This is a genomic window from Iodidimonas sp. MBR-22, assembly GCF_029946565.1.
GTDB classification, from domain to species: Bacteria; Pseudomonadota; Alphaproteobacteria; order Sphingomonadales; family Rhodothalassiaceae; genus Iodidimonas; species Iodidimonas nitroreducens.
The window spans coordinates 1-57,671 of record NZ_JARKVQ010000009.1 but is presented as its reverse complement, the minus strand read 5'-3'; the positions used below and the strand labels follow the sequence as shown (position 1 = coordinate 57,671).

The following is a 57,671-nucleotide window of genomic DNA, read 5'->3' as shown; positions in this document are numbered from 1 at the left end:
CTTTTCGGTTTTGCGCTGGGGGATGCTGGTCTTGATCTGGTGACCTTTGAGGCGATGGACGGCACGATTTTGATGATCGCTGAATTGACCCTCACCCTTATTTTGTTCAGCGATGCAGCCCGGTTGGATATCAAAACGCTGCTGAAGGAACGTCAGTTGGCGATCAGGATGCTGATGATCGGGATGCCGGTGGCCCTGGTTCTGGGGGCCGGGCTGGCTTATTGGCTGTTTCCCGGGATCGGTCTTTTGCCCGCGTTGCTTTTGGCGGCCATGCTGGTGCCCACCGATGCCGCCCTTGGCCAGCCCATTTTAAACCATCCCGATATCCCCCTCAAAACCCGTCAGGTGATGATTGCTGAAAGCGGATTGAATGATGGCTTGGCGCTGCCTGCGGTGGTGATGCTGGCGATTTTCGCCTCGGTGGCGCATACCGGTGGGGCGGGGAGCGCGGAGGGGAGCGCATCAATGCACGGGGTGGATGGATCGGCCCTGTCGATGGCCGTCTTTGCCGGCAAGCAGATCATTTTGGGGCCGCTTTTTGGGGGGCTTGTGGCCCTTATCGGGGGGCGGTGGCTTGATCGGGCCATCAGCGGCAAAAAGATCGATGATAAAATCGAAGGGATCATTTTGCTGGCTTTGGCGATCTTATCTTATGCGCTGGCCGAATCCTTGGGCGGCAATGGCTTTTTGGCGGCGTTTGCGGCCGGCATCACCCTTGGCTGCACGGTGCGCCATCGCTGTGGCTCATTGATCGATTTCATGGAGGAAGAAGGCCAGATTCTGACCATGTTTGCCTTTTTGCTGTTTGGCGCGATGCTTTTGCCCGAAGGGCTGGCGGTTGCGGGTCCGGCAACGGTTCTTTATGCGCTGGGCAGTCTTTTCGTGGTTCGGGTTTTGGCCATTCTTGTGGCACTGATCGGCAGCAAGGCCCCATGGAAGGAACGATTTTTGATGGGATGGTTCGGGCCGCGCGGGCTGGCATCCCTGCTTTTTGCGCTGATGATTCTTGAAATTTATCCGATCCCCCAAGCCCAGGAAATTCGCGCCTGTGTCATGCTGACTGTGGGCTTTTCGGTGATTTTGCATGGGCTGAGCGCCATGCCTTTGGCAAAGCTTTATGGGCGTTCGATCAAATCGAAACCCCATTAAACAGGTGCCTCGCTGAACAGGCGCCCCGCTGAACAGGCATGGTGGGCGCGGCAGGATTTGAACCTGCGACCCCTGCGGTGTGAACACAGTGCTCTACCCCTGAGCTACGCGCCCTCGCCTGCGAGAGGGGCCTTATAATACCGCTTTAAAGTCCTGCGCAAGATTTTTCCTGCGCAAAGGGGGCGCAAATGTTCAAAGCCTGAAATCAATCCTTGATCGCGGCGCGGTTTGTGGCACTTTTTCCCCATGGATATGACCATGACACTGATTTTGATGGGGGCCGCCCTTGGTCTTTTGGGCTTGGCGACTTTGGGCGGGCGGCGGGCCTATGTGCCGGGGAAGCCCCCTTTGATCCCCTATGGGGCCCTGCAATTTCTGGCGATTCTGCTGATTTTGCTGTTTGCCGGTCATCTGATCACCCTCATCACCGGCCAGCCCTTTCGCGGGCGGCTTGGATAAATCTCTATTTTTTTGAATGGCTTGGCCATCCTGCGTAAAAAAATGCAGGGGGGACGTAAAATAACACTTGCTTTCGGGTTTAGTGTACTACATAACTAATACACCGAAACAACAACACACAAGCAAACACCATCAAGCCATCAGGCGACAGCACAAAGGAACAAAGCCATGTCATTCACCGCAAACACGATCCGCAACACCACTTCAGCCGCCCGCATCAGCATCCGTCGCAGTCGCCGCCGCCAGCGTTATCAGCGCGTGGCTTAAGACAAAGCCCGCAGCTCTTTCGCGATCATCACAAAGGAACAAAGCCATGTCATTTACTACAAACACGATCCGCAACACCACTTCAGCCGCCCGCATCAGCATCCGTCGCAGTCGCCGCCGCCAGCGTTATCAGCGGGCAGCCTGAGGGGCATCTTAGGCCCCCAAGCTTCGCAAGGAATCAGAAATTGGCCGCAGGTGTGATTGAATTTTTGGATGCGTTTCGGGGGGCTGCACCCTCCCATGCATCTTCGGGCTGAAGCGAGGCCAGAAACATCCGCACATCCTGCACTGTTCTTTGGGGATCTTCCTCCATCGGGATATGCCCCAGATCGTCATAAACCACCAGGGTGGCATTGGGCATGGCCCGCTCCAGGGCCCGGCCCACAGATAAGGGGATCATCCTGTCTTCACGCCCCCATTGAATGAGGGTCGGCGCCGTGATCTTTGAGGGATCGACCCGTTCATTGATATGGCTGAAATAATCGAGCAGTGCCTTGCGCGATCCATCCATCAAAAGCAGGTGCCATGATCGATCCACCATGGCATTGGTGACCAGATCATCATTGGCCATCGCCGTTTCCAGCCCTTGTTTGATCATTGATCGGGGCGTGATCGTTTCCATGATCCAGGAGATGCCGGGCAATTTCGCCAGTTTAAAGCCAAGGGGCAGGGTGGGTTCAGGGCTGTTTTCGGGGACGAAACCGGCGCTATCCACCAGCACCAATCCGGCGATTTTCTGAGGGTAGGCAAGGGCATAAGCCATGCTGATCTTGCCACCCATGGAATTGCCGCCGATCACCAGACGTTCGATCCCCAATTGGCTGATCAGGCTATGAACGGCGCGCACCATGCCTTCGGTGCTATAATCATTTTCAGCGGTTTTCCCTGTCAGCCCATGGGCTGGCAGATCCATGCTGATAACACGATAGCTATGGGAAAGCGCCTCAACCCAAGGCTCCCACGTATGAAGGGATGATCCCGTGCCATGAAGCAAGAGCAAAGCCGGGGCGAGGGATGGCCCCTGATCCCGATAATGAAGGCTGGTGCCACTGGGTAAGCTGAGGAATTTCGATGGCTTGGGGGCATAATAATTGGCCAGCAGATCCCGATCCAGATCAGGCGTTCCAAATGTGAGCACGGCAATGGCGATCAACGCAGCCATTGCCCCGATCGTCCACAGAAATGCCTTAAAAATAAACCACATGACGATTTTGCTGCCCAGAGAATTTGACCCAAGGCTCAACAATCAGAAGGGTGCCATGGGAGCCTCAATGAAAAATCCTTCAATTATTTGTATAAAATAGAATCATTTAAAGCCAGCCCTTTAATTCCTTATCCAGTAATTTGGCCAGCAAGGCGATATGATCGGGATGATCATTGAGGCAATCAATCCGCGCAAAAGCCTCGCCTCCAGCATCTAAAAACAGCTTTTTCCCCTCGAGTCCGATTTCTTCCAAAGTTTCAACGCAATCCGATGCAAAGCCCGGTGAAATCACCATCACTTTCTTTTTCCCCATGCCGGGCAGGGCTTCAAGGGTTTGATCGGTATAGGGCTGCAACCATTCTTTGGGTCCGAATCGGGATTGAAAGGTGACCATGAAGCGGTTTTCATCATAGCCCAAAGCCTCGCGCAGCAGGCGTCCGGTTTTCTGGCAATGGCAATGATAGGGATCGCCCGCTTCGAAATAGCTTTTCGGAATGCCGTGAAACGAGGCGAGAAGCATGTCCGGCTCCCATCCGGTTTCGGCAATTTTGCGCTCCACCGATGCGACAAGGGCTTTGATATAATCGCCATCATCATGATAAGGGGCCAGGGTGCGCACCGCAGGCTGCCAACGCAAAGTCATCAGATGGCGAAAAAGCTGATCATAAACGCTGGCGGTGGTGGATGCGGAATATTGGGGATAAAGAGCCATGACGGCGATGCGATCACAGCCCTTCTTTTTCAGGGCATCGATCTTTTCGGCAATGGATGGCTGGCCATAGCGCATGGCCCAATCAACCACGATACGATCTTCATGGCTCAGCGCCCGGGCCAGATTTTCGCCCTGCGCGCGTGTGAGGGTGCGCAGAGGGCTTTCGTCGCGGGCTTCATTCCAGATGGCGGCATAGGCCTTGCCCGATTTTTGCGGACGAAAAGGCAGAATGAAAAGATTGAGAATGATCTTCCAGGCCAGAGGGTTCAATTCGATGACCCTATGGTCGGATAAAAATTCCTTCAGATAGCGCCGCATGGATCGATAATCCGTGCCATCGGGGGTGCCCAGGTTGACGATCAAAACTCCGATGCGGCCATGCGCGATGGCCGGATGGTCAGTCGGCATAAAAGCCGCGCTATCGGCTTGTGCGCTTTTGGATCGGGCTGTTTGGTCATGGTCTGTCATCGTTAAGCCTTTTATGCGCGCCCCATGGCCCGGTTGATCAGCGAAAAGCCGGGCCATGCAGCCAAGCCACCAAAGCGGTGCGCCGCCCTTTTGTGACCGGGCTTATTCGATGCAAAACAAAGCTGGGAAACACGATGGCCGTGCCTTCCGTTCGCGGTGCTGTTATTACACTGCCTTCGCCATTGAGTTCAAGGCAGCCGCCTTCATAATCATCGGGCGGGGTGATTTGCACGGAGATCGAGAGCTTGCGGGTGCGGGTGCCCGGTGCCCGCCCACGATCGGCATGCCAATCATAGGTGCCGCGTTCATGGCCATCATAGCGGATGAGCTGCGCCCCTTCATTGAAGCCTTCGACCTGAAAACCAAAAGCGCTGTTATTGATATCCGACATGATCCGGGCCAGTCGTTCAAAGATCCAGGATGTTTCGGGCTGATCATCGAGCCATAAAATCTCGCAGGCGCGAATGCTCTCCACAGTTTGCCCCCCGGTCAGCCGGCCCGCCTTGGGGGTGGCGTCCTCCATCAGGCCACAAAGGATGGCACATTCGGCCTTGCTGAAGGCATCGGGGCGGGCGATGAAAAACGCGCCCGATCCTGAAAAGGGCGGCTCGCCCCCAAAGGGAAGGTGGCTATGAGCAGGGGCTGGCGCAGGGGTCATGATGAAGCTTTCCAAAACCGCCCAACAAAAGGCGGGATCCAAAAGCTGATAGCGGCTTTTTGGCAAAGGTCAAATCAATGATGCGCAGAATGAAACACTGGCGCGGCTTGCACGGGCAGGGCTTTTAAAGCCGTGCAAAAAGCGCATGGCTGAGCCTTTCGATATGCAAAAATACCGTCTACAAAATCCGTGGGAAAAGCCCAGATTCAAGGGGTCCGAAGATGGTCTTCGGGCACCCTGTCCAAAGGACAATGCCATGACGATGAAAACCGGCAAACCCTCGCAGTCGCAAAGCAAACCGGGCGCCCCCAAGCCCGCCTCGGCAAAGCCGGGTGGTAAGAAATAAGGGGGCATTCCCTCCTTATGAAGAGCCGCCGGGAAACTGGCGGCTTTTTCATGTCTGGCGCATGCCCAAATCCTTCATTCCCAGGCCCAATTTTCAGGCCCGACCGATCAAAGATCGGTTTCGAGGAATCGTTCGATGCGGCGGGCGATCAGCGGAGCGGTGGTTTCGCCGATCAGCCAATGGCCCAGCTTGGGAAATTCCGCATAGCGGGCGCGGCCTTCAAATTTGCGCACCGCAGATCGCGCCCATTCCTTTGGCGTGATGCGATCTTCGGCCCCCACGGCCACCAGAACGGGCATGCGAATGCGATCACGATTGACCGATGCCGCCTGTTCCCCATCGAAAATCCACAAAGCCAGTTCGAAAAGCGCGCGGCCCGATTCCCACACATAATCCTCATAAACCCTGCGGGCTTCGGCTTCGGGCACGGGGCCGTTGAATACGCTCCACCGGGCGGTTTCCCAATCGGGCTTATGGGGTTTGTTCCAAAAGCCGGGGCGCAGGGTGGTTTTATAAAAGCTTTTGAGCGGCCCCAGCAAAAAGGGGTTCATCCCCGCAGAAGGCGCAGGCGCCAGACAGATCAGGCGCGAGCCAAGCCCCCGTGCGGCGATTTTTTGCGCCAAAAGCCCCCCCATGGAATGGCCGATGATGATGGCATCATGATCGAAGGCTTTGATCTCGGCTTCCAGGGCATCGGTATAATCATTGAGCGATGCGCTGCCCAATCGGCTGGGGGGCGGGCTGGCCGCCGGCACATCATGAAAGGGCAAGGTGGGGGTGAGCACCCGATGGCCTAAAGATTCGAAATGGGCGCGCAAATGGGCCCAGCAATTGCCGCGGCTCCACATGCCATGGATCATCACCATGGGTGTTTTCTGGGTCATGGCGTTATCCCCCCGTTTGATCAGGACGCAGCGGAATCGATCAGATCCTGCCATCCTTTCGATCAGCATAAACCGTGACGTGAGGGGTTTCCAGTTGCAGATTCACATTTCAACGATATCAGGATAATCGCCTTGGCCCAAACCCTCGATATGGGTGGAATGAAAGCTTTCAATGGCGCTTTCCACCTTCATCGAATCATTGAACCGGGCGATGTGAAACAGCGCATCCCCCTCATTCACCACCGGCAGATTGGTGCGACCGATGACGATCCCGGTCACCGGGGATAAAATGCGGGTATGATTTTGCCCAACGGCATCGGAAACCCAGCCCAGCGTTTCGCCCTTGGTGATCCGCGCGCCCTGCCGGACCTCGACCCGCAAAAGGCCATTGGATGACGAACGCACCCATTGCGAATCACTGGCTTTGATCACCTGATGATCAAGCACCGGCTTGCCCCGGATCATCCCCAGAAAGCGCATCACATTCAGCACGCCGCGCACGCCCGCGCGCACCGGCAAAGGCTCGAAACGCAGGGCCTCGCCCGCCTCATAAAGCAGGGTTTTGATCTGTTTGTCTGCCGCATATTGGCGCAGCGATCCATCGCGCATATTGGCATTGATGATCACCGGCGTGCCAAAGGCGCGGGCAAGCTGTTCGGTATCGGGATCATCGAGATTGGCGCGGATATGGGGATGATTGGTGCGGTGATTGGCACCGGTATGCAGATCGATGCCATGGGTTGAGCGATCGACGATTTCGCTGGCGAACACATGGGCCAGCCGGGCCGCCAAAGAACCATGCTGCGAGCCGGGGAAAGAGCGATTGAGATCGCGCCTATCGGGCAGATAGCGGGTGTGCGTGGTAAAGCCATAGACATTGACGATGGGCACCGCGATCAGCGTGCCCCGCAGGCGGCCAAGGGCAGCATGGGCCATCACCTGCCGGATGATTTCGATGCCATTGATTTCATCACCATGCACCGCCGCCGATAAAAACAGGGTGGGGCCATGATGCCGGGAATGCAGCACATGCACCGGCATGGAAATTGGCATATAGCTCGATTGGCTGGGCAGTGGCACATTGATATGGATGCGCTCACCCGGGTCCACTTCATGGCCCGCGATGTAAAAAGGCGGGCGGCTGGCGCTGGCCTTGTGGTTTTTTGTTCTTGTCATGCCGGTTCTTGATGCCTTTTAGTCTGCTGTTGTGGCCATTCAGCCATGACCTTTGGTGCGGGTGCGATGGGGGCGGGCATTCTTTTCCAGAAATTCGATGATCTTGCCAGCAATATCAAGGCCGGTGGCGGTCTCGATCCCTTCCAGTCCGGGCGAGGAATTGACCTCCATCACCAAAGGGCCGCGATGGGATCGCAGCATATCCACCCCGCACACATTAAGCCCCATGACCTTCGCCGCCTTCACCGCCGTGGCCCGCTCGGCAGGGGTGATCTTCACCTTATGAGCCGAGCCGCCGCGATGCAGATTGGAGCGAAAATCACCTTCCGGCCCTTTGCGGCGCATGGCCGCCACCACCTTTTCCCCCACCACAAGGCAGCGGATATCCTCATTCCCCGCTTCGGCGATGAATTCCTGCACCAATATATGGGCTTCAAGGCCCGCAAAGGCATTGATCATGCTTTTCACGGCGGGCATGGTATCGCCCAGAACCACCCCCACACCCTGAGTGCCTTCAACCAGCTTGATGACCAAAGGCGGGCCGCCCATCATATCGATCAGATCTTCGGTTTGCCTTGTGCCATGGGCAACGCCGGTGACCGGTAATTTCACACCGCGCCTTGATAAAAGCTGCATCGACCGCAATTTGTCGCGGGAACGGGAGATTGCCACCGATTCATTGAGGGGATAAACCCCCATCACCTCGAACTGGCGTAAAACGGCGGTGCCGAAAAAGGTGATCGATGCCCCGATGCGCGGGATCACCGCATCATAATGGGGCATTTCGGCCCCTTTATAGCGCATTTCCGGGCGCACTTCGCCCATCTTCAGATAGACCTTCATGGTATCCACCCAATCGATCTCGTGGCCGCGTAAAACAGCCGCCTCCATCAGGCGCTTATGGGAATAAAGATCGGGATTCCGGGCGAGAAGCGCGATACGCATAAGAAACTCCGCAAAGGGATTAAGGACAAGATGCAGACGAAGGCGACAAGGGGCGCTTAGGGCCTTAGGGCCTTTGGGCCGTTCACGCAGTGATTGATCACTGATCAAGCCGATGATAGCAAAAAGAATGCAGTAAAGCGCCCTTTGTCAGAAACAGACCTTCATGGCAATGCGGAAAAAAGCCTATGGCCATCTTCTCAATAGGACCATGACCAGCGCAGGGAGACAGAATTGTCTTTGCTGCTGCTCATTTCACTGCGAATCCCCAGATTCCGGGTCAGCGCCCATTCGATGGTTCCGGTGGTGATGCCGGTGCCGGTTTCGGTGCTGATTTCCAGATAAATATCATCGGTGAGATATTTGCCCCCGGTGAGCCGGGTGCCACCCGTGTCTTCACCCCCCATATCGATATTGAGACGATCCAGACCAAGGGTGGAGCGCGCCGCTCCGATGACATCGAGCCCGCCCCCGCCCGAAAGGCTGGCGAGTGCCGAGGCCAGTTGCATGGCTTCCAATGGGGTGAGATCTGAGACCTGCTCGCCAAAAAGCAGACGGGCGAGAATTTCATCTTCGGGCAGGGAGGGGGTGGATTGCAAGCTGATTACGGGCGCGGATAAAGGCCCGGAAAGCTGCAAAATAATGGCAAGACCATCGATCTGATCCCGCGCGGTAATATCCAGCAAGGGATCGGGATTGGCATTGCCGGTCAATAAGATCTGGCCATTATCCAAAATCAGCCGCCGACCGGCAAAATCAAAGGCCCCCTTAACAAGACGGGCGCTGCCGCTGATCAAGGGTGTGTCGGCGCTGCCATCAATATCCAGATCAAGGGCCCATTCGGAATCGAGCCCCCGTCCCCGGATGAAAATGCGCCGGGGGGCTGCGATCTTGAGATCAAGGGCGAGGGGCCGGTCATCAGGGGCTGAGAGGCCCTGATCGCCAGCATCATCGCTCTCTCCGTCCAATTGGGCCACCCGGCTGTCGATTTCTGTCACCTCGATGCTGGTCACATCATCGGGCAGGGATTTTGAAATATCGATATCGGCGCGTGTGGGATCGATCCGGCCTGAAAGGCGATGGATCGCGGGGCTTTTTTCAAATTTCAACTGTGCTGAGGTGACCGCCCGTGCTTCCACCCGACGCACCACTGTGACCCCATCAAGGGAAAGGTCGAGATCGGCCAGCATCTCGCCTTCCGGCGATAATCCGGCTGAGCCCGCGCCGCTGATCCGGCCGCCATTGCCATCCTGGGCTGCAAGGCTTTCAATGGTCAGCTTCAAACCATCAAGGCGCGCATCCAAAGCAAGATCGGTGGCGATAAAACCGCTGGGCAAATGCTCATAGCGGCCATTTTTCAGGCTGATCGTGCCTTTGGGTTCGGGGCTTTCGACGGTCCCTGCAATTTTGATGGTGGCATCCAGATCGCCCGAGGCTTCCTGTTGCGGCAGATCAAGGATCATGAACAGCGGGGCCAGCGCCCCTTGCCAGATCATCTCGCCTTCAAGGGGGGCATCATCGGGCAGATCAAAGGCTGGTTGGACGAGATCAAGGCGCAAAGGCAGTGTCAGCCGGGCATTGGCTTCCAGAGCATCGCGGGCGGAGCCTTCGGCCATCATCATTAAAAGATCATCCTTGAGATCGGCTTTGATGCTGATCTGCAGGGGCGGTACCTGGGTAAAGCCGCCGATCGCTGGGGCGAGATCATGCAGGAAAAGGCGCATCGTGCCCCGGCTTTGATCTTTTTCCTGCGTAAATGAAAGCTGGCCATCAAGAGTGCCGGTGGGCAGGATTTGTGGGGACATCACATTGAGGATCGATAAGGGCATATCCGCCAGATCGAGCCTGAGATCGACCTCAGCCTCGCCTTTCGTCATGGCGCCGCTGATCGCCCCTTCGGAAAATTCGATGCGGAAGGGATCAAGGGTCAGATGATCCTTTGCCATTTGCATCGATAGCGGCTTTTCAGTGCTCAGCTTTTCCCCAAACAGCAAACCGTCAAGGGAAAGGCTGGCCTTCTGACTTTGCGCTTCCTGTGACCAGATGAGCGATCCCCCCAGATCGAGAGGGCCGCGCCAATGGCCATCGGCCTTGCCATCAAGCTGCAAGCGGCTGCGGTCGCCCGTGGCGCTGATCTGAAGGCGGCTCAATTGGGTGAAGCCCAATAGAAAATCACTCAATAAAAGCGTGCCATCGATGCGCGGCAGGCCATCGGTAAGAAAGGCCTCGGCCTTGAGATCAAGGCGCTGCAAGGTGAGCCGCTTTGATTGGATGGGCAGAACCAATGATTGCCCGCTCGCTTCAAGGCTTAGGGCCTGCTTTTCATTATGGGCGAAAAGCGCGGCCTTAAGGCTCAGATCGCCTTCAAGGCCATAGCGCTGGCTTTCGGGTAAATCCGATAAATCCCCCGATTGGCCGTTGAATTCGCCCCGCAGCAAAGAATCCGTGCCATAGATCAGGCTGCCTTCGATTTTTGCCGCCCCCAATGCGACAAAGGCCAGCGGCAGGCTGAACGCGCCATCGGCATCCCTGTGCCCTCGGGCTTCGATGCGCAAGGGGCCAAGGCTGCTTTCGGCGCTCAGCCTGATCTCGCCCATTGGCCCGGTTTCATTCGCCGCCTCGGGATCAGACAGGCTGGCCAGCCCATCCAATTGCAGATTGTGCAAAACCAGCCCGGCCAGATCAAGCTGATCGAGGTGGCTGTGCAGGGCCAGTTGGGGGGCGGAAAACGGCCCGCCCAGCGTTCCATCCAATAAAAGCCCACCTTCCATTTCTGCGGTGCCGGGCATATCCGGGGCATCAAGCCAGCCAAAGCGCGCAAGATCGGGCAGGCGGATCTGATAATCCAGATCAAATCCTTCATCGGCCAGATCGGCCGCGCCCTTGATATCGAGCTTCAGCCCCGCTGCATCGAGCCGGGCGTTTTTGATGGTGATCTGCTGATCCGGCTCCAGATCGATCTGCGCCTTGATGACCGGTTCCGCCCCTAAAAGCGCGGTGAGGGTGGCATCTGTGGATGCGAGATCAAGCCCCCGACCATCGAGGGTGAGGCCGATGGGGGCATCGGCATTTTGGCGGTTGACCAGAAAGCGGCTTTCCAGCCCGCCTTGGAAAGGCAAAGGAAGGGGGAGGCTGGCCAGATCGGCGATTTCGGCCAATAGTTCAAGATCAAGGGTCGCAAGATCGGTGCTTGCGGTGCCTGAAGCCGTGAGCCGCGCGCCTCCAGTGCTGAGCGATGCGGTGCCAAGGGTGATCTGGCGGCTTTTTTCATTGGCCACAGCATCGAGATTGAAATCCACCGTCATGGGTTGATCGGTAGTTTGCGAAAGCCCAGCGATGATCAGATCATGGATTTGACCGCTGAGCTTCAGGCTCATTTCAGAGCCTTCGATCCCCAGATGATAGCGGCCATCAAGCTTTTGAGCCAAAATCTGAGGATCACGGGTCTGCGGATCGGGGCTTGCGCCCTCATTCGACGCGGGCGCATCGAGGTTGAAACCCCCATCGAGCACAAGGCCCTGTGTTGTAGGCTGCACCCGGCCATCGATGGCCATGCCGGAAAAAGTCAGTGGCCATCCATCGGGCAAAAGGGCGGCACTTTGGGGCGCATCGAGGCGATAGGTGAGGGCTGAGAGCATCGGACCGTTTTTGGCCAAAGCCGTTTCCAAAGCCACGGTGCCTGCGGCCAGATCAAGCTCAAGCTTAAGGGGGATATGATCCGCCTGATCCTGCCCGGCGGTGATCACAAAAGCCACAGATGCCCCCAAAAGCGCGGCATAAGGGGGATCGATCAGCCCCGCTGGATCGGCATGGCCCTTGATCACAAGGGCTGTTTCATTGCCGGTGATCCGGGCTTCAAGGCTTTTTGCCTCTCCCATTCTGGCTGAAAATGTTCCCTGCCATGCGTTCAATCGGCCCGCCCCTTCCAGATGAATATCCAGAGATTCATTGGGGGACATCGCCAAAAGGGCGGTGATCAGGCCATTTTGGGGGCCGTGCAGATCAAGGCGCAGATCAAGCTTTTGCTGGCTTTGCTCATAATCCAGATCAAGACTGAGGCGATCTGTTGCCAGATCAGGACTGAGACGATCTGTTGCCAGATCAGGGCTGGGGGCGGTTTGTTCGATCACCAAACTGGCCATGGCCTTTTGATCGGCCAGGCGGATGTGATCGAGCCGGGCCAACAAAGTGACAGCACGACCGCTCGTTAATTGAGCGATGCTGGGATCGAGGGCTATATCTTTGATCGTGATCCGGCCGATTTCGATGGCGAGCGGCAGATCGGGAAGCCGGGGCATGGCCAGATCGGGCAAGCGCAGATCCTGCAGGCTGAAGGCTTGATCTTCGGGTTTTTCGGGGCCGAAAACCGGCAGCCGATCCAACCGGGCATGGGCAATCTCAAGGGATGGGATCGTCAGGCGTTTGTCGAGTAAATCCAGAGGCTGCCATGCAATGGTCAGCCCATCCAGCACCAGATAAACCCCGCGATCATCGCGGAGCTGCAGGCGATCCATTTCAAATCGCGAGAAAAGATCGCCTGAAAGCCCGCCCAATTCCACATAGTTCGTGCCCACTGCATCATTGATGCGCGCCAGAATCCAGCTTTTGCCCCCATCGCTATTGAGCCAGAAAAGGCCAGCGATGGTCGTCAGCAACAGCAGCAGGATAAGCGCTCCGCATCCCAGGAACAGAGTGCGCAAGGGGCGCTTTTGGCGAGGTTTTGCGGGCGCATTGCGGGTGGTCAAAAGCTTTGCCCCAGGCTGATATAAAGTTGAATCCGGTTATCGCCGGGGCGGCGATTGATCGGGGTGGCAAGATCGATCCGCACCGGCGCAAAAGAGGTATGATAACGAAAGCCGATCCCCGCCCCCCAGCGCAAATCTTCAAATTGCGGCGTGGTGCTGCCGGTGATTTCGCCCGCATCCACAAAGGGCACGATGCCGATGCTTTTACTGATCTTCACCCGCGCTTCCACCGAGGCTTCAAATTTCGAGCGTCCGCCCAAAGGGTCTCCTTCGGCATTGAGGGGGCCCACATCCTGAAAGCCAAAGCCGCGTACCGATCCCCCGCCGCCCGCGAAAAAGCGACGATTGGCGGGCAGGCGGTCTGTTTCTGCTCCAATAATCGATCCCAAAGCCACCCGCCCGGCCAGAATATAGTTTTTTTGCTGATCAAGGGCGAGATAGCTGCTGGCATCGAACTCCATCTTGTAAAAACTGAACAGGCCACTCTGTTCGGCCAGATGGGGGGCGATGGCCAGACGGGCGTGGACCCCTTGGGTTGCATCTAAAAGTGAATCGCGCTGATCAAAAGTTGCATTGAGGGGGAGCGAGGTGAGGAGAAAGGTGCGACGGTCGTCAATTTCCTCGACACTGGTAAAACCAAGCTCGGTGCCCACACCCAATCGCCAATAGCGGCCAATGGCCCGATCCAGCCCGAGGCGGGCATTGAGTTCAAGGCTATCAAAAGCATCGGTATCTTCGCGAATGGCCCCTAATCGGACCGTTAGATATTGATCATGGCGCAGGAAATGCGGCTTTTGGAAATCGGCGATCAGGGATTGTTCGATTTCGGCGATCCGAGCGTTGAGCGTTAAGCGCTCCTGAGACCCTAAAAGATTGCGATGTTCCCATGATAGATCGCCGCCAAAGCCTTCGGTGGTGGTGAAACCGGCCCCAATGGCAATGGTGCGGTGGTTGGTTTCCACCAGATTGATTTCCAAAGGCGGGCTGATTGGCCCCTTTTGTTGGCGTAAATCGGACGGGGGATCTTTGAAATTGATCCGAACACTGCCAAAAAGGCGGCTTGAGACCAGCGCTTGTCGAAAGCGATTGATGCTGGCCTGATCATAGGGTTCGCCCGGCTTCCAGGGCACCAGCCGATCCAGATACTCTTCATCAACGCTTTTCAAACCCTCATAAAGAACGGAGCCGTAATGAACTTCCGGTCCCGGTTCGAAGCGATAGGTGATGGCTGCGCTGCTGCTGGCATGATCGATGACCACCCGCCTTGTGGCTTTTTGGGCAAGGGGGTGGCCGTTTATCGGCAGGGCTTTGGCGATATGATCTTCCCCATTGACGATGGCCGCAGCCCGGGCCGGATCGCCCGGCTTTAAGCTCATTTCGGCAAAAAGCTTTTGTTTCAGGGTTTCATCGGGGGCAGACCCAATGAAATTGAGGCTGATATCCGATATTTTATAAAGGGGGCCGGGAAAGATGATGATAGCGATTTTTACGGGCGATTGGCTGCTATCGATCTGATCGGTGAGGGTGGCATTATAATAGCCCCAGGATCTGAGCGCCTTTTGAAAGCTTTTCAGATCCCGCTCGATGCGGGTGCGCAGGGCCCCATAAGATCGCGGCGGCGTGCTCTTCTCCCGGTTCAGAACGGAGAGTTGGGTCAGCTGATCCTTGAGCCCATTCTCCACGCCCTCAATCTTTAATTGATAGCTGATAGCCGGGCTTTCCGCAGACGGGGCAGCTTGTGCCCAAAGCGGCCCGGCAAAAGCCGAGACAGCCATGAGGGCGGCCAAAGCCATCACCTGTGCCCGGAGATGGGATTGGCCAAAGATCGATGCGATCAACTGCTTGCAGATCAGGAAAGGGATCACGCATCTCCGCGGATGATGGAGCGAATCAAAAAACGCGCCGGATGATAATGCTGTCTTTGGTCGATTTCGAGAGGGGATGGCGCGCCGGCAATTTGTGCGGCAATCCCCTGTGCGGCCAAAGGCGCGATTTGAAATCCCCGCGCCCCCAGCCCCGTGAACAGATAAAGCCCCTGATGATACGCGCACAAAGGCAGATCCCGGCGGTTTTTATCAATCCGTGCCCCCGCATAGGCATCCTTGAACCATGCCTCATCAAAAAGCGGCCCGGCAAGCGGGGCATGATCGGGGGTGATCACCCGCTGGCCGGTCCAGATTTCAAACGGCACCACAGCCCCCCTATCAAGGCCGAGCGCCTTTCTGGTTTCATCGGAAAAGGCCAAGGGATGACCGCACAGCCGCCGCTCACCTGCGGCTGTTTTCACGGTGCGACTGAGATATCCTTCATGATAAAGGCTCTTTTTGGGCAAAGGATGCGGGGGCAAAAGGCTGATCTGGCCGTTTTGCCCGCTGATGGGGAGCACGGCGGCCAAGGATGGGGGCAAAAGCGCCGCCGATCCCGGCCCGGCGGCGATGACCACTGTGGCCGCTTCACATAGAATTTTGCGGCTCTGATCACAAATCCGCCAACCCGCTTGGCCTGTTCCTGATGATCCCGATAAAGGCCGCAGGTGATCGGCATCGGCTGAGATCAGCCGATCCGCCTTTGGCCCCCGATCATAGAGAACAGCAGGATTGATGCAGCCTGCCTTTGGCCAGTAAAGGGCATCTTGATCGCATGGAAAGCCGCTGATCGTGCTGGCCTCATCGGCATGCATCAATCTCAGATGATCATCGGGCCAGTTCAATATCTGGGTCACATCCCGGGCCGGTCTGCCGCCTTTTTTGCCCGTTGGCAGTTGAAGCACACCGCGCGGATGCTCCCAAACACCGAGGCGATCATAAAAGCGCCAGGCAAAAAGCATAGAGGCTAGAGACAATCGCGCCCATGCCGATGATCCCAGATCGAGCCGAGGGGCCAGCAGGGCCGCGGGCAAAGGCGGGGCATGGGCTAGGGGCGGCGCGGCGATCTGGATCGTGGCTAAACCGTGATCATGGCAGGCTGCCAGCATCATATGGGCGGCAATGCCATTGCCGATCACCGCCACCGGGCCTTTGGATGGCGACGGCAGGCGATACCATGGGGACGTGTTTTCAGGGCCGCTTTCAGCCTTTTCAAAGCGCCCCTGAAGCCGTTCGCGCTTGCCATTGAAGCCGGATTGCTTTTCCATGCTGAACCCCACCGCCTCAAGGCCGCGCTTCACATGGCCCGCTGCCGTAAAGGTGGCAAGGCGGGTATCGGGGTGGCTCAGGCGGGCGATCTGCTGATAAAGTTCGGGGCTCCACATGGCGGGATTTCGGGCCGGGGCAAAGCCATCCAGAAACCAGGCATCGATCCGCGCTTCAAGGCGCGATAGCATCAAAGCCGCATCCCCCAAACATAAGCTGAGATGCACCGAGCCATTTTCAAAGATCAGGCGGTGAAAGCCCGCTGTTGCGGGCGGCCATTGGGCGAGCAAAAGATCCGCCAAAGGCTTCAGATCGGTGAAGGGGCTGAGGGCGCGGGCGAGGTCGGCTTTTTTAAGGGGAAAGGCTTCCACCGAGATGAAATGCAGGCGGGCGCTGGCCCGGGCTTTTATCCATTCCTGCCAGGTTTTGAGGAAATTGAGCCCGGTTCCAAAGCCGGTTTCGCCGATGCTGATAAAATCGCCTTGATGCCATAATTCATCGAGCCGGCAAGGGGCGATAAACACGGCTTGGGATTCCGCCGGGCCGTGAGTCGTATCATAATATTTATCTTCATAATGGATCGAGAGCGGCGCATCCCCATCCCATTTCAAGGCCGGATGGGTGGGGTGGTTGGGGATGTTTTGATCGTTTCTGGTCATCTTCAAGCTTTCCACATCAGGCTTTAGACATAGGCCTCCAGCCCGCAGAATAACAGGTTTTCTCGCCACATCTGAGGGTTGAAAAACGGGGCGGTCAGAAGATCGAAGCTGCGGGGCGAAGGCCGTTTTCGGTGTCCTTTGATCGCGTTAAGGCGCTCGCTCTGATGGGCCGTGATTTGCAATTTCCCGCTGAATAAGAGACACTTTTTTTCGTGCATGTTTCAGGCGGTGCCCGGGGAGGTGCTGATGCTGCTGGATTTTAGTGGTTCTGAGTTTGTCAGCGATGTCAAAGCGGAGGATCTTCCCGAAGGGTCTGTGCGCACCTTATTATCTTTGTGGGAAAGCCGCCGGGCGGGGAGGGTGATGCCCGAACGCAAGGATTTCAATCCTTCTGAAATGGTTGGCCTGCTGCCCGATTTGTGCCTGATGGATATCGAGGCAGGAAGCGGGCGCTTGCGTGTGCGCCTGTTTGGCACAAGGCTGGTCGCGATGTCGGGGATTGATCTGACCGGGCATTATATCGATGAAGTAAAGGGCGGTCGTGGGGTGATCGAACGCTGTGATGTCTTGATAAGGCGCAAGGCCCCCATCTATCGCCGGAATATTCCCCTTAAATGGTCGCCGCGCACCTATCGCAGCTATGATGTTCTGGCCTTGCCTTTGTCATCAAACGGGGTTGATGTGACGATGATCCTGTTCTTGCTGGAATTCAATTAACTCCAGATTATATCCGCGTTTTCCGGGCCATCGGCATCGGGCAGGTCGATCAGGACCATGGTGCCCTTCCCCGGCCTACTTTCAATTTTGAGCCTGCCTTGATGGGCCGCCACAAATGCGGCCACAAGGGGCAGCCCCAGCCCGGTTCCCTGATGGCGGCGGGTCATGGCTCCATCAACCTGCCCAAAGGGGGTAAGGGCCTGGGTGATATCCTCTTTGCTCATGCCGATCCCGGTATCGGTGATGCTGACATGGCAGCCACCATCGCTTTTGGCTTTGATTTCAAGATGGATCGATCCACCCTTACCGGTGAATTTGATGGCGTTGGACAGCAGATTGAGCAGGATCTGCTTGAACAGGCGGCGATCCAAAGTCATCGAGAAATTATCCGGTGTGATCAGGCTGTGGATGCTGACATCCGCCTGATCCGCCCGTTCCTGCACCAGCCGCAGGCATTGGCTCACAACATTGGGGATATCCACCCTGGATGGGTATATCTCCAGTCGTCCCGCCTCGACCTTCGACAGGTCGAGGATGTCGTTGATGATCTCAAGGAGATGGGTGCCCGACCGATGCACATCGGCAGCATATTCGCTATAGCGGCGATCTCCCAGTGGCCCCAGCACTTCATCCTTGATGATCTCCGAAAAACCCAGAATGGCATTGAGAGGGGTGCGCAATTCGTGGCTCATATTGGCAAGAAATTCCGATTTCGTGCGGTTGGCCAGTTCAGCGGCATCCCGGCTTTTGCGCAATTCGGTTTCATATCTTTTTTCATCGGTGATATCGCGGCCAATGAGCAAAACCACCTTTTCTCCATCGACGATCATCAGTTCTGCGGAAAATTTGACGGGGAAGGTCGAGCCATCCCGGCGCCTCACATTGGCTTCCATATGCCGGATGCAGCCATCGCTTTTAAGGGTGGCGGCAATCTTGAGCGGAATAGTGGGATCTTCCCAGATTTCCAGATCAAAGATGCTTTGCCCCAGGATGGCCCGTCGGCTCAGGCCGACGGCGTTGGACAGATTATCGTTCACATCCAGAAAAATGCCAGTCCGCATGAAAGTAAGAGACATCATATCGGGCGTGGCATGAAAAACCCGCTTGAAAAGTTCATCGGATCGTTCCTGGGCGCGCTCGGTCTGTTTTAATTGGGTGATGTCGGTGAGAGAGGCCAGAATCGCCGGTCCATCGGGCCAATCGACCAAAGTCGCCCGGCAATTCACCCAAAATTCAGCGGCATCGGGCCGGGACAGGCGAAAACGGTCAAATTCATCAACCGCCTCACCCCGCATCCGGCGCTTCACACTATCGGCAACCCGCTCCCGATCATGGCGGTGAATCCATTCCAGAATCGACTTTTGCAGCAAAGGGCGATCGTCGCTCACCCCCAGCATATCTTTCATCGCCTGATTGATATAGAGGGGCGCAGCCCCACGATGCACCACAAAGCCCTGGGTGGCCATTTCCATCATCTGCGAGACGGATGATGCCGGCAGCACATCGATTCTAGGCGCTGAACGCTCTGCGTCCTTGCTGGCTAAGCTAATGACATCGCGTGCATTTTTATCGTCAATGCGCTGGTCCTGTTCGTCCATCATGCGCTTTCTTGTTCATCTCGGCACTGATCGGTCAGGCGGATTGCGGCTTAAATGCCATAAATATACAGTATTTTTTATGATCCGTATCAACTCTTGATACAAGAATAAAAATTACAGACAACTATCTCAGGTTTATCCGTCACCGCCGCTGCACTCATGCCTTACAGCCAAGGCGGATTAAGCTTTGCGCAAGGAAGCGCTGCTAGAATTTTGTGGCCTGCGATGAAACATGATGAAAAAATGAGTCTGTCCTTACAGCTAAGCTTGCCCTATTATTGCACTGCAATAGATTCTGCCCCTAAGATTGAGGGTCGATTAACGCTTTTACAGATTGGTTTGCGGAATGCTTTATTCATTATACGAACTTCAGCACACGGCCGTGGCTCCAGCCCGTTATCTGGCGGATCAAGGGCAAATTCTTTTTCGTAACCCAATGAATCCCTTAAGCTTTACCCCCATGGGCCGGATGACATCGGCGGCTCTTGATCTGTTTGAACACAGCACAAGGCGCTATGGAAAGCCGCGTTTCGATCTGGATTGGACCCATATCGATGGCCGCGATGTGCGGGTGACCGAAGAAATCATGTATCGCAAGGGCTTTGGGCAAATTAAGCGCTTCGTGCGGGATATCAGGCGGCCAAATGATCCAAAGGTTTTGCTGGTGGCGCCGATGTCGGGGCATTTTGCAACCCTTTTGCGCGGCACGGTCGAGGCGCTTTTGCCTGATCATGATGTGTATATCACCGATTGGCGCGATGCCCGCGATATCCCTTTGTTCGAGGGGCGTTTTGATCTCGATGATTACATCGATTATGTGATTGGCTGGCTCGAAGATATCGGCCCGAAATGCCATGTGATTGCGGTGTGTCAGCCTGCGGTGCCGGTTTATGCCGCCGTGGCCCGGATGGAGGCTGAAAAAAACCGTGCCGCCCCGGCTTCGATCACCTTGATGGGTGGGCCGATCGATACCCGTGCCAATCCCACAGCGGTGAATGAATTGGCAACCACCCGGCCTTTGAGCTGGTTTGAGCGCAATGTGATCACCCATGTACCGCCGCCCAATGCGGGCATGTTGCGCAAGGTTTATCCCGGATTTTTGCAATTGGCCGGGTTCATGAGCATGAATTTGGGCGATCATATGATGAAGCATCATGAATTCTTCAATCATCTGGTGGAAGGCGATGGCGAAAGCGCGGATGCGACCCGGTTTTTCTATGAGGAATATCGCTCGGTCATGGATATGACAGCGGAATTTTATCTGCAAACCATCGAAACCGTTTTCCAGACCCATGCCCTGCCGAAAGGCGAGATGATGCATCATGAGCATCGGGTTGATCCCAAGGCGATCACCCGCACCGCCATCCTGTGTGTTGAGGGCGAGCGCGACGATATTTCAGGCATCGGCCAAACCAGATCGGCGCTCGATCTGGCCAGCAATCTCGATCCGGCGAAAAAGCGCTATTTCATGGCCCCCAAGGTTGGCCATTATGGCATTTTCAATGGCCGCCGCTGGCGCGAGGTGATCGCCCCTGAAGTCAAGGCCTTCATTCGCCAGCATGATGGGAATTAGGGTCCGGTCCACCCGGACGGTAAGGGCCTGACTATTTCCTGCATTCGGCCATCCCTTGATCTTGGCTTCATCTCGCCGCATTCTGGTGCTGTGATATGATGTCTGATGCGGATAAGGGAGGCGATGGGTGCGATTGTTTCTGATGATGATGGGGGTCATTCTGATGATGGCCGCCCCCTGTGCCAAGGCTTCTGATCTGTTTGCGTCCTTGCCTGATCTGCTGAGCGGTCATTTAGCGCAAGGGGGCATGGTGATCGGCAAAACCACCCCCGGATCGTCGGTTTTCCTCAATGATCAGCCCATAAGGGTGGCGGTTGATGGGCGCTTTGTCATCGGCTTTGGGCGCGATGCCCCGCTTTCGCACATCTTGCGGATAAAAAGCCCGGATGGTCGGGTGGCGCAGCATGATCTGACACTGGAAGATCGTGAATTCAAGGTGGAACGGGTGGATGGCCTGCCCCCCGATACCGTAACCCCGCCGCCGGAATATTATGAGCGTCGCCGCCATGAAACCGGGCTGGTGCGCACGGCCCGCGCGGAAATGAGCGATCTGATGGCTTGGAGCGAAGGCTTCATTCTGCCCGCCAAGGGGCGGATTTCGGGCGTTTATGGCTCCCAAAGAATCCTGAATGGTGAGCCGCGCTCGCCCCATTATGGTTTGGATGTGGCGGCGGCGCCGGGCACTGCGGTGGTGGCCCCGGCAGCCGGGATCGTGCGCCTGGCCGCGCCCGATTTTCTGCTGGAAGGCGGCATTTTGATCATCGATCATGGGTTTGGGGTCAGTTCCACCCTGATGCATCTTAAATCTGTTGATGTGGCAGTGGGCGATCAGGTGAAACAGGGCGAGCCTGTTGCCACCTTGGGGGCCACGGGGCGGGCCAGCGGGCCGCATGTGGATTGGCGGATCAATTGGCTGGATACCCGCATCGATCCCCAATTGGTGCTTCAGATGCCCCAACAGGAGGGCGCGGCCCCATGAGGGGTGCAGCACTGAAGGCGCTTGCCTGTTTCGGGCTGATCGGCCTTTTGGCCCCCATGGCCAAAGCGCAGGATGTGAAAATTTCCATGGATGCGGCGGTGATGAGCGATCTGGTGGATCGCGGGCTTTCCTTATCCGATGAAGATCCATCGGCCAGCTTTGGGATTTTTGCCGATCTTGGCAGACATTTTTATAGCGGGCTTACGGTGGCCAGCATTGATGATTTCATGGGCAATGATGCGCGCATCAGTGGGATCGTCGGGCTGAGCCTGCCGCTCGAGGCCTATCAGCTTGATCTTTCGGTGCTGGCGGATGGATTTGTGGGCGGCGATGGCTTTGTCACCCCTGAGATACGCGCGCGCCTCTCACGCGATCTGGGGCTTTTTGTGGCGGCGGCGGGCGTTTCCTATGCCCCTGATGGCCGCTGGAGCTTACGCAATCGCGATGTTTTATACAGCTATCTGGAAACCGAAGTGCCGATCCCCCGCCTGCCCTGGCTCACGGCGGTGGCGCATGTGGGTTATGAACTGTTTGATGGGGCGGCCAATAAAACCGATTGGGGGATGGGCTTGGCGGCGGGCTATCAGGCTTTTGAATTCAGCCTGAATTATGAAGACAGCGATCGCAATGATCCGCGCGGCGATGCCCGGTTGGTGGCAGCCTTGCGCGTTTTCTTCTAGGCTATGTGGCTGATCAATGGCCTTTGGTAAGGCCCGCAGCCTTGATCCCGGCTAAGGCCGGATCGATGCGTTGGCGGATGGCATTCAGCAAATGGGGGGTGGTGGCAATGATCGCAGATTGTCGGGCGCTGGGCTGATTGTAATTGAGGGGCGCCCCTGTTTCATCAAGGCAAATGCCCCCGGCTTCGTGCAAAATCAGATCCGCTGCCGCCAGATCCCAATCGCATTTGGGGCGCAGGCTGATCATGGCTTCGGCCCGCCCCGCGCCAATGGATGACAGCCGCAAAGCCAAAGCGGGCAAGGAGAGATAGCGCATCTGCGGCCATTGAAGGGGCCAGTGCCGCGCATCGTGCATCAGCTCTTTTTCGGCAAATATCTTGCAGCCCTCAAGGCTTTTGCGCTTGCTCACCTTCAGGCTTTTGCCATTCAGGCTGGCCCCGCAGCCTGTTTGGGCGAGATACATTTCATCAGAAGCAGGGCGATAAACGGCCCCCAGAACCGGTCGGCCATTTTGGACCAAAGCCACTGAAACTGCAAAGGATGGATCACCCCGCAAAAACGCGCGGGTGCCATCGATGGGATCAACGACCCATGTCGCGGCTTTCGAGAGGCGTTCGGGATCATCCCTGCTTTCTTCCGATAGCCAGCCGGTTTCATGATCTATCTGCAGGCGTTCATGGAGCAGATCATTGACCGCGAGATCGGCTTCGCTCACCGGATCATTGGGATTTTTTTCCCAAGCCCTGACCGGCATCCCGAAATAGCCGAGGGCCAGGGCTCCGGCGTCTCTGACGATCTGCTCCAATTCCTCGAGGTTTTGGCTGAGAGGGGCGGGCTGGCTCATGTCCCGGCGACGGTCATCCTGCCGATCAAAAGGGTCGGGGCATTGGTGGAAAAGCGAAAGGCCAGATCATTGGCCGGGGTGAGTGTGGCAAACATCTCCTTCAGATTGCCGGCAATGGTCATTTCGCTCACGGCATGGCTGATCTGGCCGTTTTCGATCAAAAAACCTGCCGCGCCCCGGCTATAATCGCCGGTCACCGGGTTCACCCCCATGCCGATCAGTTCGGTCACATAAAAGCCCCGGCTCACGGAGCCGATGAGATCTTCGGGCGTGGATGTGCCCGGCTCCATATATAAATTGCTTGTGGAGGGGCCGGGGGCCGATGAAATCCCCCGCGTGGCCGATGCGGTTGAGTTTAGATCGAGCTTGCGGGCGGTGGCGCAATCAAGCACCCAGCTTTGCAGGATACCATCCTCGATCAGGGTGAGCGGCCTGGTTTCCAATCCTTCGCCATCAAAGGGGCGGGAGCCAAGGCCCCGCACCCGCCGGGGATCATCAAGGATGCGGATGCCCGGCGCAAACACCGGCTCATGCATTTTTTTGAGCAGAAAGCTGGTGCCCCGGGCAATGGCCGCGCCATTCACAGCTTGGGCAAAATGGCCGAGCAGGCTATTTGAAACCCGGGGATCGAAAATGACCGGCAGGCTGCCGGTAGGCAGGCGGCGGGCCCCCAACCGGCGCACCGTGCGCTGGCCCGCTTCGCGCCCCACGCTTTCCGCCGAGGCCAGATCGGCAAAATGGCGGGCCGTGCTGAAATCATAATCGCGTTCCATGGCGGTGCCTTCGCCCGCCAGAACCGAGGCCGAAACGGAAAAACTGGTGCCATCATAGCCACCCAGAAAGCCGCTGCTGGTGGCAAGATCAACCCGCATGCTGGATGCCCCGGCCCCCGCGCCCCCGCTATTGGTCACACCGGGCACCGCGCGGGCGGCGTCTTCGGCTTCTTGCGCCAAAGCGGTGAGCGTCGCCTCGTCGATCTCGTTCTGATCATGGAGTTCAAGGCCCTCAGCATTTCTGATCCGGGCCAGCAAAGCCGGGTCCGCCAAGCCGATCCATGGGTCTTCGGGGGCCACCCGGGCCATGGCGATGGCGCGCTCCACCAAAGCCGCGCGGCCATCGGGATTGGGATCGGAGGTGGAGACCGTGGCGCTGCGCTGGCCGATCATCACCCGCAAGCCAAAAGCCGTGCTTTCGGATCGCTCGGCATCTTCCAGAACGCCCAATCGATAGCTGATTCCGATGCTGCGATCCGATATGGCCAAGGCATCGGCGCCATCGGCTCCGGCTTTTTTTGCCCGCTCGATCAGATCGGCAAGGATATCGGCGGCGCTGTTGCTTTGGGCTGGTTTGGTGATGGATGGGGGCATAGGGCCTCTCTGGTGGTGCGTGAACATGCCTAGATATATGAGCCCATGACCATCACAAGACAAGACATGACAGGCCCTGGAGATGGGATCGCGATCACCCCAAAAAGGCGCGCATCAAGAGAAAGGCCCCCGCAGAGGGTGCTGCGGAGGCCTGACAGAAGATCATGAAGCCCAAGGCAAGTGGGTCGGAACAGGGGGAACGTCGTGCGCTTCATGATCACAAGGCGCGAGTAAAAACCCGACCTTGCACCAATCACTATAGCTAAAGTGCCAGAATATGTCATCCCCATGCGCGATGTTGCCTCATCACTTCACTGTGAAATATCATGTCATATTCGCGTAAAAATAAAAATGTCAGCCATGCCGCCACTCGGGGGCTGTGCAAAGCGGGATTTCTGTGGTTCTTTTTATGGTCAGGTTCGATTGCACTTGTGATCGGGCTTAGAAAGAAAAAAACATGGCCGACGAACAAGGCCGCATTGTGGGAATCTGGAGAGGGATATATGGCTGATAACAGCATCGGTTCCGCAGCCTCGGGAGGCAGGGGCGAATTATTCGGGCATCCAAAAGGTTTATATGTTCTGTTCATGGCAGAAATGTGGGAGCGCTTTTCCTATTATGGGATGCGGGCGCTGCTGATTTTCTACCTGACCCAGCATTGGCTTTTTTCCGATGGCTCGGCCTCTTTGATTTATGGCACCTATACCTCGCTGGTGTATATCACGCCGGTGCTGGGCGGTTATCTGGCGGATAAATATCTTGGCCAGCGCAAGGCGGTTTTATTTGGGGCCATCATGCTCACCTGCGGCCATGGCCTGATGGCTTTTGAAGGCACGGGTGGCCAGGATGATCCCGCCCTCAATATTTTCTGGCTGGCCCTTTCTTTCATCATCGTTGGTTCGGGCTTTTTGAAAGCCAATATTTCGGTGATTGTTGGTCAGCTTTATTCCCTCACCGATGCGCGCCGCGATGGGGCCTATACGATCTTTTATATGGGCATCAATGTGGGGGCGGCCATCGGCACCATCGTTGCCGGATATCTGGGCCAAACCTATGGCTGGAAATATGGCTTTGGCGCTGCGGGCATCGGGATGCTGCTCGGTCTTTTGGTTTTTGTGTGGAAAACGCCTTTGCTGCTGGGCCGGGGTGAATCCCCCGATCCGGCGCGGTTGAAGCGCAAAATCGCTGGTCTTCTCAGTCTGGAATGGACGCTTTATCTGCTGTCTTTGCTTTCGGTTGGCGGCATCTGGATGCTGGTTCAGATGCAAGGCGCGGTGGGCAGCCTGCTTTTGGGCTCTGGCATTATTTTGCTGGGCTATGTGATTTATGAGGCGATGACCAAGCTCAGCCCCCATGAGCGCGACCGGATTTTCGCTGTGGTGTTTCTGATCGCCTTGCAGCCGCTTTTCTGGGGATTGTTCGAGCAGGCGGGGTCGTCGCTCAATCTGTTCACGGATCGTTATGTGGATCGCATGGGCGTTCCGGCATCGGTGTTTCAATCGCTGAACCCGATTTATATCGTGTTGCTGGGGCCGGTTTTTGCGGGGCTATGGGTATTTTTGGCCAAGCGCGGGCTGGAACCGTCCACCCCGGCCAAATTCGGCCTTGGGATCGTGCAATTGGGGCTGGGGTTTCTGGTGCTGGTTGTGGGGGCCCATCTGGTGGGCGTCAATGCGGCGACCCCGGTCGTGTTTATTTTCCTGATTTATCTGCTGCACACCACGGGTGAGCTGTGCTTATCGCCGGTGGGGCTTTCGGCCATGAACCGGCTGGCGCCCAAGCATATGGCCAGCCTGATCATGGGGGCGTGGTTTTTTGCCACCGCCGGGGGCAATTTCGTTGCCGGCTTGATCGCCAGCGCCACGGGCAGCGGCGGCCATGCCGGGGGGACGGATATGGCCAAGGAATATGTTCTGGAAATCTACACCACCATCGGCTTTGTGGCTTTGGGTGTGGGGGTTCTGGTCATGATGATTGCGCCGCTGGTGAAACGGCTGATGCATCTCGATACCCTGAAAGATGATCTGGAACTGGCGGGCTATGAAGAGGTGGGCGAAGCGCAGGCCGCTGGCATCCACCCGGAGCGGGAAACAAGATCATAAAATCGGGGCTTCAATCATCTTTTGAGGAGGCAACATGCTGAAAGATAAAAGGCTGAAAGACAAAACAGCGGGACTGGCCATCGCCGCAGCCATGACGCTCACCCTATCGGGTTGCGCGACCGCCCTTGGCAATGGGGGCGCGTCTGGCTCAATCGCAACGGCGGAAGCATCGGCAGGCAAGGGATCAGATACGGCGCGCTCTGCCGCTGATCCCTATCCCTCGACCTATCGCCCGCTGGCAAGCCGACCCACGCTCATTCGCAATGCCGTGGTGCTGGATGGTGCGGGCAATCGCATCAATGATGGATCGGTGCTGCTACAAGACGGCAAAATCAGTGCCATTGGCAAAGATATCAAAGCCCCGGCGGATGCGGTGATCATCGATGCCGCAGGCAAATGGGTCACACCCGGGATTATCGATGTGCACAGCCATCTGGGGGTTTATCCTTCCCCCGGGGTGCGGGCTCATTCCGATGGAAATGAAGCCACGGCCCCGGTCACCGCCAATGTGTGGGCCGAACATTCGGTGTGGCCGCAAGATCCCGGTTTCGTGCGGGCTTTGGCTGGTGGGATCACCGCTTTGCAGGCCTTGCCCGGCTCGGCCAATTTGTTTGGCGGGCGGGGAGTGACCTTGAAAAACGTGCCGGCGCGCACGGTTCAGGGGATGAAATTTCCCGATGCGCCTTATGGTTTGAAAATGGCCTGTGGGGAAAATCCCAAGCGGGTTTATGGTAGCAAGGGGCGTTCGCCTGCAACCCGGATGGGCAATTTTGCGGGCTATCGCGAAAGCTGGATCAAAGCCACCGATTATAAGGTGAAATGGGATGAGTATGAGGCCAAGGCCGCGCGCGGAGACAAGGTGAAGGCACCCAGCCGCGATCTTGAGTTGGACACCCTGAAAGGTGTTCTGGATGGCGACATCATCGTTCATATGCATTGCTATCGCGCTGATGAAATGGCTCAGGTGATTGATATGTCAAAGGAATTCGGCTATCAGGTGGGCACCTTCCATCATGCGGTCGAAGCCTATAAAGTGGCTGATCTGCTGGCTGAAAATGGCACCTGTGCGGCCATGTGGGCGGATTGGTGGGGCTTTAAGATGGAAGCCTATGATGGCATTCGCGAAAATATCCCCTTCGTGCATCAGGCCGGGGCCTGCGCCATCGTTCATTCCGATTCCGAAGTGGGGATCCAAAGGCTCAATCAGGAAGCCGCTAAAGCCATGGCCGATGCCAATAAGGCAGGGCTGAAGATCAGCAAGGAAACCGCATGGACATGGCTGAGCCTTAATCCGGCGCGGTCCTTAGGGATCGATGCGCAAACCGGCAGCCTTGAACCCGGCAAGAATGCCGATGTGGTTTTATGGACGGATGATCCCTTCTCCAGCTATGCAAAAGCGGAAAAGGTTTATGTGGATGGGGCTTTGGTCTGGGATTTGAATGATCGCGCCGTGCAGCCGGTGATGGATTTCGAATTGGGCCAACCCGGTGCGGGAGATGCGAAATGAAAGCTTTGGCAACATCTTTGGCAACATCCCTGATGGCCGGTCTGTCGCTTTTTGCCGGGCAGGCCGATGCCCAATCCATTGCCATTACCGGCGGTACCATCCACAGCATGGGCCCGGCGGGCCTGATCGAGGATGGCACCCTTTTATTGAAGGATGGGGTGATCGAGGCGGTGGGCGATAGCGCGTTGGCCGTGCCCGATGGCTATCGGGTGATCAAGGCCGAGGGCCGCCCGGTGACCCCGGGCATTTTCGCCGCCTTCACCCAGATCGGTCTGGTCGAGGTGGGCGCGGTGGAAGATACCCGCGATGGCAGCGTCAGCGGTGATGTGCCCTTTCATGCGGCTTTTGATGTGAGCTATGCCATTAATCCTGCTTCCAGCCTTGTTCCCGTCACCCGGATCGAGGGGATCACCCGCGCCGCTGTTACGGCTTCGGGCGGGGATCATGTGCTGGCAGGCCAGGGCGTGCTCATCCATTTGGGTGAAGGCATGGATCTGGTGACCCGGCCCCGCGCCTTCATGACCGCCTATCTGGGGGCCGATGGGGGTGATAAAGCTGGAAATTCCCGCGCGGGGGCAGTGATCTGGCTGGTCAATGCCCTGAAAGATGCCAATCGCTATGCCAAGGCCCCCAATCCGTCTGAATGGGCGGGGGTGGTCAGCGCCCTTGATGCTGAAGCCTTGGCCCCGGTGGTGCGCGGCGATCAAAAGCTTTTGATCCATGCCAGCCGGGCTGGTGATCTATTGCAGGTGATCCGCCTGAAAAAGGACATGCCGAAGCTTGATCTGGCGATTGTTGGCGCGGCTGAAGGCTGGATGCTGGCCGATCAATTGGCGGCGGCAAAAATCCCGGTGATCATGCAGCCCTTCGATAATCTGCCGTCGGATTTCTCGCATCTGGCCGCGACCCAGAAAAATGCGGCGCGTTTAACCCAAGCGGGCGTGCTGGTGGCCATTGGCGATACGGGGGCGGATTCCCATAATGCCCGGCTTGTTTTGCAATATGCCGGGAATGCGGTGGCGAATGGCATGGATTGGGCTGATGCTTTGGCCTCCATTACCATCAATCCGGCGCGGCTTTATGGGGTGGAAAAGGAACTTGGATCACTGGAACCGGGCAAGCGCGCCGATGTGGTGATCTGGGATGGCGATCCTTTGGAGGTGATGTCGAGCCCGGATGCGGTTTTCATTGATGGCGATGAAATCGAATTGGTCTCCCGGCAAACGCTTTTGCGGGATCGCTATATGAATTTGGGCGGCGATCAGCCCTTTGCCTATCGCGATTGAGGTTTAAGCGAATTTTAAAAGGAGCCAAAGACTGTGTTTTTGGCTCCTTTTTTCGGCCTTTATTTTTTGGCCTCAGAAAAGCTTCGGCTTTTAGATGCGCCATTTTCGCTGGACGGACTATCAGGATCGTATTATTTTGATAGCTATGAATAAGATCGCATTCAAATCTGACCATGGTGATTGGGCCGCTCGCGGTAAATCGCGAGCCTTTTATTCCGGCTTGCGTTCCGGGTTGGCGGCATTCACCAGTTTTTATGAGCCGCGCCCCCGCCCAGCCCCTGCTGATGAAGCTGATGCCTTGGCTGATGATTTCGATCGGATTGGCAAGGATGGCCAACGCAGCCTGCGGAATGTTCGGAAGAAATATCGTTTGTGAGTGATCAGCAATCATCCGGTGACAATTCCAAAGAAAAAGGCATGGAATCCGTTCCTTCGGAGGTGAATGCAGACAATGACGAAAGCGCCGATGGCGGCTTAGTTATGGTTGCACGAAGCTATAAGGGTCCCATTCCCCCGCCAGATATTTTGGAAGCTTATGATGATCTGGTGCCGGGCGCTGCAGCAGAAATCATCGCCAATTGGGGCAAGGAATCCGATCATCGCCGCGAGATGGAGCGCCTTGGCCTGAAGGGTGAACTGGCAGCCGAAAAGCGCGGACAATATCTGGGGGCGTTCGTTGCTCTTTTTATTTTTGCTATGGCTTTTGCCGCGGGCTGGTTCGGGATGATTGAAATAGGGCTCGGCATATTGGCGATTGGCGTTGCAGGGATCATAACGGTTCTGGTCCGTGGCCGGAATGGCAATGCTTCCTGAGGATCAATCTGGGCTTCCTGAAGATCAATCTGCTTATTTTTTCACGAAGGCCTTCATCCGCGTTTTTCGTGCCAGTCCTTGAGGGCATTGGCCAGCAGCATGAAATCTGCGTGGCGGGCGGCGTTTTTCCGCCAGACAAGGCCAATGGTGCGGGCCGGTGCCTTTCCCGCCAAGGGCACGGTGCGCACATGGGTGCCGTTCAGAATGCCGCCTTCGATGGCCATTTCCGGGATCAGGGTCATCCCCATGCCATTATCCACCATCTGCACCAATGTATGAAGGCTGGTGCTGAGGATCGAGCGGGTGGGGTCGATGCCGGGCAAGGAACAGGCGGCCAGCGCATGATCGCGCAGGCAATGGCCTTCTTCCAGCAAAAGCAGGGTTTCGTGATCAAGGTCCTTTGGCTGCACCTCTGCGGGCAAGGGCGTGTCGCCGGGGGGGAAAGCGGCAAGGAAATGATCGTCGAACAAAGGTTCCAGATGCACATCGCCGCAGCGATAGGGCAAGGCATAGAGGATGATGTCGAGGCTCCCCGCATGCAGCTCGTGGCACAGGGTTTCCGACATCTGTTCGCGCAAATGCAGTTTTAAACCGGGATAGGCCCGGCGCAAAATGGGCATGGCCCGGGGCAACAAAAAAGGCGCAATGGTGGGGATGATCCCCATGCGGATGGTGCCGGTCAGAGGTTCTTTGGTGGCCATGGTCAATTCCACCAGTTCGTCCGCTTCGCGCAGCAGCTTTTTCGCCTTATGCACCACCGAGAGCCCCAAGGGTGTGAACCATAAAGCGCGGCGGGTGCGCTCAACCAAAGCCACATCGAGCAGGCTTTCCAGCTCGGCAATGCCCGATGAGAGGGTGGATTGCGTGACATGGCACATCTCGGCGGCCCGGCCAAAATGCATCTGATCGTGCAAAGCCACCAGATAGCGCAATTGTTTCAACGTGGGTGTGATCATGATCGCCTCAATCGATTAATGACATTCAAAATATCTGTTTGATCAATAATTGCAACAGTGTCACATAAAGGGTGTTCACATTGCGTGTCCACTCCAGCACAAAGGATAAAGATATGCTGACCATTGGTGATAAATTTCCCGCCTTCGATCTGAAGGCCATCAGCAATACCGATCTGCCCGATGGCGATTTTCCGCGCCTGACGGATCAGGATTTTTCCGGCAAATGGAAGCTGGTCTTTTTCTGGCCGAAGGATTTCACCTTCATTTGCCCCACCGAAATTCTGGCTTTCGATGCCTTGGCCGATGAATTTACGGATCGCGATTGCGTGGTTCTGGGTGCCAGCACCGATACCGATTTCGTGCATTTTGCCTGGCGGAAAAGCCGCGAAGATCTGGGCGCGGTGAAATTCCCCTGGCTTGCCGATAATAAGAAAGAATTGTCCAGCGCTCTTGGCATTCTGGAAAAGGATGAAGCCGTGGCCCTGCGCGCCAGTTTCCTTGTGGATCCCAATGGGATCATTCGGATGGTGCAGGCCAATGATCTGAGCGTGGGCCGCAATCCCGAAGAGGTTTTGCGTATCCTTGATGCCCTGCAAACCGATGAGCTGTGCCCGTGCAACTGGCATAGCGGCGAAGACACCATCGACGTGGCCAAAGAAGTCGCCTGATCTTTCTGCAAGCAGATGAAAAGGCCCGGTCGGCGCGCTGCTCTGGCCGGGCTTTTTCGTGAAAAATTCACAGACATAACAGGAGCAAAACCCATGGCACTCGAAGACTTGAAAGCGCTGATCCCCGATTATGCCAAAGACATCAAGCTCAATCTTTCGGCCTTGTCGCGGGAACAGGGGCTGAGCCAGCAGCAGCTTTATGGGACCCTGCTGGCCTGTGCGCTGGCTTCATCCAATGCCACGCTGATCTCGCATGTTCATGAAGAGGTGAGCACAAAGCTGAGCGATGAAGCGATCAATGCGGCCAAGGCGGCGGCATCGATCATGGCGATGAACAACATCTATTACCGCTTCGTGCATTTATCATCCCATGCCGATTATAAAACCATGCCGGCAAAGCTGCGGATGAATGTGATCGGCAATCCGGGCATCGATAAGGTTGATTTCGAGCTCTATTCGCTAGCGGTATCCGCCATCAATGGCTGCGGCATGTGCATCGATAGCCATGAAGCGGTGCTGCGGAAGGGTGGATTGAGCGCGGAAGCCATTCAAACGGCGGTCCGGATTGCGGCCATCGTTCATGCCGTGGCGTGCACCCTTGATGGAGAAGAAGCCCTCGCCTGAACGGTTTTTAGATGGTGCATGTGCCTGCTGTGGGGCTGAAAAAGAGGCCGGGTAGCCACTGGCACCCGGCCCGAGTCACGACAGCGAGGATATGCGGCCATTAAAAACAGCCACATAAGAACGTATGGCGAGAGCCAGATGGCTCCCGCTTCCGTTCAAGACACAGTGTTCACGAAATGCACTCTAATATCAAGAAAAAGGCATCTCTATTGTCATGTTTTTGACATTATTTGCGACAGATTCTGTCTCGGCAAAGGCTAAAACAGAAAACGTGCGCTAAGCTGTACCGTTCGCGCCGCGGCCGCAGAGCGTTGCACAAAATCCTGACCGGCGGAAGGCTTCATCATGGGGCCTCAAAATCCGAGGGCCTCAAACCAGCGCTTTCACCTTCTCAAAATCCGCATGTTCAAAGGCGGATGCCATGCGCCCGATATCCCTTGGCGACAAGCCTAAGCTTACGGCCTCTTTGCGCCATGTGGCCACCGCACGGCCAACTTCAATGGCAATGGCTTGGGCCTCTGCTTTTTTCAGGCCGTAATAGTCAGCCGTCTCAAATGCCAGAGTAATTGAGGCGGTCGGATCATCCATATCAATGGCTGTGGACAGCACACGCGGACGAATATCCACCGGGACCGGGTTCAGGTCATAGGCGGGGGACAAGCGCCACCCTTCATAGCTGCCATATAAGAACCCGTGGTTCCTGAGATGGTCGTCAGTGTTGGAAATGAGAACGCTGAACACAATCCGCCGCCAAAGCTGGCTCAAATCCTCTTTGGTTGCAGCGCCATATTGCCGGAGGGCATCGGCAATCTCAAGGTAGGAATGCATTTCGTTGTCGTTCGCGCCAAGCATGCTCATGGCCGACAGAAACGGGATACGCTCGCCGCCGATACGATCAAATCGACGAATGATAATAACCGGCTTGCCGCCAATCTGCTCAATGCGCCATTCCGGCACAGTGATACCCGCTTTCCTGGCAAGGGCAAGCGCAACCCCCTCCCATAGCACCACATTGATATCATCTAGCTGGTGCGGAAACTTGGCCAAGGCAAGCTGGCCGTCATGATCCCGAACCGATGCCTTGGGCCGCGCCCCACCCAAAGATGAACCCGGCACGATCAGCAGTTTAAGGTCTTCATCATCCTCTTCCTCATTGGCAACCCGTTCAACGGCTGAAAACAGGCGGGGCAATGCGACCAAAGGCGGAATACGCATGGACTCTTCAGGTGCCAAGAAAGGCCCATCCAGCGCCGTTTTAAAACGCAGCGCCCCTTGTCGCGCGTCATCATCCACCAAAAGCAGAAAGTCGGTTTCAAAAAGCGTGCGCGGGGTCTGGTTTTCACGTTCAGTCCGGCGGCGCTCTGCCCGGCGCATCAGCACGCGACCCCAACGGTCCGGCGCGGAATCGCCTATGGCTCCAAACAGTGCCTTTTCCGGTGGCGTGTGGAACGGTCCCGGCGCAAGTGCCAAGGCAGGCTCAAGCGCAAAGCGCTCGGCATGTTCCAGCCAGGTCGCATCATATTCGAAGGAAGCGCTTTCGCGGCCCTTGCGGATACGCGACCAAAGCCGACCAACCAAATGCGGCTCCCTAAGCAGATCAATATAGACAAAAATTTCGCGATCCATCAGTCGCCCTCTTTGGTATTGCTTGGTTTTTTGGGCTTGCGAATGCGCTGCGGTAAAAGTTCGTCCTCAAGGCTCAGGCCAATGGCATCATGTTTTGGGTCAACCAGATCAGACAAACGATCCGTCATCCCCAGAACAAAAAGGACCGTGGCGTACATGCCAAGGCTGACGCTGGGTTCACCCTTTTCAATTTTATTGAGCGTCATGCGGCTGATCATCGCCCGCTCCGCCATCACGGTTGTCGGGATACGCCGACGGCGGCGCGCATCGCGGATATCCGCGCCCAGCTTTCGCAGGGCACGGCGGACCGGGATCGGAAGATTGGCCTTGGTTTTTTCACTCATTATGTCCACCATCCTATACACTATATGGTTTAGTGCAAGTGATGGTGGACATTATTTCAAGAAAAATGCGTCCTTCAGACTATAAGAATGAACCCCGAATATCACCCGATCATGGCTCAGGCTAAAACAGAAAACGCGCGCTAAGCTGCACCGTCCGCGCCGGGGCCGCAGAGCGTTGCACAAAATCCTGTCCGGCGGTTTGGATCTGGTTCGATTGGGTGAAATTCACCGGAAAGCCGCTGTCATTATTGGCGTTGAACAGATTGAATATATCCATCCGCAGTTCCATTCTGTTGCTAAAGAGCGGGATTTCATAGGCCGCCCCCAGATCGATGGTGCTGGCAAAGGACAGCCGCCCGGAATTGCGATCAAAGCCCGGCGCCCTATCAGGATTGCCGGTGAATTGATCGGCGAAGGATAAGCCATCACCATTGAGATCGGTGGTGCCGAAAACCCGCGCATCGGGAACGAAATTGATCGGCTGCCCCGATTGGAAAAGCCCGGCGATGCTCAGGGTCAGCCCGTCCAGCGGATAAACCGAAAAGAGGGTGGAGAGGGCATGGGTGCGATCATTGAGCGAAGGCCCGAAATCAGCCGCGAAATCATTGGAATCATTGGCGCGGAAATTCACATCATCGGTATTGTTGGTCAGCCGCGACAGGGTATAGGCAATGAGGAAGGAATAGGGATCGGCATCGCGGGGTTTTTCCATGCTGATGGTTAGCGCCCGATAGCGCGAGCGGCCATCGGTTTCCGACATGATGATCGAGCGCGCCCCGCCCGCCGGGATGGAGCCATCCGCCAAAAGCGCGGGGCGGGTGGCATTGGCGGCATCCGATGAGCGCACCAGCCCCAGATCCTGACGTTGTTCGGGGGTCAAGGCGGCCACGGCTTCGGCACCCAAAGCATCGAAAGCCGCCTGATTGAATGTGAAGGGGGCGGGGGCATTCACATCGCGCAAACGCACCAGATTATGCCCTTCCGACCACATGCCATCGATGGACAACAGATAATTCCCAGGCATTTCCCATTGCCAGCCCAGGCTCGCCTGAAAGGCATAGGGATTATCCAGCCCATCGGGATTGAGAATCCGCAATTCGCTGGAGCTTAGCGCATTCTGGCGATCCCGAACCGATGCGGGATCGGGGCAATCGCCAAAGCCATTGCACAGATCGGCGGCATCGATGGCCCGCGTTCCGGCATTCGTCATCTGATCGATATCGGCATTGGCGGGCAACAGCCCCTGATCGATCAGGCTTTGCAATTGCCCGCGAAAGCCCGGGGTATCGGTGGAAAACTGCAAGGCATCCGAGACAACGGTATAGGGCACTTTTTCATAGAAAAGACCGACCCCCGCGCGCAGAGCCATATCTTTTCTGAAGGACCAGTTGGCTCCGATGCGGGGGGCGATATTATTGAAATCCCCCGATCCCGATGCCCCTTTCGACAGGCTGTCATATTCCCAGCGCAAGCCAAGGGTGACAGACAGATCCGGCGTCACCATGATCTGATCTTCGGCAAACAGGCTGTAGGTTTCCTGGCTGGTGCCAAAAGCCTGTGGCGCCGTTTCAAAAACTGCCTGGATCACATCGAGATTGGCCGGCAGATCATTGATGGAAAAATCGCTTCCCAGATTGCTGTTGCGCAAGGCACCAAGCTGCGCCTCATCGAGCATCAGCAGAAAATTGCCATTGGGATTGCCGCCGCCCTTCAGGCTGAAATCCGAAATAATCACATCACTGCCGAAGCTGAAGCGATGGCGGCCGCTTTCAAAGGAAAGCTTTTGCTGGAATTGCACGGTATTTTCCCGCTCGTCAAAAACGGAACCGGGATGCCCGATGGTCGCGATGGCCCGGCCCGAAGGATCGAGCAGGGTGGCTTGGGCATTCTCATTATCGGCCAAGGGCTTGGTGAAATTCCAATCAAAGCGGCTATATTGCACCGATCCGCTATAGGTGAAGCGATCCCCGCGATAGGTGGTGGTCAAGGCGGCATTGGTGGAATATCGGGTTTGTTCGCTGCCCGCAGAGGGAAAGATTGTGCCACCCGAAATGCCGCCGCCGGGGCGTTCCAATGTTACCCGGCCATGATTGAGGCGCAAGGTGCTTGATAAACGGTCTGTCCAGCGATGATCGATGCGCGCCGTGGTCAGCAGAAAATCATTCTGTCCGCTGATCTGTTCGGCCACCCCCAATTCCGGCACATTCAGCAGATTATTGGTGTCGTCGCGGGTATATTCCAAATTGATGAAATAAAAGGTCCGATCCTCGATGATCGGGCCGCCCACGGCAAATCCGGCCTGATAGCGCTGGAAATCATTGCTCACCAGATTGCCGCTCAGATCCCGGGGATTAAAGCCGTTATTCGAGGACAAGGCCCCCCCGGGGCGGGAGACGAAAAACAGCTCGCCTTCCACCTCATTGCCCCCCGATTTGGTGGTGACATTGACAATCCCATTGGCCGTGCGGCCAAATTCAGCGGAATAATTGCTGGCCAGAACCGTTACATCCTCAATCGCCCCGATGGGCACGGGAAAGCGCATGCCGCCCAGGAAATTCTCATTATTATCAAGGCCATCAATCATATAATTGGTGAACAGGCTATTGGCGCCATTGATCGCAATCGAAGGCGCTTCATTAAAAAAGCCGGTGGCCTGGGTCACATTCGGCAGGCGAAACAGCACCCGCTCAAGGCTGCGGCCTTCCACCGGCAGCCGTTCGATCTCATCGGCGCTGAAGCTGGCGGAAATTTCCGCATTGCTGCGATTGAGCCGCCCATAGCTGCGGCTGGCGGTGACGCTGATTTCTTCCAGTTCGCTTGCCGGCATCAGTATCAGCGATAGGCTGCTGTCAAATCCCGACCGAAGGTTGATGGCCTCGGTGCGGGCGGCGCGATAAGCCTCGGTGGGTTCTGTGCGGGCAATCCATTCGCCGCTGGTGGACAAGCCATTGAACCGCACCAATCCGCGCCGGTCGGTGGTGCCGGTGATCACCTGCCCGGTTTCCAGATTTTCCAGAATGACCGGAATATTTGAAAGGGGCTGGTTATCCACCGCAGTGCGCAGGCTGATATCCATGGAAACTTGCGCATGGGCGAGGGGAATGGCGGAAACACCGGCCATGAAAAGACCGACCAGAAAGGGTTTTAACATCATCTGCCCATATGTGCTTTTTGAAACTGGCCATGGGGTAAAGGCTGGCAGCCTTCGGGGCAAGTCACAAATAAAGCCATGGCCCCATCGCCTGTTCGATTGCCATCAGCGGTTGATCAATTCATCCGAAATCTGGCAAGCGGCGGGGCCGAGCAAGACCACAAAAAGCGTGGGCAGAATGAACAGGATCAGCGGCACGGTCATGGTGGCGGGCAGCCGGGCGGCTTTTTCTTCGGCTTTCATCATCCGTTCATTGCGAAATTCTGCCGATAAAACCCGCAAAGACATGGCCAAAGGCGTGCCATAGCGTTCTGTTTGCACGAGGGTGGTGACAACCCCGCGCACTGATGGCAGGGGCACCCGCTCAGCCAAATTCATCAGGGCTTGGCGGCGATCGGGCAAAAAGCCCAGTTCCACCGTGGTGAGCCCGAATTCATCGCCCAGTTCCGGGGCGCTTTTGCCCATTTCCCCGGTCACCCGCTGAAAGGCGCTATCAAGGGTCAGCCCCGCTTCGGCGCAGATCACCATCAGATCCAAAGCATCGGGCAGGGCTTTGCGGATGGCGGCCATGCGCTTTTGGATCTGGTTTTTTACCACCAGATCCGGCCCCATGAAAGCGATCAGAATGGCCCCGGGGGGGAGCAAAACCTTGAGCATCGGGCTATCGGCAAAGGCATCATAGCCATAAACCAGTAAAAGGCTGGAGATGGCGATCAGTGCGGGCAGAACCATCTTGAAAAACAGATAGATGATCACCGCATCTTTTTGCCGCCAACCGGCCTGCATCATTTTTTTCGATACTTTCTGGGTGGTTTCGCTTTGCGCCAGCTTCAGCTTTTTCACCACCGAACGCATCACATTCAGGCCCTGTGCCTTGCGGATCGGGCTGGTGCGGCGCTTGGGCTCGGTGATGAGGCCAGCGCGCAGGGCTTGACGGCGTTCCTGAAGCTGCTTGATGCGGCCCTTCATGGGATCGCGGGCAACGATGCCCGATTGCCAAACCGCCAACACGGCGATGAACGCCGTTATCCCTGCAAGGATGGTGACGAGATCAAGAGCGCTAAGGCCAAAGGGGATAAGCTCATTCATATTTCAAAACTGATCATTTTCGAGATGATGAAACCGCCGATCCCCATCCAGATCAGGGCGCCGAACAAAACGATCATGGCGCGGGGATCGGTGAAGAAGATGCTGGCATAGTCCGCATTCATGGCATAGATGATGGCAAACATGATGAAGGGCAGGCAGCCGATGATCATGGCGCTGGCCCGGCCTTCGGATGATAAAGCCCGGATTTTCAGCTTCATCTGATGGCGGGTGCGCAGGATATTCGAAAGATTGCTAAGCGTTTCTGCCAGATTGCCGCCGGTTTCCCGCTGAATGGCAAGGCTGATGACGAAAAATTTGAAATCGGGAAAATCAAGCCGCCCCGCCGCCGCCCATAAGGCCTTTTCCAATGTTTCGCCAAGGCTGACCTGATAAGCGATCTGGCGAAATTCCACCCCCACGGGATCATTGATTTCCGAGCCGACGATATTGATCGTTTCATTGATCGGCAAACCCGATTTCAAGCCGCGCACGATCAGTTCGATGGCTTCGGGGAATAAGGTGAGAAACATCTTCTGCCGTTTGGCGATCATCTTCGAGATGACCAGATGCGGCAGGCCAATGCCGATGATCACGCCCAAAAGCAGGGATAGCCCGAATGGCAGGGACAAGATGATCATGAAGACCAGCATCGCGCCGATCAGAACGGCTCCACAGATCATCGCATAGCGGCCAAGGGGAATATCCCGCCCGGTTTGTTTCAGGCGTTTTCTAAAGGTTTGGGGCTTGGGAACCAGCTTGCCGATCAGGGCTTCAAGGGGCGAGCTGTTATCTTGTGAGGCCAAGATCGACCGCGCCCGGATGGCGCTGCCACTGGTGCCGAAACGATCCTGAAAGCGATGGAGCCGGGCCCGGATCAGCTTGTTCGATGGCCCCGACCAGATGATCGCCCCGGCCAGCGCGGCAAAGATCAAAAAGCTGGCCATAAAGATCAGACCCATCAACAGGCCATTATCTGCGCCGGTCATGCCTTGCCCCTTTCCTGTGCTGTCATGCTCATCATGGGCATCAGCTCATCGCCTGCATCAAAGCCCGGCCCAGCCCGAAATATTCCGCCCGAGCCATGAAATGGGGGCGAACGCCCGATGACACCCAATCGCCTTGCAGCTTGCCCTGCTCATCCTGACCCGTCCATTCAAAGCGATAGAGATCTTGCGTTGTGATCACATCGCCTTCCATCCCCACCACCTCGGTCACATAAACCGTGCGGCGGCCACCATCGCGCATCCGGCTGACCTGAATGATCAGATCGAGGGCGGCGGCGATCTGTTCGCGAATGGCTTTGGTGGGCAGATTGAGCCCGGCCATATTGACCATGTTTTCAAGGCGGGTGAGGGCTTCGCGGGGGCGATTGGCGTGGATCGTGCCCATCGAGCCATCATGGCCGGTGTTCATCGCCTGGAGCATGTCGATGGCCTCGCCCCCCCGGATTTCGCCCAAGATAATGCGATCCGGGCGCATCCGCAGGGCATTTTTCACCAGATCGCGCATATTGATTTCGCCTTTGCCTTCCAGATTGGCCGGGCGGGTTTCAAGGCGCACCACATGGGGCTGCTGCATCTGCAATTCGGCGGCATCTTCGATGGTCACCACCCGTTCGCCGCGATCGATCAATTGTGATACGGCGTTCAGCATGGTGGTTTTCCCCGATCCGGTGCCGCCTGAAATCAGGATATTGAGGCGGCAGGCCCCGGCGATTTTCAAAACCTGCGCCACTTTGGGCGAAAGGCTGCCAAAATTGAGCATGGTATCGAGGGTGATTTTCTGTTTGGCGAATTTCCGGATCGAGATCGAGGCCCCATCGATGGCCAGCGGCGGAATGATCACATTCACCCGGCTGCCATCCATCAGGCGGGCATCGCAGATGGGTGAGGTTTCATCCACCCGGCGGCCCACGGCGGTAACGATTCTTTGGGCGATATTGAGCAGATGGCGATTATCGCGGAAGGTGACATCGGTCAGTTCCAGCTTGCCCTTGCGCTCGATATAAACCTGCTGGGGGCCGTTCACCATGATATCGCTCACCTCATCATCGGCAAGCAGGGGTTCCAGCGGCCCCAATCCCAGCATGTCATTCAGCAGCAAAGTCACCAGATCGCGCTGTTCCCGCAGATTCAGATTGATCTTTTCCTGAACCAGCAATTCCCCCACCACATCGCCCACCTGATCGGCCAGTTCGGCGCGCGGCAATTCGCTGGCGGCCTGGGGATCGATATGCTCCATCAACAGGGGCTGAACCATTTCTTTGGCATGAAGAACGGTATCGGTTTTGGCCGATTTCGGGGCCTTGCCATCCAGCGGATCATCGGTATTGCCAGCCGACAGGATCAATTCATTGAGCAAAAAGGTGCCCAGATCGCGGACATCCGCATCATCGATTAGAAGCCCCAGTTCCTGGCTGCTTTCGCGCACATAGGTCTCGACATTCTGGGCCAGATCCACCCGCGATGACATGCGCACCTCTTCGGGGGTGAAATGGCTTTTGATGCGCACCAGAAGCACATCGCTCAAATCATCCAATGAAGGGCTTTCACCCCCGCCTGCGCCTGATGATGAAGCGGATGCCGGATCGGCGGGCCTGTTGATGGCGGCTAAGGCGGCGCTATCGGCATCGACGGGTTCACCATTCGCCCGGCCAAAGCCCGATGACAGGCTTTTGCGGGCGGATAGATGCCGGCGTGCGAAGGGGGTGCTTTGTTTCATGGGGCTTTACGGATCAATTTCGACCAGAAGGATTTGCTTTCCGCCTGCGCTTCATCTCCGGCCAAAATCTGCGCCAGATTGCGCATCATCTGCACCGGCTTTGAGGAGGGCAGGGCCTGGGGCAGGGGCTTTCCCTGTTTTGCTGCGGCCAGCATGCTTTTGGGATCGGCGGGGATGAGCAGATCGATCCCATGTTCCACGGATGATTCAAAATCCTTTTGCGAGACTTCCTGCTGCGCCAAAGGCGGCACTTTATTCGCCACCAGATGAACCCGGGCCTGGGGCGCATGATGTTTCAAAAGCCCCATCATGCGGATCGTATCGCGGGTGGCGGCCAAACTGAGTTCGGTCACCAGAACAACATCTGAGATCGTGCTCAAAAGGCCGGGATAGCTGCTGGCCATGCTGCGCGGCAGATCGATCAACACCAGATCAAAATGCTCGCCCAGCGATTCCTGTAAATGCATCAGGGCTGCCGAATCGGGGGCCACCGGATCGCCCAAGGGGGCTTCCGACCCCAGCACCGAGAGATGATCGCTCACCTTGAGCATGGCGCGTTCGATGAATAAAGAATCCACCCGATTGGGATTTTCCAACGCATCGCTCAAGCCCCGCCCCGGCTCCAGATCGAACACAAGGGCATTGGTGCCGAAATTGAGATCAAGATCGAGCAGGCCCACATCGATGGAAAAATCATCAGCTAAAATCCACGCCAGACCCGATGCAAGCCCGCTGGCCCCCACGCCGCCGCGCACCCCGATCACCGCCACGCTTTTTTTGGTCAAAGGCTGGCTTGCGGGCACATCCGGTTCGGCGCGGACGCTTAAGGCCATGGCAATGGTGGCGCGCAGATCATCGCCATTGATCGGTTTCAGCAGATAATCATGAATGCCCGAAGCCAAAAGATCGCGGTAAAGCTGCACATCATTGCGGCTACCCACGGCCAGAACCAGCGTGCCCGGCTCGCACACATCGGCCAGCGCCCCGATATCGGCCAGTGGATCATCGGATTGCGATAGATCCACCACCAGAAATTCCGGCGACCGCATCACCGATAATGAGCGCACGGCGTTAGCGATGCCGCCCTTGTGGATGCGTTCGGGCAGCCAGCCTTGTTCAAGGGCGATAGGCTCCAGAATCTGGATGGTTTCCTGATCGCACAGATAAGCGCCAAAGGCTTCCCGTTTTTCCATGCCGTGATCGAGGCGTTCGGCTGCTGAAGCCATGATGATCTCTCCCGCGATGTCTTAAAATCCGCCGCCGCTGCCAAAGCCAGTGCCGCCGCCCTGATTGACACCCTGGGGCACCAATATGATCGGCACTTCATCCCGCCATGCCTTCAGGCTTTGGATCGCTTTGCCGGTGGATGTTTGGCCCGATCCATTGCCGGTGAGCAGATCGCGCGGATCGGCCACCATCTGCCCCAGATTGATCACATTGGCGCAGCCAAATTGCGGTGAGGGCGCATTGGTATAATTGCGCGCCAATTGCAAAACCGAATTGGGGCATTGGGGGGCGGTAACGATATAACGATCCAGCACGAGAAGGGCACCCCGGCTTTTGGGCACTTCGCCGATGCTGGCCGGTGCGCTTTCCTGCTGCAGGCCATGGGCGCGCAGGATGCGGCGCAGATCCTCGCCGGCCTTGGGGGAAAAGCCATCCCCCGCCACTAAGCTGATATGATCCCCATAGCCCGCATCCATTTCGGCCAGAAAGCGGATGATCGAAGATTTCTGGGCATCATCAAGGCCGCTGTCATCGCCGGATTGGGCTGATTGGCTTGATGATGGATCGATCCTGTGGGCCAAACGCACCATCTGCACTTCATTGCGGGCTTCCTGCTCCAGCCCGTCATAGGCGGCGGGCAATGAGGATTGGCAGGCGGCCAAAGCCCCTACACAAAAGGCCAGCCCGATCCCCCGCCATAGGGGCGCGCGGGGGGTGCGGGGTGCAAAGGGGTGAACTGCCTTGGTCATGATGCCTGTCCTTATCCTTATTTCAGCCGAAATCCGGCGCGCCCCACAAGGCTGGGGCCTTCGCGGCCCGCGCCGGGGGCATCAGCCTTGCGCGGGGCATAGCTGATCATATCATTGTGCAGATAGCGTTCGATATCGGTGGGCAGGGTTTCCCCATCCATGGGCAGGGCCAGCCGCCGGGCATCGGTGGGCTTCACCAGATAAGGGGTGACGATCACCACCAGTTCGGTTTCCCGCTGGCGAAAGGCATCGGATCGAAACAGCGCGCCCAGAATGGGAATATCGCCAAGGCCGGGGAATTTGCGCACATCCTGCGACAGGTTGTTCTGCATCAATCCGGCAATCGCGAAGCTTTGTCCGCTGCCCAGTTCCACGGTGGTTTCCACTTTGCGGGTGGAAAGGGCGGGGACCGAAATGCCGGAAATATTGATCGCCCCGTTATTGCTCAATTCGCTCACCTCAGGCGCCACCCGCAAGGTGATTTTTTCGTTGGATTCCACAAAGGGGGTAAAGGCGAGCCTTACCCCGAATTCGCGAAATTCAATGGCAATGCCATCTTCATCGGGGATCGGAACCGGAAACTCTCCGCCCGCCAAAAAAGTGGCGGTTTGCCCGGTCACGGCGGTGAGATTGGGTTCCGCCAGCACCGAAATCAGCCCTTCAGTTTCCAGCGCATCCAGCACCGCATTCAATTGCACATTGCTGGTGCTGCCCTGAAACAGCAGGCTGTCGGAACTGCCATCGCCAATGAACTGGGTGCCCGGCAGGCCGGTGACGGGATCGACAATGGTCTGGGTGAAATTGCGGCCGGTAAACAGGCCGATGGTGGCATCGCCGATATCAAAAAGCGATTCCCAATTCACCCCCAATTGTTTGAGGGTGGAGCGGCCGACTTCGGCAAATTTCACCCGCAGGTTCACCTGTGTAGGCTGCACCACGCTGATCTGATTGACCACATCCATCCCCAGAAAGGATTTGGCATAGCGTTCGGCGGCTTCGGCGGCGGCGGCATTGGGGGCCACGCCTTTCAAAAGCCCCATGCCATTGACCATCTGCACCTGGATCGATGAATCGGGCAAAAGCTGCTCATAAAGATGATCGAGCTGGGCGAGATTGGTGGTCACCTGCAAGGTGGTGCTATAAATCGGCCGCTCATCATCGCCCAAGGCATAAAGGGTGGTTTCACCGGGCGAGACCCCGAACACATAAATCAGCCGGGGCGATTTCACCTGCACATCGGCGATCCCGGGATTGGTGATGAAAATATCTGTGGCCGGGCGATCCAGCCGCAAAAGCACGCCTTTATTGGTTTCCAAAGCCAGCACATCGCCATTGGTATCAAGACGGGTAACACTGTCCGCCGCCGATGCCGCGCCCGAACCGATCATCATCGCCATCATGTTCGTCATCAGGGCCAGCAAAAGGATATGAAAGGCGGTGGCCTGCGATCGCCGGATTTTTAGCCTGTTGCGGATCATTGGCCTGGCTCCCTTGGGAATTCGAGGACGGAAATCTCGCTGCCACGGCTCAATTTCACGCTGTTTTTGTTTTGATTGGGGTCTACCGGCGGCAAAAGGCTGCTGACATCGGCATCCCAGCTATAGGAATTTTTGGCCATACCGGCTCCTTCACCCGCTTTGTTCGAGGCGGTGGCCCCATCCTGCCCGGCCAGGCTGCGCAGGCTTAAAGTGAGTTCGCCCAGATTGCTCAAAATCGCCACTTTTTCTGCGATTTTGGGGGTCACCTCTACCGTCGCCGTTTTGCCGATTTGCGGGGTTTGCACGCCATTCGCATCTGTTGGCGCGCTATTGGTTCGGGTGTCGATGGCCAATATCCGCAGATTTTCCACCACCGTTTCGCTGGCATGGCGCATCTTGCCTTCGCTATCGGCCACCTGATGGTTCAGGATCAGATCCACCCGATCACCGGGGAAAACAAAACCCGAAACCCCGCTCACCTGATTGATGGATAGGGTGATGGCGCGCATCCCGGGGGTAAGGGCGGCGGCCAAAAAGCCCTGGGCACCGGGGGCCACCAGATGGGCGCGGGTCATCGGTTCGCCCGCCAAAAGGGCGGTGCGCACCACATGGCCGGTAAATTCATCAGGGTTCACCTTGCCTTCGGCCAGATAGCCATCATGCAGCCCTTCATCGGGCCAGGCCTGCCAGCGTAATTGGTCGCGCTTGATGATGGTGCCGATGGGCAATGCGGTTTTAGCCACCAGAAGCTTCAGGCTTGTGGGGGCTTTTTCAGCCTGAACTTGTGGGGCTTCCTGCGGCGAAGAGCCCAGCATCGAGCGGGCGACAAGGGCGGTGATGCCGGCCATGGCCAAAGCAGCGATCACAAGAAGGATGGATCTGATGGGCATCATTTAAACTCCGCTCGGTGTTGCGTGCAGAAAGGCAAGGAAGGGGGGCAGCAAAAAAGCGATGCCGCCACAGGCGATGGCCACCCCATAGGGCACGCCTTCCAGGGAGGAATCGGGGAAAGAATCGGGGGAGGAATCGGAATTATTTCGGTTTTTCTGGCGGATGATCATGATCAGCGCCAAAATCCCCCCGGACAGCGCCATGATCAGCACAAATAAAGACAGACCCGATGGCCCCGCCCACAAAGCCATGGCGGGAATCAGCTTGGCATCGCCGCCGCCCATGATGCCAAAAGCAAACAAAGCCACCGCCAAGGCAAAGCTTAGCGCAAAGATCAGCAGGTGCATCGGCCATGCCGGAACCAAACCCAAAAGAGCGCCAAGGGGGAAAAGAACAATGGCCAGCAAAGGGATAGCATTGGGAATGATCCGCGCCCGCAGATCGCTGATCGCGGCCCAGACCAACAAGATAATTAAAATTATATTTAAAAATATAAGCATTTTGCCCGATTTATCTTATGTGCGTTGAGTATAGTCGTAGAAAAAATAAGTTAATGTTTGGTGTGCATGGGGGATTTAACACGAACCTGCGGTGCCAGATGATCAACCGGAAAAAAGCGCAATCACGTCTTTTCAATGGCTGGTAAATTCCCCTTAATAGATTAGACTTTAATGTAAATTTGAACCAATCACCGGCGGAACCGCTCAATGCCTACGGAATATCGTGAAATCGGCTTTTCATTGGCCGAACTGGCTCAGGCGATCCATGCCCATGCCACCAGCCAAAGCCCTGAATTGCCGCCAGCCCAGCCCACGGCTTTGCGGATTTTGAACGATCCTGAAATCGAGGTGCATGTGCGCTTTGGCCCCGATGAAGAAGAACGCTTTTCGGCGGGCGAGGTGACGGCTGCACTGATCCGCCATGCCAAATCCATTGGCGTGCCGGTGGCGCGCAAGGCAAGAAAAGCGCTGGCCACCAAGAATAATACCCTGATCCTGAAGCTGTGGATGTAAAGCTTTGGCTCAACTCAAAATTCGGGATATGAAGACAGCGCCGGGCCCAAAGCCTGTTTCAGGGGGCTGAGCCAGGGCTCGAAATGCCGCCATTGGGCCAGCCCTTCGGCGCTGATCGGTTGGCGCACCTGTTCTGAGCTTGCGGTGCGCACGGATCGCTTGTTTTGATGGAACTGAAGGCACGCCTCTTCAAAGGGCAAGCCGCAGAAATCGAGAAGCGCACGCACCGTATGTTCGGTATCGGTTACCAGCTTTTCATGATGGATACGAAAAATCCGGCCCGGCAAAACCCGATCCCAATGGTCCATCATCTCGACATAGGCGCGATAATAGCGGCCCATATCCTCAAGCCTGTAGGTAAATTCCTGACCTTCGGCAAAGAGCTGCTTATAGCCCGAAAAACAGCAGGCCATGGGATGACGCCGGGCATCGATGATCTTGGCACGGGGCAAAATCAGATGAATAAGCCCGATATGGCGGAAATTATTGGGCATCTTATCGGTGAAAAAGGGGGCATTCTGGCGATGTATTCTCGTATTCTCGATATAATCGCGGCCTAAGTCTTCGAGCTTTTCCGCGCTTAATTCTTGCAATATGGCCGGATAGCGCGATGCTGCGCGGCCTGATGTTCGCCCCCGCAGGCGATGCGCCAAAGCAAGGATATTGGGCAATTCCAAGGTGCCATCAACCAGAGAATGCGAGGCCAGTATCTGCTCTACAAGCGTTGAGCCCGCGCGCGGCAAGCCGAGGATAAAGATCGGATCTGGTGCCATATGGCCCTTATCGGCCTGATGCTGCATCAATTGGGGGGTGCAGATGTCGGCCTGCACCTTTAATTCGGCTTCCATCTGATCGCTGCGATAGGATATCTGGCGGGATTTCAGATCATTCCCCCGGGCATAATAACGAAAGGCGGTTTCATAATCGCCCCGGTCTTCATAAGCCTTGCCCAGCGCAAAGCAGAAATAAATCCGCTCCTGGGGGCCAATCCAGGCCGATTGTTCCTGCGCCTTCATCTGCGCTATCTCAGCATCGGAAAAGCGATAGGTTTTGAGATTGGCCAGGGCATAATACGCTTCGGCATGATCAGGGCGGGCAGCAAAAGCGGCGCGATAGGATGTGATGGCAGCATCGCGATCCCCCCGGGTTTTCAAGGCATGGCCGCGAGAGGTGAGGGTGGCGGGATCATCGGGCAGGATCGCCAATACCCGATCAAAAAGATCAAGAGCCAGATCATAATCGCCAAGCTGGAGGGATTCGATGGCATAATGGGATAGAAAAACCGGATTATTCGGGTCTTTATCATAAAGCAGCCGAGCCTGATCCCGGGCGGCTGCATATTTTTGCCGCTTGCGCAGCACTTCGATATAATCAAGCCTGATATCGATCTGATCGGGGGCGAAAACCAAAGCGCTTTCTAAAAGAAAATCGGCATCTTCCAAAACCCCCATGCGCACGCCGATGGCCGCCAAAAGCCGCATGGCATCAATATGATGGGGGTGGGATTGCAAAAAAGCCCGGCACAAAACTTCAGCTTTCAGGGGCTTTCCTTCATGCAGCAACAGGCTGGCATCCAGCAGGTCTTTTGGCAAGGCCATCAGCTTTTGCGCCTGTCCCCGTGCCTGACGGGCCGGCCCCAATCGGCCGAGCTGCTCGAAAAGATCGGCCTGGGCCTTCCAGCTTGCGATCAGCGCCGGATTGAGCCGACAGGCCCGCTCATAAGCCTTTAGCGCCTCTTCGGGCCGCTGCACCGTCCGCAAAAGATGCCCTTCTTCCTGAAAAGCCCGGGCAAAATCGGGGGCCACTTCTTTCAGCCGCACCAGCTTATGGGCGGCTTCATCACTGCGCCCCAGATAGCGCAGGCACACCGCCGCCATGTAAAGACCATCGGGATGATCGGGAATTTTGGCCAGAAGATCATCCAATTCCTGAAGGGCAGTCGGAAACTGTCCCGCCTTCATCAGGCTTTTGGCGGATTGCAAATCCTGTTGGGCCTGATCGTCTATTTGGCTTTTCGCATCGATTTTTGGCATGATACCATCCCTTTTTCAGCAAAATGCCGCCCCGCGAACGGGACGGCACGATAAGGCTGATCACTTCACATCGTCAAAGACTTACATCTGAAAGCCAACGCGAAAGCCGATGGTCAAAGGTCTGCTGGGGGTGGTTCTTTGCCGATCAAAAACAAAATTATTCGCCTGTTCGGCCCGGGCATTGGTCAGATTCTCACCAAAAACCTCAAAAGACCATTGCGCCGAAGTGAGCCCGGCGGCCAGCGCCAAAGTCGCGCTATTATCGATTTCGGCCCGATTGATCGTGATGATATCGCTGAAAGACTTCCCCGAATAGACCAGTTGCGGCATCACATGCGCCCGGTAATCACCAAAGGCATCCCATTCATAGCGGGCCCGCAAATTGCCCTGGAATGTGGGCGCAAAAGCCAGATCATCGCCTTTTTGCACATCATCGGTGGGGGTGAGCACCTTGGTGATTTTGGTATCGAGAAGCGAAAAGGCGCCGCTAAAGGATAAGCCCGGAACCGCCATGGGGAACCATGATATAGTCCCCTCCATCCCATAGATTTCAGCATTTGCGGCATTATCTGAAAAGAACAGATTGGTAATGGATGGATCGAAAATCGTGGTTTGCAGATTTTCCACATCCACATAAAAGGCATTCCCATTGAAGCGGACGGCGTTATTGAACAGATCGAGCTTCCAGCCGATTTCATAATTGGTCACTTCATCGGTATCGAGGGCGAACGGTACCGTGAAATTCCCCGGCCCCTGCGCGCCGCCGGGCCTGTTCAGCAAACCGGGGCGGAAGCCTTCAGAAAAGGTGGCATAAAGCAAAACATTCTGTGTTGGGGTCCAATTGATGGTGGCCTTGAAGATCACGCCATCGGTTTTGGCCTTATCCGGGGCATTTTCCAAAGTATTAAGCACCTGATTGGCCTGGGCTTCGCTCAAGCCTGCGGCCATGATCTCGTCAAGGCTTTGGCCCTTGGTAAAAGTTTGCAAAAGATCGGTATTGCAGCTTCCCCGAAAGGTGAATTGATCATCGCCATTGAAAACATCGCTGATATCCGTGCCAAAGGCATTGATATCGGGCTGGAAGCTATTGCAGAAGGAGCCGTTGGCGCTGCCCTCCATATCCACTTCGATATCATAATAGCGTGCCCCCAAAATCACTTCCAAAGTATCGGGAATGGCAACGAATGTGGCTTCGCCAAACAGACCGAATTGCTGATCTGTGCGCTTGATATCATTGCGGAAAATCACCCCCGCCGGAAAGGGGCCAGGATCGGAGGTAAAGCCCGTGGTGAAGGGGAAATTGGGGAAAAAGCCCGGTGAGCCGAAAATATCGGCCTGCAAGGATCCCGGATAATGGAAATCATTGCGTTCCTTGATCGTCAGGTCGCTGTAAAAGCCGCCAAATGTTGCATAAACCCGATGAATATCGGGTGTGGTAAAGCGCAATTCATGGGTTTGTACCTCGGTATCAGTCGCCGAATTCACAAAAAGATTGGGCGGCTGGCAGGTGCCCACCGGCCCCGCAGCGCCGGGATAGGTGACCGAGCTATCGCAGATATAATAGGGCAGATACTGCCCGGCGAACAGATAATCGGAATAATCCACCCGCTGATCGGTTTCCCGATCCGTATAGGCGCCGGTATAAACGAGATCAAGCATCCCCAGACGGCCTTCCAGCGTCCATGAGGTATTGTGAAAATCATCTTCCAGCTCATCTTCTTCAAAACGCTGGATTTCCATATTGCCCAATTCGGGATCATCAAAAAAAACGCCATCGCTTTCAAGGCTTTGACGCATATGCCCCACCGTCAGTGACCAATCGGCATTGATGGCCCAATAGGTACTGAAGCGAAAGCCTTTATAGGTCGTGTCGTTGAAATCTTTTTCCACCAATCCAGCATTATCGGCTTTTAGAAAGGTGACATTGGACAGATCATCGGTGGATTGAAAACCCGCCCGATTGGCAGAAACCGGCACGCCATTCGCGCGCATCGTACCTTCGGGCCGGAAACGCGCCGATTCCGATGCATCGCGTGTTCCCGCCACATTATCGATATAGCCGCCCTGATCATCATTATAGAACACAGCGCGGACCGCTAATGTGTCATCGATCAGCGGAATATTGATCACCCCTTCCGCCTTATTGCTCATCTCGCCGCCCTTGGTGAAAGAGACGCCGAAATTTGCCTTGACCTGAAATTCGTTCAAAACCGGCTTGTTGGTGATCAGGCGAATGGTCCCGGCTTGGGAACTGGCCCCAAACAAAGTGCCCTGCGGCCCGGGCAATACCTCGATCCGCTCCATATCAACGGCATAAACATCCAGATTGCGCCCCGGTTGCGACAAAGGCTGCTCATCGAGATAAAAAGCAACATTGGGGGCGAGACCCGCAACGCCTGCGGTGGTGAGATTCGGCGTGGTTGAGGCCAGGCCCCGGATATAAATGGTGCTTTGCCCCGGACCGCTGCCGCCCGCCGTTACCCCGGGCAGTTCTCTCAGATAATCCGTGAAATTATCCACATTTAACCGATCGAGATCACCGCCATTGAGCGCCATCACAGAGACAGGAATGTCTTGGCTGCTTTTAGCTCGTTTCGTTGCAGTAACAATGATCTCTTCGATTTGTGCATAAGCATGCGTGCTGCCAAATGTAGCAGTCAGCGTTGACAGAATCGCAAGATTCAATTTGCTATGACGAGAAATCATTTGCTTTTTCCTCTTTTGATAAAAATTGAACGCATTTCATATACACAGATAGAAAATATTGCACGGTTTTTTTTAATATAACTATATTGATTATAACTTTTTTGAGATCACTTATTACACAATAAAAAATATGTAATGCTTATTATAGATGGATTATTTATTGAATGATATTTGGGGTATATACTGGATGCTATCATGGGCCACCCGCGCGCGCCAAAGTCGCGGCCATGTATAGGGGGGTGAAATGGGGGCAAAAAAAAGGGGCCATGGCGATTGCCACGGCCCAAGTTCAGGGAGGAAACGCCCACGGAGGGCGGTGGAAAGGGGGGAAACCTGTTCCACATCTCAAGAATTAAGCACATTCTGGAAAAATTCAACCTCAATCGCCTCACTTTTCGCACAAGTCCCCGTGACAGGCGCGTGTCTCACCCGTGTCCTAGCTTGGTCATATGGGCTAAGCGCTTTTGAAGCCTGTTATATTTCCCTCATCTGGCCGCCATAAAACTTTAACCCCCCATCTTTAGTTAGGGTATCGACAGATTGTTTCTCCCGGCAACCCATTGCACAGGATCTGGGATATGAGCCAAAGCTTCAAACCGGGCCTCACGCTTCCTTTGATGTCGCTTCTCACTTTGCCACGATCAAAAACGTCCCCATCCTCCCAATCTTCCCCCAAAGTGGCTGACCCCGCCCATCTCGCAGCACAATATTCTGATCAGGGGCAAAAGGCCGGGAAGCCGAAAAAGCCCAAAAAATCGGAAAAGCGGCATTATCGCAGTATCTTCATTTCCGATATTCATCTGGGAACTCGTGGCTGCCGCGCGGATTATCTGATCGATTTTCTGCGCCATGTGGATTGCGAAAAGCTTTATCTGGTGGGTGATATCATCGATGGATGGCAATTGAAAAAAAGCTGGTATTGGGATGATCAGCATCATGCGGTTCTGCGTAAAATCCTGAAATTCGCCGAAAAAGGGACCGAAGTCATTTATATCCCCGGTAATCATGATGAAGCTTTGCGCGATTATATCGATCTGGATTTCGCGGGTGTAAAGATCATGAAGGAAGCGATGCATCAAACTGCGGATGGCCGCACCTTCTGGGTTTTGCATGGCGATGCTTTTGATGCCATTGTGCTGTATCATAAATGGCTGGCGCATCTGGGCGATCATGCCTATGGCCTTTTATTGCGGCTGAATACCAGCTTCAATCATCTGCGGCGGCTTTTCGGTTATTCTTATTGGTCGCTTTCGGCCTTTTTGAAATACAAAACCAAACACGCCGTTGCCTTCATGTCGCGCTTTGAGGAAACCGTTGCCAAACAGGCGGCGCATCGCGCGGTGGATGGGGTGATCTGCGGCCATATCCACCATGCTGAAACCCGCATGATCGGCGATGTGCTTTATTGCAATGATGGCGATTGGGTGGAAAGCTGCACGGCCCTTGTGGAGCATGGCGATGGGCGATTGGAAATTCTGCGTTGGGCCGATGAAATCTCAGCCCGCACCGGCGGCCGGAGCCTCATACCCTATTTTTCTAAAAAATCCGCAAAACACGAGGTGGCGGCATGAAAATCTGTATCGCCACCGATGCCTGGCATCCCCAGATCAATGGCGTTGTCCGCACCCTGCAGATGACCAAACAGGCGCTGGAAGAACTGGGCCATCAGGTGCTGATCATCAGCCCTGATCTGTTTTTGACCATTCCCTGCCCCAGCTATGCCGATATCCGGCTGGCTTTGGCCCGCCCCGGTCGCATGGGGGCCATAATCTCTGATTTTGCCCCCAATGCCCTTCATATCGCCACCGAAGGCCCCATCGGATGGGCGGCGCGGCGCTGGTGTTTGCGCCATGATCTGCCCTTTACCACCGCTTGGCACACCAATTTTCCCGATTATGTCGCTTTACGCTCGCCCATCCCCGAACGCTGGCTTTATGGGGCGATGCGCCGTTTTCATGCGCCATCGGCAGGCATCATGGTGGCCACCCCCACTGTGGCCAGAAAGCTTCGATCAAAGGGGTTTGGCAATATCCGCCATTGGTCGCGCGGGGTTGATACCGCTCTGTTTCGCCCCGATTTGCCTTATCCCGATGATCTTTTGCCCGCAGATCTTCCTCGGCCCCTGCATTTATGCGTTGGCCGGGTAGCGGTTGAGAAGAATATCGAAGCGTTTTTGAGCCTTGATCTGCCCGGCAGCCAGATCGTGGTGGGGGATGGCCCGGCGCGCGCCGCCCTTTCGGCCCGCTATCCGCGCGCGATTTTTACCGGCAGCCACAGCGGCGAGGCTTTGGCCCGGCTTTATGCGGCGGCGGATGTTTTTGTTTTTCCCAGCCGCACCGATACTTTTGGTCTGGTAATGCTCGAAGCTTTGGCATCCGGCGTGCCGGTGGCGGCTTTCCCTGTTGAGGGGCCGCTCGATGTGATCGGCGCCGATGGGCGGGGGGTGAAACCCGATCATCACGACTTTGTTGGCGGGCTTGACGATGATCTGGCAACGGCGATCCGGATGGCGCTCACTGCCCGGCCCGAGGATTGCCGCCATTATGCCGAAGGCTTTAGCTGGCAGGCTTCAGCCCATCAATTTCTCAGCCATCTCTATGTTCCGGCCGAAATGCCGGATCAGGCGGTTCTTGTGGCTTGAAGGGTTTGCTATCGGGGGCGCGCAGATAGCTGAAAAGCGAGAGCAGCAAGCACGCCCCCAAAAAGCCGAAAACCGCACGATAGGCAGTTTCGGGCAAGGCCGCCATCTCATCGAGGGGGGCTGTATCCCCCTGAAACCAGCGCGCCACCAGCCCGCTCAAGGGCTGTAAAATACCCACACCCCCCATCACCAGCATGTTGCTCACCGTCATGCCCCGGCCAATGGTTTCATAGGAATAAAGGGATCGGGCATGGGCCACGGCCACGCTGAAATAGCCGGTGCCGGCGCTGATCAGAAAGAACAGGCCGGGCAAAAGCCATAAAGGCGGTCGCCCCCAAAATGCCAGCAGCATGAAGATCGCCATCACCATCCCGCAGCCGGGCACCACGATCCATTTGCGGCTGTTGAAGCGGCGATCAAGAGGGCCAAAACACAAAGGCCCGATCACCGATCCCGATGCCATCAACAAAAGTACATTGCCGCGATCCACCGCCTGAAGCCCATAGATATCGGCCAGATAAGGCCCGCCCCACAGGGCCGTGATGCTCACCACCGAGCCATAGCCGCAAAATAAAAGCGGCATCAAAGGCCATAAGCGCCGATCCGCCAGCACCTGCCCCACACCTTGAAGGCTTTGGATCAAACCCTCGCTCCGCCCCGATGACAAAGGCCGCCCGCGCAAGGATTCCGGCAAGGCGAGAAGCATCAGGATCACAAATCCACAGGCGAGGGCGGCCGCGCCAAACAGGCTGATCCGCCAGCCTATCTGTTCGATCAACAGCGCAAAAGGCGAGGTCGCCAGCAAAATCCCGCTATTGCCAATGGCGAGTTGCAATGAGGTGAGGGAAGCAAAGCGATCCGGCTCGAACGCCCGGGCGAAAATCACCATTGCCCCCATCAAAAGGGGCGCGCAGCCCACCCCCATCAGAACCCGCCCCACCATCAGCATGAACAGATTATCCGCCATGGCAAAAACCGCACAGCCCAGCGCCACGATGATCATGAAGCTGGCCATCACCCGGCGCGGTCCAAAGCGATCAAGGGCCATGCCCACGGGCAATTGCATGGCGGCAAAGCCCAGAAAAAAAGCGCCGGTCATGGTGCCGAGACCCGCCGACCCCACATCAAGGCTTGCCGAGAGTTCCGGCCCGAGCACGGCGATGGAATTGCGCAGAAACTGCGACAGGATATAAGCCGGACCCAGAACAATGAACAAACGGATCAGCATGGGTCGCGTTCTTTCCTTGTGGTTTGAAGGCCCGATTGACAAAAGTCGATCAAGGCTGATTGATCAGGCATGGTTTCAATTGCGCTCTATCAGCATAGATGCGTAAAAACCATAGATCATGCTGAACATCCCTATAGCCGATAGGGCAAAAAGCCCGCCTCAGTCTGAAAGCCCTTTTTTGTGATCGCTTTTCTTTTATCGAAAACAGCTTTTGATGCACTTTTTCTGCCCGCTGCCATCGCTGCTGCCTTCATCGCCTTTGCCCCCATGCGCGATAAGCCCCATCCGGCGGGTATCGGCCTTGCCATTGCCTTTTGGATGGGCTTTTTGATGATCCGCACCCTGCCCATCTGGCCCGCTGTGGGGGGGATGGGCTTGACCCCCTATCTGGGGATCGCCGGGCTTGGCATCGGGCTTTTTGCGGATCGCCCGCGTTTTCGGCTGCTGGCCTGTGGTTTTTTCGTCCTGCTCATCCCTTTGATCACGGTTTTGCTGATTGGTCCGCAGGAATATGGCGGCCGTTTGCGCGGGGGGATATGGCTGATCTATCCTTCGCTTATTGCGGCGGGTTTTCTGATTTTTGGTCGGCTCGTGCTGATGGGGCCACAGTTGGCTGCGGGTCGGGCTCTGTTTTTTGCCAGCACGGCTTTATGCGTTGTCGCCTTTCTTTATGGCACCCGCCTCGGCCTTCATGCCCTTAGCCTTAGCGCTGCTATTGCGGGCACCGGCCTTGCATTATGGCGGCTTCAGATGCGCTGGACCTATTCCGCAAGCTTTGCTGCGGGCAGTTTTTATTTCGCGCTGGCCGCCACCCTGATTTTTTCACGCGATATGCTGGCTTTGCCGGTGGCGATCAGCTTTCTCGCCTTTTTCGTGCCGTCCCTTGCTTTATGGGCGGCAAAATCAAAGCCTGCCGCCCGCCTTGCTTTTGAATGGATCGCGGGATCGATCATTATTATAAGTGCGGGGCTTGTTTTCACCTATCCGCTTTAGGGGCAGGGCCCCTTATCCTATGGTCAATCCTCCATGGTCACCACCACCTTGCCGGTGGAGCGCCGCTCATCCAAAGCCTGTAAGGCGCGCACGGCACTATCCAAGGGCTCATGATGGGAAATATGCGGGGCGATCTTACCTTCTGCCAGCCATGCCAGAAGCTGCTGCATCGAGCCCATCAAAACCTCTGGCCGCTTTTTGGCATATGAGCCCCAATAAAGCCCCACCACCGAGATATTCTTCACCAGCAAAAGATTGGCCGGGATTTGGGGAATGGTCCCCGATGCAAAGCCGATCACGATGATCCGCCCTTCAAAATTGATGGCCCGCAGGCTGTCGTCAAACGCTTTGCCCCCCACCGGATCATAGATCACATCGGCCCCCCGGCCTTTGGTGATTTCTTTCACCCGGGCGCGCAGATCATCAGTTTCATAATTGATCAGATGGTCGGCGCCCTTCGATTGGGCCACCGCAAGCTTTTCATCGCTGGAAGCCGTGGCGATCACGGTGGCCCCCATCAGCTTACCGATTTCAACCGCGGTCAGCCCCACGCCGCCGGCTGCACCATGCACCAGCAAAACTTCACCGGCCTTAAGCTTTGCCCGATGCGCCAGCGCCACATGGCTGGTGCCATAAGCAACCGAAAAAGCTGCCGCCACGTCAAAACCCACCGATGGCGGAATGGGCAGAGCCATGGCCGCAGGCACCACCGCTTCCTGGGCCAAACCGCCCGTGCCGATCATCGACATCACCCGATCACCGGGCTTCAGGCCCGTCACATCATCAGCCACGGCGATCACCTCGCCGGCGATTTCTCCCCCCGGAATGAAGGGCAGCGGCGGCTTTTCCTGATAAAGCCCTTTGATCAGCAAAATATCGGCGAAATTGATCCCGCAGGCCCGCACCCGCAGCTTGATATGGCCCGGTAGAAGGGCGGGGCTTTCGCATGTCTCGACAATGAGCTTGTCAAGACCGCCGGTTTCATGGACGCGCGCCGCTTTCATTGCCATTCTCCATCGCAATTCTATTAGGGCTGGAAAGGCTAGGCGGATGAACGCATTTCCACAAGCCGCCAATCTGGCAGGGTGCGAGGTTGTTTTTCTGTCCTCGCCCCGGCTCCCTTTTTTACGTCGCCCCGGGCCACAAATATCGTCACCCCGGGCCCCCTCTTACGTCACCCCGGGTCAAGCCCACTGCTGTCCGGTTTAAATTTGTGGACATGATGCACGGTGTTGATTCTACTCGTGTTCAGACGTTGGAGCGTCTT

Annotated in this window: 45 protein-coding genes and 1 tRNA gene (1 of these 46 running past the window's edge); 17 read left to right on the top strand and 29 right to left on the bottom strand. The window is 56.3% G+C overall.

The genetic code is table 11. The annotated features are described in order from the left end of the window. A protein-coding gene (locus QK300_RS08420; protein ID WP_281301246.1) for a sodium:proton antiporter crosses the window boundary here: on the top strand, nt 1–1,149 show its 3' portion. Its footprint begins 105 nt before the window's first position; only the last 1,149 of its 1,254 coding nucleotides appear in the window; the start codon falls outside the window, past its left edge; the stop codon is at nt 1,147–1,149. Nucleotides 1,150–1,188: 39 nt separating this feature from the next. Here QK300_RS08420 and QK300_RS08415 read toward each other — a convergent pair. Continuing rightward, a tRNA-Val gene (locus tag QK300_RS08415) sits at nt 1,189–1,263 on the bottom strand. 144 nt (nt 1,264–1,407) lie between these two features. Between QK300_RS08415 and QK300_RS08410 the strand changes: the two genes are divergently transcribed. Continuing rightward, the gene (locus QK300_RS08410; RefSeq protein WP_150006981.1) at nt 1,408–1,608 is read left to right on the top strand and encodes a hypothetical protein; all 201 of its coding nucleotides are present in this window, start codon (nt 1,408–1,410) and stop codon (nt 1,606–1,608) included. A gap of 445 nt (nt 1,609–2,053) precedes the next feature. On the opposite strand, the gene QK300_RS08405 is transcribed toward QK300_RS08410, so the two are convergent. From QK300_RS08405 to mnmD, 9 genes are all read right to left on the bottom strand, one after another. Next, nucleotides 2,054–3,037: an alpha/beta hydrolase gene (locus QK300_RS08405; protein ID WP_281301245.1), complete on the bottom strand. Its 984-nt coding sequence runs from the start codon at nt 3,035–3,037 to the stop codon at nt 2,054–2,056. Between the two features lie 148 nt (nt 3,038–3,185). After that, a complete protein-coding gene (hemH, locus tag QK300_RS08400) occupies nt 3,186–4,199 on the bottom strand; it encodes a ferrochelatase (protein ID WP_348651858.1) in 1,014 nt (337 codons plus the stop codon). A 97-nt stretch (nt 4,200–4,296) separates the two neighbouring features. Further along, on the bottom strand, nt 4,297–4,917 hold the full coding sequence (locus tag QK300_RS08395) for a 2OG-Fe(II) oxygenase (protein ID WP_281301243.1): 621 nt from the start codon (nt 4,915–4,917) through the stop codon (nt 4,297–4,299). A 453-nt stretch (nt 4,918–5,370) separates the two neighbouring features. Beyond that, nucleotides 5,371–6,147: an alpha/beta hydrolase gene (locus tag QK300_RS08390; protein ID WP_281301242.1), complete on the bottom strand. Its 777-nt coding sequence runs from the start codon at nt 6,145–6,147 to the stop codon at nt 5,371–5,373. A gap of 102 nt (nt 6,148–6,249) precedes the next feature. Next, nucleotides 6,250–7,323 carry a succinylglutamate desuccinylase/aspartoacylase family protein gene (locus QK300_RS08385; RefSeq protein ID WP_281301241.1) on the bottom strand — a complete coding sequence of 358 codons (1,074 nt, stop codon included), beginning with the start codon at nt 7,321–7,323 and terminating at the stop codon, nt 6,250–6,252. A gap of 39 nt (nt 7,324–7,362) precedes the next feature. Further along, nucleotides 7,363–8,268, bottom strand: a complete 906-nt coding sequence (gene rimK, locus QK300_RS08380; RefSeq protein WP_281301240.1) for a 30S ribosomal protein S6--L-glutamate ligase — start codon at nt 8,266–8,268, stop codon at nt 7,363–7,365. A 197-nt stretch (nt 8,269–8,465) separates the two neighbouring features. Beyond that, the gene (locus tag QK300_RS08375) at nt 8,466–12,965 is read right to left on the bottom strand and encodes a translocation/assembly module TamB domain-containing protein (protein ID WP_281301239.1); all 4,500 of its coding nucleotides are present in this window, start codon (nt 12,963–12,965) and stop codon (nt 8,466–8,468) included. 41 nt (nt 12,966–13,006) lie between these two features. Continuing rightward, a complete protein-coding gene (locus tag QK300_RS08370) occupies nt 13,007–14,875 on the bottom strand; it encodes an autotransporter assembly complex family protein (protein ID WP_281301238.1) in 1,869 nt (622 codons plus the stop codon). After that, the gene (gene mnmD / locus QK300_RS08365; protein WP_281301237.1) at nt 14,872–16,800 is read right to left on the bottom strand and encodes a tRNA (5-methylaminomethyl-2-thiouridine)(34)-methyltransferase MnmD; all 1,929 of its coding nucleotides are present in this window, start codon (nt 16,798–16,800) and stop codon (nt 14,872–14,874) included. The genes QK300_RS08370 and mnmD overlap by 4 nt, the downstream gene beginning before the upstream one ends. 246 nt (nt 16,801–17,046) lie before the next feature. Here mnmD and QK300_RS08360 point away from each other — a divergent pair, with 246 nt between their 5' ends. After that, nucleotides 17,047–17,517 (top strand): PAS domain-containing protein, encoded by a 471-nt coding sequence (locus QK300_RS08360; RefSeq protein ID WP_281301236.1) that lies wholly within the window; start codon nt 17,047–17,049, stop codon nt 17,515–17,517. Here QK300_RS08360 and QK300_RS08355 read toward each other — a convergent pair. Continuing rightward, a complete protein-coding gene (locus QK300_RS08355) occupies nt 17,514–19,118 on the bottom strand; it encodes a PAS domain-containing hybrid sensor histidine kinase/response regulator (RefSeq protein WP_281301235.1) in 1,605 nt (534 codons plus the stop codon). The two genes, QK300_RS08360 and QK300_RS08355, sit on opposite strands and share 4 nt — an antisense overlap. 343 nt (nt 19,119–19,461) lie before the next feature. Between QK300_RS08355 and phaZ the strand changes: the two genes are divergently transcribed. From phaZ to QK300_RS08340, 3 genes are all read left to right on the top strand, one after another. Further along, the gene (gene phaZ, locus QK300_RS08350) at nt 19,462–20,688 is read left to right on the top strand and encodes a polyhydroxyalkanoate depolymerase (RefSeq protein ID WP_281301234.1); all 1,227 of its coding nucleotides are present in this window, start codon (nt 19,462–19,464) and stop codon (nt 20,686–20,688) included. Between the two features lie 127 nt (nt 20,689–20,815). Then, nucleotides 20,816–21,667, top strand: coding sequence for a M23 family metallopeptidase (locus QK300_RS08345; protein WP_281301233.1), 852 nt, complete (start codon nt 20,816–20,818; stop codon nt 21,665–21,667). Beyond that, a complete protein-coding gene (locus QK300_RS08340) occupies nt 21,664–22,347 on the top strand; it encodes a TorF family putative porin (protein ID WP_281301232.1) in 684 nt (227 codons plus the stop codon). Before QK300_RS08345 ends, QK300_RS08340 begins: the two co-directional genes overlap by 4 nt. A gap of 13 nt (nt 22,348–22,360) precedes the next feature. Here the strand turns inward: QK300_RS08340 and QK300_RS08335 are convergent, their stop codons facing one another. Together QK300_RS08335 and QK300_RS08330 are read right to left on the bottom strand one after the other, a co-directional pair. Then, complete coding sequence (locus QK300_RS08335) at nt 22,361–23,191, bottom strand: 3'(2'),5'-bisphosphate nucleotidase CysQ (protein WP_281301231.1); 831 nt, start codon at nt 23,189–23,191, stop codon at nt 22,361–22,363. Continuing rightward, on the bottom strand, nt 23,188–24,558 hold the full coding sequence (locus tag QK300_RS08330; RefSeq protein ID WP_281301230.1) for a TldD/PmbA family protein: 1,371 nt from the start codon (nt 24,556–24,558) through the stop codon (nt 23,188–23,190). Before QK300_RS08330 ends, QK300_RS08335 begins: the two co-directional genes overlap by 4 nt. A 503-nt stretch (nt 24,559–25,061) precedes the next feature. On the opposite strand from QK300_RS08330, the gene QK300_RS08325 reads away from it, so the two are divergent. From QK300_RS08325 to QK300_RS08305, 5 genes are all read left to right on the top strand, one after another. Next, the gene (locus QK300_RS08325; RefSeq protein WP_281301229.1) at nt 25,062–26,660 is read left to right on the top strand and encodes a peptide MFS transporter; all 1,599 of its coding nucleotides are present in this window, start codon (nt 25,062–25,064) and stop codon (nt 26,658–26,660) included. 34 nt (nt 26,661–26,694) lie between these two features. Further along, entirely contained in the window at nt 26,695–28,167 is a 1,473-nt protein-coding gene (locus QK300_RS08320; RefSeq protein WP_281301228.1) for an amidohydrolase, read from the top strand. Next, the gene (locus QK300_RS08315; RefSeq protein ID WP_281301227.1) at nt 28,164–29,453 is read left to right on the top strand and encodes an amidohydrolase family protein; all 1,290 of its coding nucleotides are present in this window, start codon (nt 28,164–28,166) and stop codon (nt 29,451–29,453) included. The genes QK300_RS08320 and QK300_RS08315 overlap by 4 nt, the downstream gene beginning before the upstream one ends. Nucleotides 29,454–29,547: 94 nt before the next feature. After that, nucleotides 29,548–29,829 carry a hypothetical protein gene (locus QK300_RS08310; RefSeq protein WP_281301226.1) on the top strand — a complete coding sequence of 94 codons (282 nt, stop codon included), beginning with the start codon at nt 29,548–29,550 and terminating at the stop codon, nt 29,827–29,829. Between the two features lie 41 nt (nt 29,830–29,870). Next, nucleotides 29,871–30,266, top strand: coding sequence for a DUF2335 domain-containing protein (locus QK300_RS08305; protein ID WP_281301225.1), 396 nt, complete (start codon nt 29,871–29,873; stop codon nt 30,264–30,266). Between the two features lie 53 nt (nt 30,267–30,319). Here the strand turns inward: QK300_RS08305 and QK300_RS08300 are convergent, their stop codons facing one another. After that, on the bottom strand, nt 30,320–31,222 hold the full coding sequence (locus tag QK300_RS08300; RefSeq protein WP_281301224.1) for a hydrogen peroxide-inducible genes activator: 903 nt from the start codon (nt 31,220–31,222) through the stop codon (nt 30,320–30,322). Nucleotides 31,223–31,335: 113 nt separating this feature from the next. Between QK300_RS08300 and QK300_RS08295 the strand changes: the two genes are divergently transcribed. Both QK300_RS08295 and QK300_RS08290 read left to right on the top strand, forming a co-directional pair. Next, nucleotides 31,336–31,890 (top strand): peroxiredoxin, encoded by a 555-nt coding sequence (locus QK300_RS08295; protein WP_042087335.1) that lies wholly within the window; start codon nt 31,336–31,338, stop codon nt 31,888–31,890. Between the two features lie 93 nt (nt 31,891–31,983). After that, the gene (locus QK300_RS08290) at nt 31,984–32,514 is read left to right on the top strand and encodes a carboxymuconolactone decarboxylase family protein (RefSeq protein ID WP_281301223.1); all 531 of its coding nucleotides are present in this window, start codon (nt 31,984–31,986) and stop codon (nt 32,512–32,514) included. Nucleotides 32,515–32,883: 369 nt separating this feature from the next. Here QK300_RS08290 and QK300_RS08285 read toward each other — a convergent pair whose 3' ends face one another. The 11 genes from QK300_RS08285 to QK300_RS08235 all read right to left on the bottom strand — a co-directional run bounded on the left by QK300_RS08285 (nt 32,884) and on the right by QK300_RS08235 (nt 46,290). After that, nucleotides 32,884–34,140, bottom strand: coding sequence for a HipA domain-containing protein (locus QK300_RS08285; protein ID WP_281301222.1), 1,257 nt, complete (start codon nt 34,138–34,140; stop codon nt 32,884–32,886). After that, nucleotides 34,140–34,484 (bottom strand): hypothetical protein, encoded by a 345-nt coding sequence (locus QK300_RS08280; protein ID WP_281301221.1) that lies wholly within the window; start codon nt 34,482–34,484, stop codon nt 34,140–34,142. The genes QK300_RS08285 and QK300_RS08280 overlap by 1 nt, the downstream gene beginning before the upstream one ends. A 121-nt stretch (nt 34,485–34,605) precedes the next feature. After that, the gene (locus tag QK300_RS08275; RefSeq protein WP_281301220.1) at nt 34,606–37,638 is read right to left on the bottom strand and encodes a TonB-dependent receptor; all 3,033 of its coding nucleotides are present in this window, start codon (nt 37,636–37,638) and stop codon (nt 34,606–34,608) included. Between the two features lie 102 nt (nt 37,639–37,740). Continuing rightward, nucleotides 37,741–38,724 carry a type II secretion system F family protein gene (locus QK300_RS08270; protein ID WP_042087334.1) on the bottom strand — a complete coding sequence of 328 codons (984 nt, stop codon included), beginning with the start codon at nt 38,722–38,724 and terminating at the stop codon, nt 37,741–37,743. Beyond that, a complete protein-coding gene (locus QK300_RS08265; protein WP_281301219.1) occupies nt 38,721–39,710 on the bottom strand; it encodes a type II secretion system F family protein in 990 nt (329 codons plus the stop codon). Before QK300_RS08265 ends, QK300_RS08270 begins: the two co-directional genes overlap by 4 nt. A gap of 40 nt (nt 39,711–39,750) precedes the next feature. Next, nucleotides 39,751–41,445: a CpaF family protein gene (locus tag QK300_RS08260; RefSeq protein ID WP_281301218.1), complete on the bottom strand. Its 1,695-nt coding sequence runs from the start codon at nt 41,443–41,445 to the stop codon at nt 39,751–39,753. Beyond that, nucleotides 41,442–42,671 carry a cellulose synthase operon protein YhjQ/BcsQ gene (locus tag QK300_RS08255; protein WP_281301217.1) on the bottom strand — a complete coding sequence of 410 codons (1,230 nt, stop codon included), beginning with the start codon at nt 42,669–42,671 and terminating at the stop codon, nt 41,442–41,444. The genes QK300_RS08260 and QK300_RS08255 overlap by 4 nt, the downstream gene beginning before the upstream one ends. Before the next feature lie 21 nt (nt 42,672–42,692). Next, nucleotides 42,693–43,421 (bottom strand): CpaD family pilus assembly lipoprotein, encoded by a 729-nt coding sequence (locus QK300_RS08250; RefSeq protein WP_281301216.1) that lies wholly within the window; start codon nt 43,419–43,421, stop codon nt 42,693–42,695. Between the two features lie 17 nt (nt 43,422–43,438). Continuing rightward, nucleotides 43,439–44,899 carry a type II and III secretion system protein family protein gene (locus tag QK300_RS08245; protein WP_281301215.1) on the bottom strand — a complete coding sequence of 487 codons (1,461 nt, stop codon included), beginning with the start codon at nt 44,897–44,899 and terminating at the stop codon, nt 43,439–43,441. Continuing rightward, the gene (gene cpaB, locus QK300_RS08240; RefSeq protein ID WP_281320836.1) at nt 44,896–45,789 is read right to left on the bottom strand and encodes a Flp pilus assembly protein CpaB; all 894 of its coding nucleotides are present in this window, start codon (nt 45,787–45,789) and stop codon (nt 44,896–44,898) included. Before cpaB ends, QK300_RS08245 begins: the two co-directional genes overlap by 4 nt. Before the next feature lie 3 nt (nt 45,790–45,792). Continuing rightward, complete coding sequence (locus QK300_RS08235) at nt 45,793–46,290, bottom strand: prepilin peptidase (protein ID WP_281301213.1); 498 nt, start codon at nt 46,288–46,290, stop codon at nt 45,793–45,795. A 207-nt stretch (nt 46,291–46,497) separates the two neighbouring features. On the opposite strand from QK300_RS08235, the gene QK300_RS08230 reads away from it, so the two are divergent. Continuing rightward, the gene (locus tag QK300_RS08230) at nt 46,498–46,803 is read left to right on the top strand and encodes a hypothetical protein (RefSeq protein WP_042087330.1); all 306 of its coding nucleotides are present in this window, start codon (nt 46,498–46,500) and stop codon (nt 46,801–46,803) included. Nucleotides 46,804–46,817: 14 nt separating this feature from the next. On the opposite strand, the gene QK300_RS08225 is transcribed toward QK300_RS08230, so the two are convergent. Together QK300_RS08225 and QK300_RS08220 are read right to left on the bottom strand one after the other, a co-directional pair. Next, a complete protein-coding gene (locus QK300_RS08225) occupies nt 46,818–48,836 on the bottom strand; it encodes a tetratricopeptide repeat-containing sulfotransferase family protein (RefSeq protein ID WP_281301212.1) in 2,019 nt (672 codons plus the stop codon). 81 nt (nt 48,837–48,917) lie between these two features. Next, nucleotides 48,918–51,542 (bottom strand): TonB-dependent receptor, encoded by a 2,625-nt coding sequence (locus QK300_RS08220; protein WP_281301211.1) that lies wholly within the window; start codon nt 51,540–51,542, stop codon nt 48,918–48,920. 578 nt (nt 51,543–52,120) lie between these two features. Between QK300_RS08220 and QK300_RS08215 the strand changes: the two genes are divergently transcribed. Both QK300_RS08215 and QK300_RS08210 read left to right on the top strand, forming a co-directional pair. Further along, complete coding sequence (locus tag QK300_RS08215; RefSeq protein WP_281301210.1) at nt 52,121–53,113, top strand: UDP-2,3-diacylglucosamine diphosphatase; 993 nt, start codon at nt 52,121–52,123, stop codon at nt 53,111–53,113. Then, nucleotides 53,110–54,183 carry a glycosyltransferase family 1 protein gene (locus QK300_RS08210; RefSeq protein ID WP_281301209.1) on the top strand — a complete coding sequence of 358 codons (1,074 nt, stop codon included), beginning with the start codon at nt 53,110–53,112 and terminating at the stop codon, nt 54,181–54,183. The genes QK300_RS08215 and QK300_RS08210 overlap by 4 nt, the downstream gene beginning before the upstream one ends. Here QK300_RS08210 and QK300_RS08205 read toward each other — a convergent pair. Next, on the bottom strand, nt 54,128–55,411 hold the full coding sequence (locus QK300_RS08205) for an MFS transporter (protein ID WP_281301208.1): 1,284 nt from the start codon (nt 55,409–55,411) through the stop codon (nt 54,128–54,130). The two genes, QK300_RS08210 and QK300_RS08205, sit on opposite strands and share 56 nt — an antisense overlap. A gap of 180 nt (nt 55,412–55,591) precedes the next feature. On the opposite strand from QK300_RS08205, the gene QK300_RS08200 reads away from it, so the two are divergent. Beyond that, nucleotides 55,592–56,404 (top strand): hypothetical protein, encoded by an 813-nt coding sequence (locus QK300_RS08200; RefSeq protein ID WP_281301207.1) that lies wholly within the window; start codon nt 55,592–55,594, stop codon nt 56,402–56,404. Between the two features lie 23 nt (nt 56,405–56,427). Here the strand turns inward: QK300_RS08200 and QK300_RS08195 are convergent, their stop codons facing one another. After that, nucleotides 56,428–57,408 (bottom strand): NADPH:quinone oxidoreductase family protein, encoded by a 981-nt coding sequence (locus QK300_RS08195; protein WP_281301206.1) that lies wholly within the window; start codon nt 57,406–57,408, stop codon nt 56,428–56,430. Nucleotides 57,409–57,671: the final 263 nt, after the last annotated feature.

What these genes read in the sequence shown, in the direction of transcription:
- QK300_RS08410 (WP_150006981.1), top strand. Translation starts at nt 1,408, where the DNA reads ATGACACTGATTTTGATGGGGGCCGCCCTTGGTCTTTTGGGCTTGGCG.
- QK300_RS08405 (WP_281301245.1), bottom strand. Translation starts at nt 3,037, where the DNA reads ATGGCTGCGTTGATCGCCATTGCCGTGCTCACATTTGGAACGCCTGAT.
- hemH (WP_348651858.1), bottom strand. Translation starts at nt 4,199, where the DNA reads ATGCCGACTGACCATCCGGCCATCGCGCATGGCCGCATCGGAGTTTTG.
- QK300_RS08395 (WP_281301243.1), bottom strand. Translation starts at nt 4,917, where the DNA reads ATGACCCCTGCGCCAGCCCCTGCTCATAGCCACCTTCCCTTTGGGGGC.
- QK300_RS08390 (WP_281301242.1), bottom strand. Translation starts at nt 6,147, where the DNA reads ATGACCCAGAAAACACCCATGGTGATGATCCATGGCATGTGGAGCCGC.
- QK300_RS08385 (WP_281301241.1), bottom strand. Translation starts at nt 7,323, where the DNA reads ATGACAAGAACAAAAAACCACAAGGCCAGCGCCAGCCGCCCGCCTTTT.
- rimK (WP_281301240.1), bottom strand. Translation starts at nt 8,268, where the DNA reads ATGCGTATCGCGCTTCTCGCCCGGAATCCCGATCTTTATTCCCATAAG.
- mnmD (WP_281301237.1), bottom strand. Translation starts at nt 16,800, where the DNA reads ATGACCAGAAACGATCAAAACATCCCCAACCACCCCACCCATCCGGCC.
- QK300_RS08360 (WP_281301236.1), top strand. Translation starts at nt 17,047, where the DNA reads ATGCTGCTGGATTTTAGTGGTTCTGAGTTTGTCAGCGATGTCAAAGCG.
- QK300_RS08355 (WP_281301235.1), bottom strand. Translation starts at nt 19,118, where the DNA reads ATGATGGACGAACAGGACCAGCGCATTGACGATAAAAATGCACGCGAT.
- phaZ (WP_281301234.1), top strand. Translation starts at nt 19,462, where the DNA reads ATGCTTTATTCATTATACGAACTTCAGCACACGGCCGTGGCTCCAGCC.
- QK300_RS08340 (WP_281301232.1), top strand. Translation starts at nt 21,664, where the DNA reads ATGAGGGGTGCAGCACTGAAGGCGCTTGCCTGTTTCGGGCTGATCGGC.
- QK300_RS08335 (WP_281301231.1), bottom strand. Translation starts at nt 23,191, where the DNA reads ATGAGCCAGCCCGCCCCTCTCAGCCAAAACCTCGAGGAATTGGAGCAG.
- QK300_RS08330 (WP_281301230.1), bottom strand. Translation starts at nt 24,558, where the DNA reads ATGCCCCCATCCATCACCAAACCAGCCCAAAGCAACAGCGCCGCCGAT.
- QK300_RS08325 (WP_281301229.1), top strand. Translation starts at nt 25,062, where the DNA reads ATGGCTGATAACAGCATCGGTTCCGCAGCCTCGGGAGGCAGGGGCGAA.
- QK300_RS08320 (WP_281301228.1), top strand. Translation starts at nt 26,695, where the DNA reads ATGCTGAAAGATAAAAGGCTGAAAGACAAAACAGCGGGACTGGCCATC.
- QK300_RS08315 (WP_281301227.1), top strand. Translation starts at nt 28,164, where the DNA reads ATGAAAGCTTTGGCAACATCTTTGGCAACATCCCTGATGGCCGGTCTG.
- QK300_RS08310 (WP_281301226.1), top strand. Translation starts at nt 29,548, where the DNA reads ATGCGCCATTTTCGCTGGACGGACTATCAGGATCGTATTATTTTGATA.
- QK300_RS08305 (WP_281301225.1), top strand. Translation starts at nt 29,871, where the DNA reads ATGGAATCCGTTCCTTCGGAGGTGAATGCAGACAATGACGAAAGCGCC.
- QK300_RS08300 (WP_281301224.1), bottom strand. Translation starts at nt 31,222, where the DNA reads ATGATCACACCCACGTTGAAACAATTGCGCTATCTGGTGGCTTTGCAC.
- QK300_RS08295 (WP_042087335.1), top strand. Translation starts at nt 31,336, where the DNA reads ATGCTGACCATTGGTGATAAATTTCCCGCCTTCGATCTGAAGGCCATC.
- QK300_RS08290 (WP_281301223.1), top strand. Translation starts at nt 31,984, where the DNA reads ATGGCACTCGAAGACTTGAAAGCGCTGATCCCCGATTATGCCAAAGAC.
- QK300_RS08285 (WP_281301222.1), bottom strand. Translation starts at nt 34,140, where the DNA reads ATGGATCGCGAAATTTTTGTCTATATTGATCTGCTTAGGGAGCCGCAT.
- QK300_RS08280 (WP_281301221.1), bottom strand. Translation starts at nt 34,484, where the DNA reads ATGAGTGAAAAAACCAAGGCCAATCTTCCGATCCCGGTCCGCCGTGCC.
- QK300_RS08275 (WP_281301220.1), bottom strand. Translation starts at nt 37,638, where the DNA reads ATGATGTTAAAACCCTTTCTGGTCGGTCTTTTCATGGCCGGTGTTTCC.
- QK300_RS08270 (WP_042087334.1), bottom strand. Translation starts at nt 38,724, where the DNA reads ATGAATGAGCTTATCCCCTTTGGCCTTAGCGCTCTTGATCTCGTCACC.
- QK300_RS08265 (WP_281301219.1), bottom strand. Translation starts at nt 39,710, where the DNA reads ATGACCGGCGCAGATAATGGCCTGTTGATGGGTCTGATCTTTATGGCC.
- QK300_RS08260 (WP_281301218.1), bottom strand. Translation starts at nt 41,445, where the DNA reads ATGAAACAAAGCACCCCCTTCGCACGCCGGCATCTATCCGCCCGCAAA.
- QK300_RS08255 (WP_281301217.1), bottom strand. Translation starts at nt 42,671, where the DNA reads ATGGCTTCAGCAGCCGAACGCCTCGATCACGGCATGGAAAAACGGGAA.
- QK300_RS08250 (WP_281301216.1), bottom strand. Translation starts at nt 43,421, where the DNA reads ATGACCAAGGCAGTTCACCCCTTTGCACCCCGCACCCCCCGCGCGCCC.
- QK300_RS08245 (WP_281301215.1), bottom strand. Translation starts at nt 44,899, where the DNA reads ATGATCCGCAACAGGCTAAAAATCCGGCGATCGCAGGCCACCGCCTTT.
- cpaB (WP_281320836.1), bottom strand. Translation starts at nt 45,789, where the DNA reads ATGCCCATCAGATCCATCCTTCTTGTGATCGCTGCTTTGGCCATGGCC.
- QK300_RS08235 (WP_281301213.1), bottom strand. Translation starts at nt 46,290, where the DNA reads ATGCTTATATTTTTAAATATAATTTTAATTATCTTGTTGGTCTGGGCC.
- QK300_RS08230 (WP_042087330.1), top strand. Translation starts at nt 46,498, where the DNA reads ATGCCTACGGAATATCGTGAAATCGGCTTTTCATTGGCCGAACTGGCT.
- QK300_RS08225 (WP_281301212.1), bottom strand. Translation starts at nt 48,836, where the DNA reads ATGCCAAAAATCGATGCGAAAAGCCAAATAGACGATCAGGCCCAACAG.
- QK300_RS08220 (WP_281301211.1), bottom strand. Translation starts at nt 51,542, where the DNA reads ATGATTTCTCGTCATAGCAAATTGAATCTTGCGATTCTGTCAACGCTG.
- QK300_RS08215 (WP_281301210.1), top strand. Translation starts at nt 52,121, where the DNA reads ATGAGCCAAAGCTTCAAACCGGGCCTCACGCTTCCTTTGATGTCGCTT.
- QK300_RS08210 (WP_281301209.1), top strand. Translation starts at nt 53,110, where the DNA reads ATGAAAATCTGTATCGCCACCGATGCCTGGCATCCCCAGATCAATGGC.
- QK300_RS08205 (WP_281301208.1), bottom strand. Translation starts at nt 55,411, where the DNA reads ATGCTGATCCGTTTGTTCATTGTTCTGGGTCCGGCTTATATCCTGTCG.
- QK300_RS08195 (WP_281301206.1), bottom strand. Translation starts at nt 57,408, where the DNA reads ATGAAAGCGGCGCGCGTCCATGAAACCGGCGGTCTTGACAAGCTCATT.